This is a genomic window from Bartonella sp. OC16QHHD (assembly GCF_042194035.1).
GTDB lineage: Bacteria > Pseudomonadota > Alphaproteobacteria > Rhizobiales > Rhizobiaceae > Bartonella.
In genome coordinates this window covers 57672-115342 of the sequence record NZ_JBHIMJ010000080.1, presented here as the reverse complement: position 1 = coordinate 115342, position 57671 = coordinate 57672, and the positions used below count along the sequence as shown (strand labels likewise).

Genomic DNA, 57671 nt, shown 5'->3' with positions numbered 1-57671 from the left:
AAAAAAGAGCATGGTGCCCCCAGAGAGACTCGAACTCCCGACCCCCTGATTACAAATCAGGTGCTCTACCAACTGAGCTATAAGGGCGTAACCATGTAGGAGTTAGCACAAACTCACAAAAAGGAAAACAGAAAATTATCAAATTTTGTACATATTAAAAGAAAACTATATAACAAATAAAAAAATAACCAACTTATTTCCTCTTTTACCACTTTTTACAGCAAGGTTGGAATTATCCTTATGTTGATATCTTATAGAATCTTTTATAAGAATTTACCATTTTGCTATCGAATTACGAATCTGAAGACTTTGATTGATGAGCAAGGTATTTTTCTAGCCAGTGAATATTATAATTACCATCAGCAACATCTTGATTATTAATAAGATCGCGAAAAAGAGGTAGTGTAGTTTTTATCCCATCGACGACAAATTCATCTAAAGCACGCCGTAAACGCATCATACATTCTAAACGGGTACGTCCATGAACAATCAGCTTTCCAATCATACTATCATAATAAGGGGGGATGCGATAACCTGAATAAGCACCTGAATCAACACGAATCCCTAAACCTCCAGGTGTATGAAAATGTGTAATGGTTCCAGGTGATGGCGTAAAGTTAATAGGATCTTCTGCATTAATACGGCATTCAATGGCATGACCAGAAAAACAGACATCATCTTGTGTCACTGAAAGCTCGCAGCCTGATGCAATATGGATTTGTTCATGGACTAAATCTATACCTGTAATTGCTTCAGTTACAGGATGCTCGACTTGTAAACGCGTATTCATTTCAATAAAATAAAATTCGCCATTTTCATAAAGAAATTCAATAGTACCAGCTCCACGATATCCAAGTTGGGCACAGGCATTTGCAACAATACTACCAATTTTTTTTCGTTCAGTTTCATTAAGTGCAGGTGATGTAGCTTCTTCCCATACTTTTTGATGCCGTCGTTGAAGTGAACAATCGCGTTCTCCTAAATGAATAGCATTTCCCGCACCATCACCTATGACTTGAATTTCAATATGACGGGGTTTTTCTAAATATTTCTCTATGTAAACAGCGTCATCACCAAAAGCAGCTTTCGCTTCTGAACGCGTTGTTTTGAGAGCTATAGAAAATTCTTGTTCAGAATGAACGACTTTCATACCACGTCCACCACCACCGGCAGAAGCTTTGATAATAACGGGATAACCAATTTCACGAGCAGTGCGTAAAGCATCTGATTCTTCAGTGACTGCTCCATCTGAACCGGGAACTACAGGAATACCAAGTTTTTTGGCTGTCTTCTTTGCTTCGATTTTATCGCCCATGATTCGGATATGAGTAGCTGTTGGACCGATGAATGTAATATCATGGGCTTCTAGAACATCTGCAAATTTTGCATTTTCAGAAAGAAAGCCATAACCTGGATGAACAGCATCAGCTCCTGTAATTTCACAAGCAGCAATAATTTGCTGAATACTCAAATAAGAATCGCGAGCGGGAGGAGGGCCAATACAAACACTTTCGTCAGCAAGACGAACATGCATTGCATCTGCATCAGCGGTAGAGTGAACAGCTACGGTTTTTATGCCAAGTTCTTTACATGCACGCAAAACGCGAAGAGCAATTTCTCCCCGATTAGCAATGAGGATTTTTCGAATCATGGTTGCCCCTCGCTTTATTCAACAATAATAAGTGGTTCACCAAATTCAACAGGTTGGCCATCTTTGACAAGAACAGTGGTTACCGTGCCTGAGCGTGGTGATGAAATTTGATTCATTGTTTTCATGGCTTCAATAATAAGTAATGTCTCTCCTTCAGAAACATTTTGTCCTACTTCTACAAAAGGTTGTGCACCTGGTGAAGGTGCAAGATAAGCTGTTCCAACCATCGGAGAGGTTATTGTGTTTTTTGATTTATCTTCTTGGATAGATTGTATGGGAGATTCAGTTGTTGGGACTGGAGAAGATGTTACAGAAAAAGTAGGAGTAGAAACAGGAGCATAGATTGCTTGCTCAGAAGAAGTTAAGGTATTTTGGCGTGAGACACAAATACGAAGCTCCCCTTGTTCAACTTCAATGTTCGTTAAATTGGTATCATTCAAAATTTCAGCAAGATCACGAATAATTTTCGTATCAATTGCGGTTTTTGCCGAATCCATTTTTTTTGTTGCCATTTTATTTCTAACTCCTTGATCAATGAAGATCGTCATTATCTCATTTTATGACCGAATATCTCTAGATTAGGGATGAGATCTTTTGAGGCTTTAAAGATTTTTATTTCCTTTAAATCATTATACTTTGCAATTTAAAACTTGTATCTGCTTTACGCAAAATTGCACTTATAAGCCTGTTATCAAAAAAGAGAAAGCATAAAATTACCTCATTTACAGTATTCTTCCTAAAACGGATCAGGTATTCACTGTGTATTATCTATCGCTTGTTTTAGAATATCCTGTTTGGCAGTGCCGATGAATATTTTATCACCAATGATGTAAGAAGGTGTTCCCGTAATATGAAGTGCAGAGGCAATTTGAATGTTTTCTTTAAAAGCGTTTTGCAGAGTGGGATCTTGTATTGCATTATGTAGTTTTTTTTCATCTGCTCCTAATGAAACAGCTACTTTAATAGCTTTAGCTTCATTTGCGCGACCCTGATACATTAAAAGCGTTTTGTGAAACTGAGGATATTTCTCTGGGAATTGTTTTCGAAATGCGTAGGCAACAGTATGGGCTGCCATAGAATCAGAGCTTAAAATTGGTAAATCCTTAATAATAACCTTTAAATCTGGATATTCTTTTATCAAGTCTTCTATATGTGAATAGGAACTTTTACAATATCCACAGTTGTAATCAAAAAAATTGACAAGCACTTTTTTACCATTTGGGTTTCCCAAAATGGCGTCATGAGGAGAATGAAAAATTTCTTTTTCTAATAAATGGATGACAGAAGTTTGTATTTTGTTTTCGTATTCATTCTGTTTTTCCAGCTTATCTTGAAGAATAAGCTGCATTTCAATCAGAACTTCTGGATGAGTAAGAAGATACTCTCTGACGATTTGTTGAATATGATGAGAATCAGTATGTGGTATCATTTTTTCTTTAAGCTTAGATAAAAAGCTAGAATCTTCCAAAAGTTGTGTTTTAAGCTTTTCTAAGCTTAAATGATTTGCTGTTTTTGAGTGTGATGTTGCGTTTGATAAAGAAGGTAAAAAGATTAAAATACTCGACATAACTGGGACTAAAATTTTTGAAAGAGGTGTTATTTTCGAATTTTGAGAGTGATGAGTCATCTGTATACCTTCATATTTCCTAGTGTGTCATTGAGTGAACTATATGAAAAGCGTTATCTATGTGCAATAAAGCATTTAGCTATAGTGTGTATTTAAGAATGAGAAAAAACATCAATTTTTCTCTAAAAAGACTTCATATGATGAACCTTGGCTTGGCAAGGATTATTTTTTGTAAAAGATAAAAAAAATCTCTTTAATTTGTCAAATGTTGTTTTGATGTATAAGGGTATCAAAAGCTTTTTGTGCGTGTTTATTTTAGGAAAAAGTACGTTGATAATACAATGAAGAACACTTGTATTATTTTTTCCTATTGCTTTATTGAGTACTGAGAAACAAAATTAAATAATGAAATGAAAAGTGAAATTATGAAAACCACAACACATTATGAGCTGTTTATCATTGGGGGAGGGATAAACGGGTGTGGATTGGCAAGAGATGCAGCAGGACGCGGATTTAAAGTGGGATTGGCTGAAATGAACGATCTTGCATCTGGGACCTCAAGTGCGTCAACAAAGCTTATTCATGGTGGGCTTCGTTATCTTGAACATTATGAGTTCAAGCTTGTTCGTGAAGCATTGAAAGAACGCGAGATCATTTTACGTATGGCTCCACATATTGTGCGTCCTTTGCGTTTTCTCCTTCCTTATCATAAAGAATTGCGCCCTGCTTGGATGTTGCGTTTTGGACTTTTTATTTATGATTATTTAGGGAATTGGAATCAGAAATTATGGCGCAGTAAAACAATTAATTTTTCAAAAAAATTTTGCTCTACACTGAAGAAAGAATATCAGAGAGGTTTTGAATATTCTGATGCAAGAGTAGATGATGCGCGTTTAGTTATTGGCAATGCTCGTGATGCAGAAAAGTGGGGAGCTGATATAAAAGTACGAACAGAAGTTCTCTCTTTAAAAAAAGAAGACAATAAATGGCGTATCGTTCTTCAAGACAAGTTAACTAGTAAAGAATATAGTGTCACAGCTTCTTATGTCGCGAATATGACAGGACCTTGGATTGATCATGTTTTGGCAAGCATATTAGACTGTAAAGAACATCCACCAGTACGACTTGTTAGAGGTTCTCATATTTTGGTTCCCAAGCTTTATACTCATGATCGTGCTTATATTTTTCAAAATGGTGATGGGCGTATTATATTTGCTATTCCGTATCAAGAAGAATTTACCTTGCTTGGAACAACAGATTGTAATTATCAAGGAGATCCGGCTGACGTTCATATTACTGATACAGAAATTGATTACATTTGTGCAGCAGCCAGCGAATATTTCATACAACCAGTGTTGCCTGAAACAATTGTCTGGTCTTACTCTGGAGTTCGTCCACTCTATGATGATGGAGCTTCAAAAGCACAAGAAATTACGCGCGATTATGTTTTAAAAGAAATGGGAACAGGAACAACACCCAAGATTCTTAATCTTTACGGAGGAAAGATTACAACTTATCGTAAGTTGGCTGAAGATGCGATGAAATTTGTTGAAAAAGCTCTTGGTAAAAAGGGAGCGTCATGGACGGCTAAGACAGTACTTCCAGGGGGTGATTTTCCCTATAATCAATTAGATATAATCGAAAATAAGATTGCTCTTTTGATGCCAGATTTAGATGCTTTTACACATCGCAGGCTTGCACGCTCTTACGGTACGGAAGCATTGGTGATATTTGCACATGGTAAGGCAAATAGAGGAAAAAATTTTGGACATGGGCTTTATGAAGTAGAAGTAAAATGGTTGATGGAAAAAGAATGGGCTAAAGCATGTGAAGATGTGCTATGGCGTCGTTCAAAACTTGGTCTCCTATTTAATGAACAAGAGGTTGATACTCTTTCTTCCTATATGCAAAGCCAACAAGAGATTGAACAACGTTTATGATCATTTCATTTTACAGATTTTATCTGCAATATTGTAAAATATTTCTCTTCAAGAGATACTGGTGTCAGTCATACATATTAAAAAGACAATGATTGTCTATACCCTAATTTTATTTTTTTTTTGCAAGAATCATAAAATGGCAAAATTAGATAGAATATTTAGGATCAACTTTATCTATCTTATAAAGTGAAATCCAAGAATATTACCAAGAATTACTCATTGAGAAAAACTGATTTATAATTAGATTCGTGTAGAATAAGGATTTTTGTTCTTTCTTGAGGAGAAAATAAAAGTACCTTCTGTAGCATTTATTTGCATAATAAGTTAAAAAATCTAAAGAAAATTAAATCTATTATGAAAAATTGTACAATATTTTAGTTTATCATTCATTATCTTAAACGCTGTGCTAAATCATCTAAGGATAGAGGCTTGATGAGCGTAAGAAGAACTTGTAAATGAGTTTTTTATATTATAGTGAAAAATTTTTTCATGTTTATATACCTGAACGATAATCTATGAGAAATGCCATATTGTGTTTTATCATGATTGATTGTAGTAAATCGTTATATCAATTGAAGATAATGGGCTGTTATTATACTCATGATAGTATAAGGGAATAAAAATTTACGTAAACTAAAAGTAAGTATTTTTCTATGTATAAAGAGAGAGAGCTATAGGGATATGAGAGTAATACCCTCATGATATTTTACAACCTTCCATCGCCTGTAAAATTTGCAGTAGCACCAATGTTGGATTGGACAGACCGACATTGCAGGTTTTTTTATCGTCTTTTAACGAAAAAAGCACTCCTTTATACGGAAATGATGGTAGCAGATTCTGTCATTCATGGTGTTCGCGAACAATTGTTGGCTTTTAGCGATAAAGAACGTCCAGTTGCATTACAATTAGGGGGGGCAGATCCGAAAAAGTTAGCAGAAGCTGCACGAATTGCTGAAGATTTTGGCTACAACGAAATAAATCTCAATGTCGGTTGCCCATCAAATCGTGTTCAAGCAGGTGTCTTTGGGGCTTGTTTGATGCGACATCCAGACATTGTGGCAAATGCCGTGGAAGCGATGAAACGAGAGGTTACTATACCAGTAACTGTCAAATGTCGGATTGGAGTGGACGAACAAGATGAAGAGTTAGCGTTAGATCTTTTGGCTAATCAGGTTTGGAATGCTGGATGTGATGCGCTCTGGATACATGCACGCAAGGCATGGCTACAAGGATTGAGTCCGAAAGAAAATCGCAATATTCCGCCCCTTAATTATGAAAGGGTTTATAAATTAAAACGTAAATATCCCCATAAATTCATTGGGATAAATGGTGGAATTAAATCGATTGATGAGATCAAAGAACACTTAACTTTCTGTGATGCTGTCATGCTTGGTCGCCAAGTTTATCATGATCCAACTTTGTTAAAACATATTGATTTTGAACTCTATGGTGAGTCGCAGAATAGTCTAAGTGAGAGTGATCTTATTGAGGTTATGTGTGATTATGCGGCTCGACATATTGCATCGGGGGGACGGCTTTCTCATGTGACGCGTCACATGATTGGTTTATTTCATGGGCGGGGTGGGGCACGTCGATGGCGGCAAATACTATCAAATGATGCGACAAAACCAAACGCAGATATATGTACTTTAAAAGAAGCTTTTTATGCTCTCATTTAATAACAGTCAGACAATTAACATATATTAAAGTTGAAATCCTTTGCGTTTTGATTTCTTTGCGATAATTTTGATCCCTTCAATTTTATAAGTTTTTGAAAGTTTATAACTTTTATTATGAATAAGAATGTTAGAATTTATATATTAAACGGCATGCTGATTATGCCTATTAAATAAAAAATAGCTTAAGGGTATCACTGTAAAGTAGTCATAAGATATTAATAACATTTTGAATCTTGCACGTTTGTTATTGGGGTAGAAAATAGAATGTAGAAATTATTGCTTTCATAGTATTTAACATTTTTAAAGCACTGTTAAAAAAACAATAAATTATTCATATCCTGTATATATGACGTGATTTTCATAAACATTGTAGATTTTAAAAGGTATCCTTATGATCGCTAGTCCATTTGATGATTTTCGTGCTTTGCTTACAAATTTACCTGTTGCTGATGAGTTTTCTATAATTTTGGCAAAAAAACGGCAAAAAAACTTAACAAAAGAGCAAGGAACATTGGGAAAACTAGGAGATATTGCTGTTTGGTATGCGGGGTGGAGGGGTACAGAAAAACCTATCGTAACGCGACCTTTGGTTGCTATTTTTTCTGGAAACCATGGTATTGTAGAGGAGAATATTACACCATTTCCACAATCTATGACACAAAAAATGGTAGAAAATTTTGCCTCTGGTGGAGCTGCTATCAATCAAATTTGTATTGCTTATGATCTTGGATTAAAAATTTTTGATTTAGCATTGGAATATCCAACAATGAATATTACGAAGGATGCCGCAATGGATGAGCGGAGTGCGGCTGCTACAATGGCATTTGGAATGGAATCCATTGCGGGTGGGACAGATCTTTTATGTATTGGAGAAATGGGAATTGGAAACACAACAATAGCTTCAGCTTTATGCTTAGCATTGTTTGGAGGGGAAGTGGAAGAATGGACAGGAAATGGTATGGAATCAGAAGGTGATTTTTATCAGCGTAAAATTGCAGCGGTTAAGACAGCCATTTCTTTGCATAAGGATTATTTTAATGATCCTTTTGAGATAATGCGTCGCTTAGGAGGACGTGAGATTGCTGCTATGGTTGGTGCTATTTTAGCAGCAAGAATAGAAAAAATACCCGTTATTTTAGATGGTTTTGTGGCAACAGCAGCTGCAGCGGTTCTTTATAAAATGCATCCAAAAGCTCTTGATCATACCCTTGTTGGACATGTTTCTTCTGAGACAGTTCATCGTAAACTTTTAAAAAAAATTGGCAAAGAACCACTTCTAGATTTGGGGATGCGTCTTGGTGAAGGGACAGGAGCAGCTATGGCAGCTGGTATTGTCAAAGCTGCTGTTTTAACACATGCACAAATGGTGGTTTTTTAACAAGAAAGTTTGAATGCCTAAAAGATCATAAGACGGATATAAAAAATCTTAAGAGCTTTGTTCATGCGTCTTGTCGTGTAATTTAATATAATTAAGTGGAAGTTCTGTTGTATATTTAATCTGTTCCATTGCGAAAGAAGAAGAGACATCACGGATGTCAATTTTAGAAATTAATTTTTTATAAAAAAGATCATAAGCTTCAATGTTGGGCACAACAACACGCAATAAATAGTCAATATCTCCACTCATTCGATAAAATTCAATGACTTCACGGAATTCTTGCACAATTTTTGAAAAACGCTTAAACCATTCATGACTATGTGTATTTGTGCGAATAGACACAAAAACAGTGACGTGTGCGTTTACTTTTTCTGGAGAAAGAACAGCAACACGACGCTGAATGACGCCATCTTCTTCAAGTTTTTGAATTCTACGCCAGCAAGGAGTGGTCGAAAGCCCCACTTTTTTAGCAATATCAGCAACAGAAAGTGTCGCATTTTCTTGCAAAAGATGTAAAATTTTTCGGTCAAGACGATCCATATTTTTTCTCAATATTTTAATTTATAAAAATTTACGCACTAAACGACGCAGATATACAATAAGCTCATCGTTAAACCATGGGTTTTTCTGTAACCAAGAAGTATTTCGCCATGACGGATGAGGCAAAGGCATAACATTATAGCCTCGAGGTTGAGGAATGGAAAGAATATTTCTCCAATCACCAACAGTTGCAGAAACGGTTTTATGTTTTAATTCTGTAATGTGCCACTTTTGCGCATAACTGCCAATAGCAAGAACAAGCTTTATTTGAGGCATTGCCTGAAATATCTTTTCATGCCATATTTCTCGACATTCCCGTCTTGGTGGTAAATCAGCTTTATTTTTGTCATAACCTGGAAAACAAAATCCCATAGGAACAATAGCAAAAAGAGATTTATTATAAAATTCTTCTTTCGTGACACCCAGCCAATTACGCAATTTTTCACCAGAGCGATCATTAAAAGGGATAGAAGTTTCATGGACACGCAACCCTGGTGCTTGGCCTGCAATTGCAATCGAAGCAGTATCGGATAAATAAACGACAGGGTTTGGTTCATGAGGAAGAGGAGGAAAATAATGGGGTTGTTGGACGCAAACACGACAGGAATAGATCTCTTTTTCAAGTTTGATAATTGGGCTACATTGTTTCATTAGTAAATAAAATTAAAAAATATTTTTCTTATTCTGTGCGAGGATTTGCTTTGCGCCATTCTTTTGGTCGTTGAAAACTTGATACCCATATTCCTTTCTTTTTCTTCCTAGCTTCTTGCTCTTCTTTGGGGTATTCATAATAATTTACAGCCCAACCATTATGTACAAGTGTTGCGTTGATATTGCTAACTTGTTTTGTTTTACATGTTGCAAGAATACGGCGATATTTATCTGTTTTTTGCCAGTGACATGTAACAATTTGATTTTTTAATAATTGTTCTAAATATTTCTTTGCTTCAAGCCCACAAGGGTAGCGTGCTTCCTTTTTTCCACAAAATTGGTGGAGTTCAGGAGCATCAATTCCAGCTAGTCGAATCTTAATTGAAGAAATCATAATGGTATCGCCATCAATGATTAAAGCATTTCCTTTAACAGAGTTTTGAGAAGAAAAATTTTCTTTTTGAGGCAACCGTTGAGTCTGCTTAAAATAAGTTGACATAATGATAAGAATGCTAGCAGCGACAAAAATACTGAAACCGATAACTTTTAGATTAAAGATTCTTAGATCAAAATGAGAAAAAGATTTTTTCATGAAATAAAGAAACTGCTAACATTACTATAACTCTATTTTAGTATTGTTTATAATTCATCCGAGAAGCTTTATTCATATGACGAAACAATGTCTCGTTTTAATGACAAAATTTTCGTTAGATATCACAATAATCAAATACTCATGCAAAATATATGTAAGCAACTTAAATAATAAATCAACTTATCCAAATCCGTACAAAACATACAAAGTTTAAAGTAAACTTTTTAAACTTAAGGAAATAAAAAAACACCCCTCAAAAAATAACTTTGAAGAGCAATACTCCCACATTTCTTTTGGAGTATAAAATCTATCAATTTAATAATAATTTTATTTATTTAATTTTTGTTTCTTTAAATTCAACGTGCTTTTTTACAACTGGATCATATTTACGCTTGCTCATTTTATCTGTCATTGTACGGCTGTTTTTCTTTGTTACATAGAAAAAACCAGTATCTGCAGTTGATAAAAGCTTGATCTTAATGGTTGCTGCTTTAGCCATAATGTAAATACCCTATTTATACTGAAAAAATATTATTTCTGTCAAAATTTATTTCCGACATCATCAGATTTTCCGGCAACACTACGGATGTTCTCAAAAAAGTCAAGAGCTGATTAATTTTCTCATAAGTTGGACAAACACCAAAATGACATATAAACCGAAAAAAACAGCCATGGCTATTGAAAAACCAAAGGGTTTAAAGATATCCATGGATTTTCCGATAAAGGTCGGTCCGATGAGCATACCAATTCCATAACAAAAAATAAAAGCAGAATTAGCAGCAGCAAGTTCTTGCCCCTTGAGACGGGCTCCTAAATGTGCAAGACTAATTGTATAAAGGCTCGCTGATACACCACCCAGAAAAAACAAATCAAGCATCAGAATCCATGGATATTGAAGAATCCATGGTACTATAAAAGTTCCTATAAAACCTAGAATAGCGCAACTCATCAGTGGGTAGCGTCGATCTTTGGCGTAGTCGCTTATAATGCTGATAGGAATTAAGAGGAAAATATTCCCAAGTGCAAGGGTTGCCATAAAATGTGCTGCTTCATTCTCATTATAACCAATGGATAAACTAAAGGGTATTATAAGAGTTAATACGCCCATTTGAATGGCCCCGTAAACAAGGACCGCCATCATTGCACTTGGAACGTGAAAAAGATAACGAAAAAATGGCATATATTGATTTTTTTGAAATTCTGGACTTAATTTCCAAGCGGTAAGAATTGGTATAGTAGCAAGCATAATAAGGCTATATCCAACAGCAAAAGGAATAAATCCTTGTGTTCCCACTTTTGCTAGCAGCGTTAGACCTATTATAAACCCTAATCCTAAGACAATAGCATAAATAGAAAGGATCAAACCCCGTTTTTTGGGGGGAGCATAACTGTTGATCCAAAACTCTGACAGGATAAACATAACTGTCATGCTGAAATGTAATATAAACTTTAAAATAAACCAAACCCATATGGGATCAAAAAAATAGAATCCTAAAAAACTTAAAGATCCTATCGCCATCATAAGCAATATTGTTTGAGCGCTTCCTAAGCATAAGGCGATTCGAGACGTAAAAATAGCTGCAATAATTGTGGCGATTCCACCAACTGTTCCACTATAGCCGATTGTACTGTTGGAAAGTCCTTTCTCTGCCATAAGAAGAGAAACAAGTTGTGTTCCCATTGCCAATGCTGTTCCAACAGTGCCAATGGTTGCAATAGCGGCAATAATTGCACGCAAAGAATTATTTTGAGAGTCAAAAGGTTTTTTTTTCATGAGAATGGCTTAAGGTACTCTTGTTTATTTAAACAATGAAAAGATGAGCTGAAATGAAAGGAAGCCAAAACTATCCTTTGCAGTTTCTCTCATTTTCTAAGTATAAAAAACTGCAAGATTTTTATATGGTTATTATAGACTTAATAATAAAATTTATCCTCTTGTATACTAGAGAAAGAAGATTGTATATATTATATAATATAAATATTATATAATATAAGTCATTTCTTAAATTGAATTTATTATTCATATTCTATTTAATTGAGGGCAAGAAGCTTAATTTTTTCTTTTCCCATAAAGAGTATAATTTTGTTTTTTTAATTTGTTTTTATGGTAGGATGTCGGTGAAAATTTTATTGGACGAGGTTTTGTTAACAGTTCAAAGCATAAAGCGCCAGCAAAAGGTTGTACCGTTATAAGTTTTACTTCTACAACATCACTGAGCTGATAGCCTTTATGGCTACGCTGTCCTACAAGAACATGTTGTGCTTCATCAAAATGATAATAATCATTTTTAAGTGTAGAAATATGGACAAAACCATCTGTATTGAGTTTATCAAGTGAGATAAAAAGACCTGCTTTTGTAACTCCGGAAATGCGGCCTGTAAAAATACGACCGATTTTATTCGTTAAATAGTGAGCAACAAGCCGATCTATCGTTTCTCTTTCAGCCATCATTGCACGGCGTTCGTATAAAGAAACTTGCGTAGCAATTTCTGCAAGATTTTGTTCTTGTGTATCTGTTAATTGATCATTTCCTAATTTGAGAGCTTTAATGAGTGCTCGATGAATAATGAGATCAGCATAACGACGGATTGGTGATGTAAAATGTGTATAGTTCTGCAAATTCAAACCAAAATGGCCACTATTTTTAGGGTTGTACTCTGCTTGTGATTGTGAACGCAAAATAACTTGATTGACTAGTTCTTGTTGTTGAGTATGAGCGACCTTTTCTAAAATTCTATTAAGGCGCGCTGAGGTAAGTTCGCTTCCGCGGGAGAGTGGTATCCCCAAACTTTGAAGAAAGCTCCGAAGTATTTCTTGCTTAGCAAGAGAAGGTTTTTCATGAATACGATAAATGAGCGGCTGGTGATGTTGTTTTAATGTTTCAGAAGCTGCAATATTGGCTTGTATCATAAACTCTTCAATTAAACGATGCGCTTCTAATTGTGTTTCACTCACAACATCTTTTATGCATCCATTTTGATCAAGAATAATCTTTTTTTCTGCAATTTCTAATTCTAGTGGTTGGCGACGATTTCGCGCAGCTTTAAGGCATGCATAGGCTTCCCATAAGGGGTGCAAAATGCTCTCAAAAAGAGGGGCTATTTTTTCATTTATATTACCTTCAATTGCCAATTGTACTTCTTGATAAGAAAGTTTGGCTCTTACACGAATCATAGTACGATGAAAACTATGTTTTCGTTTATTACCGTTTGCATCAAAAATCATACGAACGGCTAAAGCTGGTCTTTCTTTTCCTTCACGCAGAGAACATAAATCATGAGAAAGGCGTTCAGGTAACATTGGCACAACGGTATCGGGAAAATAAACAGAATTTCCACGTTTCAATGCTTCTTTATCTAAAGCGCTTCCTGTTTTGATATAATAAGAAACATCTGCAATGGCTACAATAATAATCCAACCATCATTATTTGCTGGATCCTTATCCTTGGTTGCATAAACTGCATCATCATGGTCTTTTGCATCTGGTGGATCAATTGTAATAAAGGGTAATTGTTGCCAATCTTCACGATTATCCATATTGGCAGCTTTGATATGTTTGGCTTGCTCAAGAACACTTTCAGGAAAAATATAAGGAATTCCTTTCGAAAGAAGCGCTATCATTGAGAGTGTTTTCTCACTCTTAATGTGCCCTAAAACATTCTTTATTTTTGCGCTCTTTAATCCGTAACCAGTATTTTTTTTTTATTTCGACTTCAACGAGATCACCAATTTGAATCTTCATTTCTGGAGACATTTCAACAATGAGTTCATTGGTTTTGCGGTCTATAGGATCAAGGCGCCATTGATTATTTTCCAATTTTCGTACAATAGCAAATGCGCTTTTGGGAGATACGTCAATTTTACGAATAATTCGTCCCGTATAAGGATGACTTGAGCTTTCAGAATTTTTATTTCGAAAAACTTTTACAAGAATATGATCTCCAACACCAATATTACTTCCTTTTATGTGATGAAAAGAGTGTATTTCAATATTGGGCTTTGGAGAATCTTCCCATTCAAGAGGTTGTGCAATAAAACTTCCATCTTTATCACGTCCACTAATTTTCACTAAAGTAACAGGGGGTAATTTTCCTTTGTTTATTGCTCTTTTGTGGTGTTTAGATATGAGATTTTGATCCTTTAACTCACGTAACATATCTCTAAGCCAGATACGAGAATCGCCTTTTAAGTTAAAAGCTTTAGCGATTTCTCGTTTACTTGAGTGGTTAGGATTCTCAATTATAAAGGAAAGGATTGCTTCCTTATTGGGAAAAGTTTTCCCCTTGAATGAAGAGAGATATTTTATGTTTTTTTCACCTTTAGCCAAAATTTATGTCTCTTTTATTTTTGCTTTTGTTTTAGAAGAAGCTCTTTTTGAAGTTGTTTTTTTACTCGATGCTTTAGCCGATATAAGTTCTAGTGCCTCTGGAAGAGTTACACTAATGGGATCTTTATCTTTTGGCAATGTTGCATTAATTTTACCCCAATTGACATAAGGACCATAACGCCCGTTGCGCACGGTAATGGTTCCTCCTTCGGGATGCTCTCCTAATGTTGCCAATGCTTCAGGTGTTGTTCTGCTTTGCCTGGTTTTGTTTTCTTGTTGTTCTGCTAATACTGTAACAGCGCGATTGATACCAATATCAAAAACTTCATCTGCATGAAGAAGGCGCGCAGATTTTCCGTTATGGCTAAGATAGGGACCATATCGTCCAATCGTAGCCGTGATTGTTTTTCCAGTTTCAGGATGAATGCCAATTTCACGGGGAAGGGATAGTAAAGCCAAGGCTTTATCAAGGGTTACATTTTCTGCCTGCCATTCTTTTGGTAATCCTGCACGCTTAACTTCTTTGCTTTCACCAAGTTGAATATAGGGACCAAACCGGCCATTACGAAGAGAGATCTCTTTTCCTGTTTCAGGGGCAATACCAAGTATAACAGGTTCATCATTGCGTACAGCTTCATTCTCTTCTCCAGTATCTGTACCAAGTTGGCGTGTGTATTTACATTCGGGATAATTGGAACAGCCAACAAAAGCACCATAACGCCCAAGTTTTAATGATAATTGACCATTTTTACAAAGAGGACAGGAACGTACATCACTTCCATCTTCGCGTTCAGGAAAGGCGAGAGGTGCTAATGTTACATTTAAAGCATCAAGAACATTAGTTATACGGAGTTCTTGGATATTGATAATAGATGCATTAAATCCATCCCAAAAATCTCGCAATACGTCTTTCCAAGAAAGTTTGCCATCAGAGATAAGATCCAGCTTTTCTTCAAGATCTGCTGTGAAACCATATTCTACATAGCGATTAAAAAAATTTTCAAGAAAGGCTGTAACAATACGTCCCTTGGCATCGGGAATAAGCTTTCGTTTATCAATGACAATATATCCACGGTCACACAATGTCGCCAATGTGGATGCATAAGTTGAAGGACGACCAATTCCTAACTCCTCAAGCTTTTTAATTAATGAAGCTTCAGAATAACGAGCAGGGGGCTCTGTGGTATGTTGTACAGATTCAACTTTTTCTTTTGTAAGTGCTTCACCAGTGTTTATTTGTGGTAAACGTGTTGTTTCATTTTCTTCATTATTTTCTTCGTCTCGTTGATCCGTGTAGACGGAAATAAAGCCATCAAAGCGAATAACAGATCCTGTTGCCCGTAGATTTGCACAGTTTTCTCCTGTCTGTGCTTCAATTTCAACAGTTGTACGTTCAATTTCAGCAGAGCGCATTTGGCTGGCAATAGCACGCTTCCATATCAGCTCATAGAGCTTTGCTTGATCGCTATCGAGAAAATTACGGACTTGACTAGGATTGCGTTGAAAATCTGTTGGACGGATCGCTTCGTGTGCTTCCTGTGCATTTTTTGCCTTTGTTGAATAAAAACGTGGCTTTTCAGGAATATAGTCTTTTCCGAAAGTTTCATGAATAACTTTTCTTGCTGAATCAATAGCCTCAGGTGCTATCTGCACACCATCGGTACGCATATAAGTAATAAGCCCTGCCGTTTCACCATTAATTTCAATGCCTTCATAAAGTTTTTGGGCAATTTGCATAGTGCGAGAAGCTGAAAATCCTAATTTTGAAGAAGCTGCTTGTTGTAGTGTGGAGGTTGTAAATGGAGGAAAAGGATTTCTCTTTGTAGGTTTTGCTTCAACACTGAGTGTATGGTATTGGGCTTGCTCCAACATAAAGCGAATTTGGTCTGCTTGTTCTTGAGATTGAATATCAAGCTTGCCTATTTTTCTTTGATTAAACATTGTCAATCTTGCTTGGAAACTATCATTTCGGATGGTTTTTAACTGTGTTGTAATGGACCAATAATCTTCTTTGATAAAATGTTCTATTTCTGATTCACGATCACAAATAATACGCAAAGCAACCGATTGAACGCGTCCTGCTGAACGCGCACCAGGGAGTTTACGCCATAAAACAGGTGAAAGTGTAAAACCAACGAGATAATCAAGAGCGCGACGTGCAAGATAAGCATCTACAAGTGATGTATCAATATCACGTGGATTGTTCATAGCATCAAGCACAGACTTTTTGGTGATGGCATTGAAGACAACTCTTTTAATAGGTTTATCTTTTAAAACTTTTTTTTGACGGAGAACATCCAGAATATGCCATGAAATAGCTTCCCCTTCACGATCAGGGTCTGTTGCTAATATAAGGCTATCAGCTTCTTTAACGGCTTTTGCTATTTCATTTAAACGTTTAGCGGCAGCAGAATCTATATCCCATTTCATAGAAAAATCTTGATCCGGTAAAACAGAACCATCTTTTGCAGGCAAATCACGAACATGTCCAAATGATGCGACAACTTTGTATTGAGACCCAAGATATTTATTAATTGTCTTTGCTTTTGCTGGAGATTCAACGATAACGATATTCATAATTTTACCCAAATATTGAAATAAAAATTTTTTTATAAACGCCTTTTACGCGAATAGCTAATGCCAATTGCTTAAGAGCACATAAAAAAATATTAGCCATATAAAAAACATGAATATTGTACAACTTATGATTGTCATTATTAGAGTACACCCTATATAGAATTACACGATTTATTTTCCACTGTTATTACAAAAACATACGGCGAAATACTAAGATAACGTCTATTGAGAGGTAGGAGGGGAAATGCTCAAGGATAGAGGATTATGTTTATAAATCATTTAAAAGTTATCCAATATATTACAGACATGTCAAAGCAAATGAATCAGATGGCGCGTCAGGCGCACAGTCCGCTTTTAGCATTGCTTTTGGATATGGTTGCCAAAGAAGGGCAAAGCATTATTAATAGTGCTGAGGCTCTTGGGGAAGATCAAGATTCGACAATGACACACAACCACCAGAGTGTCGAATAAGCTTTCCAGCAAGCTCGAGTTCTACCAACAAGAGGTAGAGAGTTGGGAGTGAAACACCTGAGTGGATACTGAGTGTGTCTAAGTCGATTGGCGTTGTTGAAAGAGCGGAGAAAACTGCTGCACGTGCTGCATCATCATCATCTGCTAAAGAGAGGCTGCTGTTTTTTTCATCTGCTAAATTAAAATTCTCCTTTTCAAGTTGTAAAGAGGATGGTTCCTCAAAAAAATTGAGTTGCGAATTTGGAAGCGGTAAAATTAATGGCGTAAGTGTTTCTATAATGTCAGAAGGATGTGTGGTGAGTAGAGCACCGTCTTTGATAAGATTGTTTGTACCAACAGATCTTGGATCAAGTGGAGAACCGGGAATGGCAAAAATTAACCGTCCCATTTCAGCTGCTTGACGTGCGGTAATTAAGGACCCTGAGCGCAGGGCTGCCTCTACAACCAAGAGACCAAGTGATAGAGCTGCAATAATACGGTTTCTTCTTGGAAAATCGATAGCACGCGGCTTCCAAGAAATGGGCATTTCGCTGATGATGGCTCCACCGTTGGCAATAATATCTTCATGCAACTTTTTATTTTCAGGAGGATAGATATGATCAATTCCTCCAGCCATGACTGCAACAGTTCCTGTTTTTAAACTTGCTTGATGCGCAACGCTATCAATTCCACGAGCGAGCCCAGAAATTGTTACAAAGTCTGCTTCTCCGAGAAAACGTGCAAATTGAGCCGTAAGCTTTTTTCCAGCAGCTGAAGCATTTCGAGAACCTATAATTCCAATAGAAGTTTTTTGAAAAATTGAAACATTACCTTTGATAGCAATAAGCGGCGGAGGGGCTTCTGTAACCTTAAGAAAAGCTGGATAATCTGGTTCTCCCATACCGATAAACCGGACACCTAATTTTTTAGCTTTTTGTATTTCTTTTTCTGCATCTTCTAAGCTTGCTATTTTAATAGATGCAGAACCACCCCCTTTTCTATTAAGCTCTGGCAGCGCTGCCAGAGCATTTTCTGCTGTTTTATAATGATCAATGAGATTGCGAAAACTAACAGCTCCAATATTTTCACTGCGCAATAACCGTAACCAGCTTAGACGTTGACGATCAGTAAGCAGGATTCCTTTATTTATCTCCGTGTTGCGTACCAATCTTACTTTCTTCCCCAATTAATAATCTACCGATATTTGCAGAATGTTTTATAAACACAAATACGCTCATCACAATCAGCATACAATAGAAATAAGAAGCGGAAAAATAAAAAACAAATATCGGTGTGATCGTAACAGCAATAAGCGCAGATAATGAAGAATAACGCATGAGGAGAAAAATCGTTATCCATACAATAATAAAAATAATTGCTGCAGGCCAATAGATTCCTAAGCAGACTCCTAGATAGGTAGCAACACCTTTGCCACCTTTAAATTTAAGCCATACGGGGAAAAGATGTCCTAAGAAAACAAAAAAGCCTGCTAGAGAAACAAGGATACTATTGTCTAGCGGATCACTAAAAAACTTTATAACGAAAACAACGATAGTTCCTTTCAACATATCACAAAGAAGTGTTAGAGCAGCAAGCTTTTTATTTCCTGTTCGTAAAACATTTGTTGCTCCAATATTGCCGGAACCGATTGTTCTTATATCACCAATTTTGAACAATTTCGTAAAAAGAAGCCCAAATGGAATCGAGCCAATGAGATAAGATATGAGGAAAATAAACCATGGAGTGGATTGAAAAAATATTTCTGCTTCATTCATTAAGAATCTCATTAAATTTGTTGATCAAGTTTAAAAACGTTTTTCCCTTTCACAAAGGTCTGGAGCACGCGTCCTTGAAAACGTGCATTCTCAAAAGGGGTATTTTTTGAACGTGAATAGAGCTTCTCTTTCGAAACAACCCATGGTTCTTCAAGATCAACCACAATAAGGTCTGCATGAGCCCCTTTTTTGAGTGTTCCTGCATTGAGTCCAAAGAGCTTTGCAGGCGCCGTTGACAAAAGTTCCGTTATCCGTAGAAGAGATAGGCTCTCATTATGATAAAGACGTAAGGCTGCGCTCAATAAGGTCTCCATACCAATAGCGCCAATTGCCGCGTCATTAAATGGTAAAAGTTTTGTGTCGATACTCTGAGGATCATGAGAAGAGACAATAACATCTATAATCCCATCCTTTATTGCTTCAATCATTGCTACACGGTCTTCTTCTGTACGCAATGGGGGCATTAAGCGAAAAGAAGTGCGATATTGTCCAATGTCATTTTCATTGAAAGATAAATGATTAATAGATACACCCGCTGAAATTTTCTCACTGCGTTTTTTACCTAAACGAAGTGCATCAGCAGAGAGTGCTGTCGATATTTGAGCGGCATGATAGCGTGTTTGCGTTAATGCTGCTAAACGTAGATCTCTTTCAAGTGGGATAACTTCTGCTTCGCGAGGGATGCCAGAAAGACCAAGCCAACTGGCAAGCAGTCCTTCATTCATCACACCTTGCCCTGTAAGATCTTTATCTTGCGTTTCATGCATCAATGGAACATCAAAATCGCGTGCATAAGTCATTGCACGCCGCATAACAGATGAATTTTGAAGTGTTTTTTTTCCTTCACTAAAGGCAACGGCTCCAGCATCTTTGAGCAAACCAAATTCGGTTATTTCTTGTCCGTTGAAACCTTGTGTGATTGAAGCAACGGGATAAATATTGACCAATGAGATTTCCTGTGCTGTATGCGTAATAAATTTAACGAGTGCTACATTATCAATAACTGGATGCGTGTTTGGCATCATAAGAAAGGAAGTAATACCACCTGCTGCGGCCGCGTAACTTGCTGATGTAATTGTTTCACAATGTTCATTCCCTAATTCTTCAACAAAAACGCGCGCATCAACAAGTCCAGGGAGAATTGCTTTGTTTTGTGCGTTAATAACTTCTGCTTCTTCAGGGAATCCCTGATTCAGAGCTTCTTTTCCAGCGGCTATAATTCGTCCATTTTCAACAATAACTGTACCAATTTCATCGATTGCGCGCGAAGGATCAATAATACGAGCATTTTGAAAAACAACTGGTTTTATCATTTTTTTTCTCCACTGATCTTTGCGCGTGAATCTAATAGAGCCTCCATGACAGCCATACGCACTGCAATTCCCATTTCTACTTGCGTATGAATCATACTTTGTGGTCCATCTGCTATATCGGATGCAATCTCTACACCACGGTTTATTGGGCCAGGGTGCAGAATAATAGAATCATTTTTGGCATAGGCTAAATTTTCTTTATGTAAGCCAAAATAATGGAAATATTCATGCGTAGAAGGAATAAAAGAGCCTGTCATCCGTTCATGCTGTAAGCGCAACATCATGATAACGTCAGCATTTTTAAGACCTTCTTTCATCGTGTTAAAAACCTCAACACTCATATGAGCGATTTCTGCGGGTAAGAGTGTTGAGGGAGCAACAGCACGAACACGAGCACCCAAAGCATTGAGACACAGGATATTGGAACGGGCAACACGTGAGTGTAAGATATCTCCGCAAATCGCAACAGTTAATCCTTCAATACGACCTTTTGCCCTTTTAATGGTTAGAGCATCTAATAAAGCTTGGGTTGGATGTTCATGAGCACCATCACCTGCATTAATAACACAACAATCAACTTTTTGCGCTAATAAAGCTGCCGCTCCTGCACTGTTATGGCGAAAAACCAGTATATCTGGCTTCATCGCATTGAGAGTTGTAGCAGTATCAAGTAATGTTTCTCCCTTTTTTACAGATGAGTTGCCGATCGCAAGACTCATCACGTGTGCACCTAGCCTTTTACCCGCTAATTCAAAAGAAGATTGTGTTCGCGTAGAGGCTTCAAAAAAGAGATTAATTTGAGTCCGTCCATGCAAAGTAGATTTTATTTTATCAATTTTGTTAGAAAGGATAATATTTGCTTCTGCACGATCAAGCAATGTATTAAGATCTTGTACACTCAGATCTTTAATAGCTAAAAGATGTTGATGAGGGAAAAGTGGGAAAAAATTATCTTGCATCATAGCATTCTTCTTTATCTCTCTCTAAACAGGTTAAACAAGCATTTGTTTGAATATGATAAATGTTTCTTAACTCTAAAAAGACAAATAGTCTATGATATGAATGATTTGAATGTAGGAATATACCTATGAGTGCTGTATCTGCGCAAAATACTCGTCGAAAAAATACATTTCTTAGCGATACGCTTATGTTTCGTATTGCTTCTACTTTGCCTAAGTTTTTGTTAGCAAGTTTTGAAGAAATAGGGGATTTTGCCGCGAGTCGAGAAGCATGGAAACTTTCTTGCTTAGCGAATCATTATAAGCCTTTACTATGCTATAATGATGAATGGGGGCAACCAACAGAAAGATTAGAGATCCATTCTTCCTATCAAGCTCTTCAACAATATTCTAGACAAGCAGGTTTGGTTACCTCGCTTTGGGAAAATACGAGCTCAGAAAATGGAGTACGCTATCAAGCGCGTGCGATTCGTTTAGCTTTATCTGCTGGTTTAGAAACAGGACATTTGAATGAAGTTATCATAACGAGTGCAGCTATTGCTGTTTTAATTAGTGATATTGAGCTCTTCAAAAAATGGCAAAATGTACTTTTATCACGCCAATATGATTCCTCATCAAAGCCTATTCATCATAAAAAGGCTGCTTCTCTAACTTGTGCATTTGACGATATTGAAAAATACGCTTTCAATTTTCCAAGTGTTAAGAAAATTTCTTTCGATGAAAGTATGGAACGTGATCTATATCGTTTAAATGTTGTAAAAACCAACGTTATTAATCCTACCGCTGACGGATATCTTGTTAGTGCAGATTTAGATGGTCATTTAAGTTGTTTTTTTATTCCACGCATACAAGAAAATGGCGCATTAAATGGATCTATATCGATTCGTCATTTAATTCAGCGATCTGGAGAACTTTTAACACCAGAGGGGGTTGTCGACTTCCAAGGCAGTTATGGCTGGCTTTTGGGAAATGCTGGAGAAGGGCTTAAAGTTATTAAAGATATCGAGACGATGATGCGTTTCGATCAATCTGTCATATCGGCAGGTGTTTTACGAGCGGCTCTTCAATTTGGTATGGATTTTTTCCGGAAAAAAATACCCAATCAGCCGTTACCTCCACTGACAGAACGTATTTTTGCAGATATTGCATTAGATATAGCTGCCTCACAAGCATTGGTTTTGCGTTTAGCGAGAGCATTTGACAATGCAGCAAATGACCGTTCTGAAGCAGCTTTTGCCCGCATTATGACACCTATTATTGCTTATCATGTAAGTCAATTGGTTGTGCCTATTATTGGTGAAATTATTGCACAACTTGGTATTGAAAGTTTTATAGAGAATAATCCATTATCACAAATGTTGCATAATGGGCCTGCGCGAATTGTGAGAAATAGTTCTGCTAATCAATTGGTAAAGGATGCAATTCTTATTGCTGAAAAAGCACCGGGATTGTTTCAGAAATTGTTGGAAAAAATTGCTCTTGATATTGGACCAGCGGGACCCCGAGCAATTGAAATTATTAAGTCAGCAGGTGATATGGCATCAGCAAATGAAGGTGCAGGAAGATTTTTTGTTGAACAAGTAGCTTATGCAGCAGCAGCAGCAGCATTACGTTCTACAGACATAGAACATGTTGCGAATGCCTATATGGAAAGCCGCCTTGGGGGACAATGGAGATCTTCTTACGGGATGCTCATTGCACGATATAATGCAGGGCATTTGCTCAATGTCCTCTATCCTTCCATATGATGAAAGTTTTGAATTCTATTGAGAGCACCTTGCAATATAAAAGCGGCGGCTGCCGAATCAATACGGCTTGCTCTTTTAGCGCGCGATACATTCATTTCTAAAAGAGACCGTTCCGCAGCAATTGTTGATAAACGTTCGTCCCAAAAAACAAATGGAATTTTTGTATAAGCTTTCATATTGCTCACAAAAGCTCTGGTTGCTTGAACACGAGAGCCACTGCTTCCATTCATGTTAAGAGGTAAGCCAATGATAATAACGCCTACATTTTCACGGTCAAAAATTTTAATAAGTGTGTAAGCATCTTCTGTAAATTTTTTTCGCTGTAGTACAGGACGCGGATTTGAGACAGTCAGCCCCATATCAGAAATCGCAATTCCGATAGTTTTTGTCCCTAAATCTAAGCCTGCTATTGTTTGTCTAGGCAAAAGATGTTTTATAACTTCATCTATATTAATAACAGTCATAAAGGTATAATACGTTTTTTAATGTTTCAGATCTATAGTTATATTCTTTATTCATGTTATCTAATATTCTTGCACTTACAAGTGCACCCTTGTATAGCCAGAATAAAGATCAATAAATAAACAAAAAAGCAGAAAGGCGTAAAGAGTATGTCTGTTGATCAAGAGACAGTCAAGCGGATAGCACATTTAGCAAGGATTGCCCTCCACGATGATGAGATAGAACCTGTGACAAAAAAATTCAATGCTATTTTAGGTTTTGTAGAGCAATTGAATGAAGTTGATGTCAGTGGGGTTGAGCCATTAACATCTGTGATGCCGATGACTCTACGAATGCGTGAAGATAGTGTTACAGATGGCGATAAAGCAGCAGATATTGTAGCCAATGCCCCTGTTACAGAAGAAAATTTTTTTCTTGTCTCAAAAATTGTTGAGTAACTTTTTATATTTTTGAAATTTGAGAACCAATATGACTGATTTAACAACTCTCACAATTGCGCAAGCTCGTGATGCTCTAACAAAGAAAAATCTCAAAGCAACAGAATTAACGGAAGCTTATTTACAAGCAATAGAGTTGGCGAATCCAACTTTGAATGCTTATGTAACAATAACAGCAGAACAGGCAATGAAAATGGCTGCTGAATCAGACAGTCGCTTAGCGAAAGGACAGGGAGGGCTTTTGGAAGGAATTCCCTTGGGGATTAAAGATCTTTTTGCAACCTATGGTGTTCATACTCAAGCCTGTTCAAATATCCTTGATGGTTTTAAACCGCACTATGAATCAACTGTCACGGCTAATTTATGGCAAGATGGTGCTGTGATGTTAGGAAAACTTAATATGGATGAGTTTGCTATGGGCTCATCCAACGAAACATCATATTATGGTCCCGTTATTAGTCCATGGAGAAAAAAAGGCTCAAATGAAAAACTCGTACCCGGTGGTTCTTCGGGGGGATCCGCAGCCGCTGTTGCTGCACAAATTTGTGCTGGTGCAACTGCAACCGATACAGGTGGCTCAATACGTCAACCAGCAGCTTTTACTGGAACTGTAGGAATAAAGCCAACTTATGGACGTTGTTCGCGATGGGGCGTTGTCGCGTTTGCTTCATCTCTTGATCAAGCTGGACCTGTTGCTAGAGATGTTCGTGATTGTGCTATCTTACTCAGATCAATGGCCTCTTTTGATGAAAAAGATTCTACTTCCGTCAATTTACCAGTTCCTGATTATGAAAGTTATCTTGGTCAATCAATCAAAGGAATGAAAATCGGTATTCCAAAAGAATATCATGTGGATGGAATGTCTCCAGAAATTATTGAGCTTTGGCAAAAAGGAATAAATTGGTTAAAAGAAGCAGGTGCTGAGATTAAAGATATTTCTTTGCCCCATACAAAATATGCTCTACCTTCTTATTACATTATAGCTCCTGCAGAAGCCTCTTCTAATTTAGCGCGTTATGATGGTGTGCGTTTTGGTTTGCGCATGCCTGGAAAAGACATCATTGAGATGTATGAAAATACGCGTTCTGTTGGTTTTGGTGATGAAGTCAAACGGCGCATTCTGGTTGGGACTTATGTTCTTTCATCAGGTTATTATGATGCCTGTTATTTAAGAGCTCAAAAAGTAAGAACACTCGTAAAACGTGATTTTGATCAATGTTTTGCTTCAGGCATTGATGCTATTTTGACACCAGCAACACCAACACCTGCTTTTGGTATTGCTGATGAAAAAATAAAAAATGATGCTGTAGCAATGTATCTTAATGATATTTTTACGGTACCAGTTAATATGGCTGGTTTACCAGGAATTTCTGTTCCTGCTGGTCTGTCATCAAATGGTTTACCTCTAGGATTGCAATTGATTGGTAAACCTTTTTCTGAAGAAGTCATTTTTCAGATAGCGCACATTATTGAACAAGAAGCAGGAATATTCAGTGCAGAAAAATGGTGGATGTAATAGTCAAAATCCACAAAGGAGCATTTCTCATCCTTAATGAGAAATGCTTTTTTAAAAGGTGGAGGGATGAGCTCTATTTCCTTAATTCGTAGTCTTACCCACCAAGATAGGCTTCTTTAACACGCGAATCAGAGAGCATAGTTTTTCCTTCACCGTGAAATAAAATATGTCCTACCTCTAAAATATAAGCATAGTCAGCTATGGAAAGTGCAGCAAATGCATTTTGTTCAATAAGAAGAACAGTTTTTCCCATATCATTAATTTTTCGAATAATCGAAAAAATTTCTCGAACGAGAAGTGGTGCTAACCCCAACGAGGGTTCATCTAATATGACCATATCAGGATTGCTCATAAGTGCACGGCCCACAGCAACCATCTGTTGTTCACCACCTGACATTGTTCCTCCCAACTGTTTTGCTCTTTCACGTAGGCGCGGAAAAAGGTCAAATATCCATTCAATATCACGGGAAACTCCCTGCTTATCGTGACGAATATAAGCGCCTAGATGAAGATTCTCTAAAACAGTGAGATGGGGCATGATACGTCGTCCTTCAGGGCTTAGAGCAATCCCTAATCGCAAAATCTCTTCTGGTGATTTTTTAATAATAGATTTGCCGTTATAGGTAATTTCTCCATAAACAGAGCGATTAAGCCCTGTAATAGAACGTACAATACTGCTTTTTCCTGCACCATTGGCTCCAATTAAAGTGACAATACTGCCCCGCTTTATGGACATAGAAAGATTTTGGACAGCTTTAATGGCGCCATAATGAACGTAAAGATTTTTTATTTTAAGAATATCCATAAACATCTCCGCCAAGATAAGCTTCAATAACTTTAGGGTTATTACGAATTTCATCTGGTGTACCACTGGCAATGCAACAGCCATATTCCATAACCAAAATATGTTGGCAAAGCCCCATAACCACTTTCATATCGTGCTCAATAAGAAGAATTGTAAGATCAAAGTCTTTTTGCACTTTTGCTATGAATTTTCTAAGATCTTCACTTTCTTGTGGATTCATGCCAGCAACAGGTTCATCAAGAAGAAGCAATTTGGGCTTTGTGGCTAACGCACGTGCAATTTCTAGACGTCGTTGCACACCATAAGGTAAAGCTGTTGCCGATTGATTGGCAAGGTGATCAAGTTGTAGCTGTTCAAGGAGCTCCAAGGAATTTTTATAAACTTCCTTCTTTTCTTTTATTGCTTTTGAAAAAAAGAGAGCTGAAGAAAACCAAGGATATTTTTGTCGAACATGCGCTCCTACCATAACATTCTGCAAAACCGTTAACCCTGAGAAAAGACGAATATTTTGAAATGTTCTGGCAATATGGCTTCTACAGATAATATAAGGAGACGCTCCAGAAATTTTTTTCTCATCAAAAAGAATGATGCCGCTTGTAGGAGCATAAAATCCAGAAATCATATTGAAAACTGTTGTTTTTCCAGCACCATTGGGACCAATTAATCCAGTAATACTTCCTCGTTTAATTGCCATATTAACATTATTTACAGCAACTAATCCGCCAAAACGCATTACAATATTATTGAGTGAAAGGATATTGTCGTTCATAGCTTTCCCTCAGTATTAGAAAGCTTTTTGCGTGTCAAAAAGCTATAAATTCCATTCCATGAAAATTCTCGTTGTCCCATTAACCCTTTTCTCCAAAACAAGATAATTACCAGCAATAAAAGGGAAAAAACAACCATACGAAGCCCTGGGGTTTCTGGAATATGTATAAAACCTAAGTCAAATGGACTTTCAATAATACGAAGCCATTCAAGCATGACTGTAATAATAATGCTGCCAATAATGCTCCCTGTAATTGAACCGAGACCACCAGCAACAACAATCATTAAAATATTAAAAGTCAGAAGAAAATTAAACATTTTTGGATCAATGGTTGAAATAAGAGCCGCCATTAATGCGCCACCTATACCTGCAAAAAACGCTCCAACAGTAAAGGAAAAACTACGGTAGAAAAAAGCATTAATTCCCATAGTTTTCGCAGCTATTTCATCATCACGAATAGCACGTAATACGTTACCAGTATTACTTTGCAGTAAGAGGACAATAAAGAGAACTGTAAATGCTAGCCAACCATAGTTCCACCATAATGTTGCATTTTGAGGTATTCCTTTGATTCCCAAAGAGCCATTTGTGAGCGATGTTGCGTTCGTAATGACAATGCGAATAATTTCCGCAAAACCTAATGTTGCAATTCCAAGATAATCGCCACCAAGACGCAATATTGGTAAAGCAATTAATAAACCTACAACAGCAGCACACAAACCACTTACAACAACAGCGATAAAAAAAGGTAACTGCAAATGATATAATGGTTCAGCAATAGGCTCAAGAATCCACATCATTTCTTTTTGTTCAGGGGAAAGAAGTAAAATTGCGCAAACATAAGCACCAATAGCCATAAATCCAGCATGTCCAAGAGAAAACATACCTGTGAAACCGTAAATCAAATTAAGCGAAATTGCCAATATCGCATTAATAGCAATCAGATTGATGATACGAAGCGTATAGTCATTAAAATGGCTATCAGCATAAAATAAAAAACCTATGAGAACTAAAACACTTATACACGATAAAACAGTTGTCGCTGACTTTGCCATTAGATTTTCTCCTGATTTCTTTTACCCATTAATCCTGTGGGCAATATCAATAGAATCAGAATCAATAAAATGAAAGCGAAGGCATCTCGATATCCAGATAGCGCGGGGAAAAATGCGATAATCATAATTTCAATAAACCCTAATAATAATCCTCCCAACATTGCACCTGGTATCGAACCAATACCTCCGATAACAGCAGCGATAAATGCTTTGAGACCAGGAAGAACACCCATATAAGGCTGAATTTGAGGATAACGTAAAGACCACATAATGCCAGCTATGGCGGCAAGAGCTGAGCCTATTCCAAATGTAAACGCAATAACTTTATTGACAGACACACCCATCAAACGTGTTGTTTCAATATCATGGGAGATTGCGCGCATAGCAAGACCCGGTTTTGTTTTATGGATAATCCATAATAGTAATAAAATAAGAATTAATGACACAAAGGGAACGATCAGAGACATGGGAGCAATTCTGATGATACCATCTGCTCCTGATCCTAGATGCCATAAAAATGGTGTTACAAGAAAATCTGGCTGTTGTACACCTTTCGGAACACCACTAAAGAGTACAGTAGCAAGATTTTCAATAAAAAAAGAAACACCAATTGCACCGATAAGTGCCGAAATACGCGGAGCATGGCGTAGAGGTTTATAAGCAAATTGATCAACAGCAACACCCACAGCACTTGTAATAAAAATGGAAAAACAAAGAGCTAAAACCCAAATCGGTGTAAAATCTTGCGGGGAAATTTTAAAATAATAAACAAATCCTAGCGCAAGAATTAAAAAAGCAGCAATCCAATAAATTGGAGGACGCCTTTTAAAGCCTATAAAGACCGAATAATAAACAAGAGCAGCAAAAAACAAAAGAAGAAAAGCTACCCAAGCAGGCATAAAGCCAATTGTGGAAAAGAAAACAAAATATGCTCCCAGCATAAAGATATCACCGTGAGCAAAATTAATGAGTCTCAGTATACCGTAGACCATGGTGTAGCCAATAGCAATAAGCCCATAAAGAGATCCCAATGCCAGTGCATTAAAAAAGTACTGGATGAACATTTCAGTGCTCATCTCTCATCCTTCCACATTTGTTAATTTACATAGGATAATAAGAAATTTCTAAGTTTTTGGTTGAGAAAAAAATCCTCAACCAATTCTTGCATTTTAGTAAATAAAACTTTTTAATTAAAAAGCAGGTTTAACTTCTTCTAAATAAACACGTTTTCCATCCTGTATTTTAATGATACCAATAGGAATTTTAGGGTTATGATTTTCATCCATTGACATATCCCCAAAGGGGGTAGGAAAATCTTTTAATTTGCTAAGTGCGATAGTAATTTTTTCACGATCAGTGCTACCAGCATTTTCAATAGCCTTCATGAACATCATATAACTCGTGTATCCCAAAACAGAATTGATATTTGGTTCTTTGTCAGGGTAAGCTTTTTTCCATTCTTTTGTGAATTCTTGCGCAGCTACTGACATATTTGGCATATACTCACTATAGGGAAGTGTCGTATGTAAGAAACCTTCTGCAGCTTTTCCTGCAATCGTAATGGTTTCTGGATTATCCATAGCATCTCCACCCATAATTTGAAACTTCGCTCCTAATTCTCGTGCTTGTTTCATGATGATAGCACCTTCAGAAAAGTAAGATGGAATGAATAAGATATCAGGTTTCTGGGCGATAATTTGCGTGAGAACAGCTGAAAAGTCCTGATCTCCAGAATTATAATTTAAATTTGAGATAACTTCACCACCTAATTTTTTGAAAGCACGCGTAAAATAACTTGCAAGACCAATAGCATAATCGCTTGAAATATCTTTAAGGATAGCAGCCTTTTTTGCGTGTAAAGTTTGGCTTACATAAGTTGCGATTCCTACTCCTTGATAGGAATCAATAAAGCAAGCACGAAAGTAATATTTTTTACCCTGTGTAACAAGGGGACTTGTTGAGGACGTTGTAATGGTTGGAGTCTTTGCCTTTTCAGATATTTCACCACCTGCTAACGAGAGTGAAGAACCATAGCTACCAATGATTCCACTCACTTTTTCACTTGCTGTTAAACGCATAACAGCATTAGCCGCTTCTACTTTATCAGATTTGTTATCAATAATAACAAGTTCCACTTTACGTCCTAAAATTTCTGGAACTTTTTTATGGGCTAATTCTATACCTCTAATTTCAAGCTGACCTCCAAATGCATTTTGACCACTTAATGGAAGATAAACACCAATCTTAATAGGTTCATTCGCATAAACATTTGCTGTAAATGCCATAAATGCTGCGATTATCGTAAGGATTTTCTTCAATTGCATTGCGCATTTTCCTTAATTGAATTGTCGTTTTTTCACCTTATATTGAACTTCTTCATCATGCAAGTTACACATTAATCAAAATATCATTATGTAAAAAAACTTTTATATGACCTCTTTTGTAGGGCACCCCTTGTAAGGTATGTAAAGTGTACAATCAAATAGTTTTATAAATATTCATGTTGATATTCTCTGACATTAACATAGAAGATACGACAATGTGGGGAAATCTTATCTTGGGGCTTGCGTGTTGATACAAGAGCAATGTTTACTTAAACTTAGAGAATCAATATCGTACAATTTATAAGCTACAGGATCACGTTATTATGACGAGTAAGGATGCATTAAAGGATTGTTCCCCATCTGAGGATAGTATAGGTGCTTGTGGGGAGATTATCGAAATCAGTGGTGTCATTAAGTGGTTTGATGGTAGTAAGGGGTATGGATTTATTGTACCTGATTTACCTCATTTTCCCGATATATTATTGCATGTTACGGTAATGCGAAGGGATGGTTTTCAAACAGCTTTAGAGGGAGCTAAAGTCATTTGTGCTGTGGAAAAAACTGAACGAGGGTTAAAGTGCGTTCAGGTGAAATCCATAGATTGTTCTTCAGCAATTCATCCATCAGAAGTTCCTGCCCGTACCCATGTTGTTGTTACTCCAGAAAGTGGACTAGAACGAGCAATTGTTAAATGGTTTAATCGTGACAAAGGATACGGTTTTCTTAGCCGTGGGCAAGGAACAGAAGATATTTTTATTCATATGGAAACATTGCGCCGTTTTGGTTTAGCAGAGCTTCGTTCTGGCCAAGTTGTTCTTGTACGTTTTGGTAAAGGAGAAAAAGGTTTAATGACAGCAGAGATTTATCCGGACATAGGCATTCCTTTAGCTACGCATTGAATTTCACGAGTGAAATCAGTATGTTTTCTATATTTTTAAAGATGGTTATTCCGTAAATTGCTATAGAGGTAGATTTTTAAAGAAAATATGGCTCTCGTGAATCCATAAACCAAATGAAGAAAATTTCGCATATTACGTTGAAAGAAACTAGAAAACAACAAGGAAGCAATCCTCTTTTTTTTGACTTTTAAACTCTGGTACCTTTTATTTTAGAAACAAAATTTAAAATTTTTCTGTGGTGGAGACAAGAATGTTAAAGCCTTTTAAAAAGGGGCATATTGTTTTATTGGTGATGCTTTTTATGTTAGATATGCGTGTTGTTGTAGCAAAGGAGCCCATAGAGATTCCTGTGCATCCAATTCCTTTAGAAATACATACAAAGCAAGGTTCGGTTTTTTATAAGGTAGAGATTGCTTTTACGCCATCTCAAGCAGCAGCTGGTTTAATGTATCGAACTGATTTTCCACGCGATCGTGCAATGCTCTTTAAGCAGCTAAAAAGTTCTCGATCGGGAGATGAGCAGAAAATTTTTATGTGGATGGCAAATACGCCTTTACCTTTAGATATGATTTTCTTAAACTCTGAGGGAATTATTGTATCGATTATTGAAAATACTTCTCCACTTTCAACAAATACCATTTCATCAGAAGTTCCTGCAGCTTTTGCACTTGAAATTAACGCTGGTGAAGTTTCTAAAAAAAAGATACAAAAAGGACAACGTGTTATTCATCCTGTACTTTGTGGAAAGTGCAATAAAAAATGACCGCTGAAGATATTCGTTTTTTTGAATATAATGGTTTGCGATTTGCTTATCGAGAAGAAGGGCAGGGCGCGCCTATTTTGTTGATCCATGGTTTTGGATCTTCTGCACGGGTGAATTGGTATGCAACGGGTTGGTTTCGTATTCTCACTGAAGCAGGATATCGTGTTATTGCTCTTGATAATCGCGGTCACGGAGATTCAGTTAAAAGTTATGATCCTGTCTTTTATACACCTCAAGCTATGGCTGGCGACGCAGTAAAGTTACTGCAGCATTTAGAGTTATCTAAAGCCCATGTTATGGGATATTCTATGGGGGCTCGTATTAGTGCTTTCATGGCTCTTTTGCATCCAACATATGTACACAGTGTTATTTTTGGTGGTTTAGGTATTGGTATGGTGACGGGAGCAGGAAATTGGGAGCCTGTTGCTGAGGCCCTTTTAGCAGAAGATATTTCCACTATTACCAATACGCGCGGTTTAATGTTCCGTAAATTTGCAGATCAAACGAAAAGCGATAGGCGTGCTCTTGCTGCTTGTATCATTACATCAAAACAGGAGTTAACGGTGTCTGAAGTTTACAAAATCAAACAACCAGCACTTGTTGCCGTTGGTTCATTAGATGAAATTGGAGGTGATGCAGAGCCATTGGCAGCCTTGTTGCCTTGTGGTGAAGCTTTATCAATTCCTGATCGAGATCATATGTTTGCTGTAGGCGATAAAGTTTATAAAAAAGGCGTTATCGATTTTCTTTCTCGTTATCCTATAAAATAAGAACTCTTCATAGCTTTTAGAATTTACAGAAATACCCAATATTTTTATTTCGTATAAATTGAAAAAAGCTTATTAAAAAATCTTTCTGTTGTGACATAAGTTTTTATAAAAAATGAAAAGAAAAATAAACTCTTATTAGCTTATTTTGCATATTTTCCAGAGACGTATTTCTTCTAAGATTAGATAATTATAATTTAAAGGTTATTAAAAAGAATTATTTTCGAATGATGTAATAAATATTTTTTGCTAAAAAATGTAGTTTTAAATAAAAAAATATTTTTATTTGTATTTTTTATAAAATAAACAAAATTATAAATTATTGATCAATTTATTTTTACGAATATGCGTTTTAAATACAGATGCTAAAATTGGAGATAAAGTAAAATTATTAAAAATATACAGTTTTTTTTGCCATTTTTTAATCTATACGGGTATATTTAATAATGATAGACTCCTTTTGTAAACGTTCTTTATGAATGTATAAAGAACGTTGTGAATATATGTAATATTAAGTAAATATTCAGATTATGCTTTTTTACTGACTTTACAGAATCATAAGAGTGTCTTATTTGCACGACACGCAATTATTTTAATCGTTTCAAAAAAACAGGAGAGCATAGTGAATGCTGATGAAATAAAAAAACTTGATAATTATTTTAAAAATATATTCCAAAACTCAGCATTGCAAGTCAGAGCACGGCCTAAAAAGAGTGATTCTTGTGAGGTTTATATGGGAGATGAGTTTTTAGGCATTATCTATCGAGATGAAGATGAAGATGAGCTCTCCTATAATTTCTCAATGGCTATATTAGATATTGATTTAGAAAATTGATTCGTTATTCATAGTTGAATGAAGTCTTTTTTATCCCATAAGATTTATATAAGTTTTAACGCTTTAAAACTCGTATGGTTATTTCGTGCAATAATAAGATGGTCATGGATAATAATTCCTAATGCATTTGCTGCATCTTTTAATCTATATGTCATTGTTATATCTGCATTAGAGGGGGTGGAATCGCCAGAAGGGTGATTGTGGACTAAGATAAGTCCTGATGCGGATAACTCTAAAGCTCGAGAAATAACTTCACGAGGATAAACAGGGGTATGATCAATGGTTCCAGTTTGTTGTACCTCATCAGCAAGTAAGCCGTTTTTCTTATCAAGAAACAAAATACGAAATTGTTCACGTGTTTCGTGAGCCATAACAGCCTTACAATACGCTAACACTTTATCCCATGATGAAAAAATATCGCGCTTAAACAATTGCGCACGAGCAAGACGTCCAGCAACATCTGAAATAATTTTTAAATCAACTGCAGTGGCGGGACCACATCCTGGAATTTCTTGAAGTCGGTGAATATCCGCTCCCAACACATCAGCTAATGAACCAAAACGTGCTATCAAATTTTTAGCTATGGGTTTTGTGTTTGCACGGGGTATTGTGCGAAAAAGCAATAATTCAAGATATTCATAATCTTCAATTGCATTTCCTTTTGACTTTAAATAGCGCTTCCGAAGACGTTCACGATGGCCTTGATAATGTTTATGAAGCTGTGCGTTTTTCTGAGGCTCTTCACTTTTTCTTTCTGATACTGGGGTGAGTGGAGAACTCGATGTTAATGCAAAGTGATTACTTTGAGTATCTTCCTTTTGATTTAATTTTTTAGCCATAACATCTCTACATTGCGTTAGGTATGCGAATTTGGAATATAAAAAATATTTTTAGGAGATTGTGTAAATATTTCATACCCTTCATTTGTAACACCAATTGTATGTTCATATTGTGCTGTCAGAGAGCGGTCACGGGTAACAGCAGTCCAACCGTCAGATAAAATCTTAACTTGTGGTTTACCAAGGTTAATCATAGGCTCAATTGTAAACATCATACCTTGTTTTAATTCAACTCCTTCTCCAGGATTTCCATAATGGAGGATATTGGGAGCATCATGAAAAAGCTGGCCGATACCATGTCCGCAAAAATCTCTCACAATTGAACAGCGTTCAGATTCAGCATACTGTTGAATGGCTGCCCCAATATCACCTGTCGTTACTCCAGGCTTAACGACAGCGATTCCTTGCATAAGACTTTCATAGGTTATTTTTAGCAAGCGTTCTGCTGCACGCCTAATTTTTCCAACAGGATACATTCGGCTTGAATCCCCATGCCAACCATCAAGGATAAAGGTTACATCAACATTTACAATATCACCTTTTTGCAAAGGTCTTTTATTGGGAATGCCATGGCAGACAACGTGATTGATAGATGTACAGCATGAATGGCTGTATCCATGATAATTTAGATCAGCAGGAAGTGCTCCTCGCTTAGCTCCAAAAATAAATACAAAATCATCTATTTCTTGCGTAGTAACGCCCGGCTTAATAATATCTGTAAGCGCATCAAGGCATTCTGCAGCAATACGACCAACTTCACGCATTTTAGCAAAAGCATAATCATCGAAAATGCGGATTTTTCCATTAAATTTTAAAGGGATTTTATTATATTCGATATACTCAGTCATTGTTTCTTCTATTTTCTATTTTTACTCTCTGAATCGGAAAAATGCCTTCTACACTTACATGACACTTTACAGCATAACATTCTACTCCTGATTTTAATGCTAAATCAAACTTACGTCCATAGAGTGGATCAAGATCATGACAAATTGTAAAAGCTGAGCAATCTTCTCGTTGAATAATATAAAGCATAGCAGCTCGTTTTCCTTGTTGTACAACTCCTACGAGCTCATCAAGGTGACGTGCACCACGTTTTGTTTCGCTATCAGGAAATTCTGCTAATCCTTTCTGACGAATAAAATGAACATTTTTGACTTCTAGGTAACAATCAGGAAGAATGTCATCACGTAAAAGAAAGTCAATTCGTGATTGTGTCCCATAGCGTTGTTCTTTTAAAATTGTTTTATATCCACTTAATTCTGGTAGTAATCCGTTTTGAATTGCTTCTAACGCAAGTTTATTGGGTAAAGAAGTATTAATGCCAACCAAAGTATTATCGGCTTCAATAATTTCTAATTGATAGGCATATTTTCGTTTGATGTTGTTATGATAAGAAAGCCAAATATTGGTGTTGAAAGCTGTTAATCCAAGCATTGATCCTGTATTAGGTACAGACACGGTGAGGACATGCTGATCATCTTGTTGAACATCCGCAAGAAAACGTTTATAACGACGGATAAGCTTTGCAGGAAAAAGTTTGGGAATAAAGTGCATATCCCTTTTTTAGGATTTATGATTTCATAATTCAACTGAGATTATGATTTACAGGGGCTGTTCCCTATTAAAAAAGATAAAATTGATGTAAAAAACGCTACGATATCTTATATAAATTGTTATAAATTCCATCGTTCACTTTAATGGCTTTTAAAATTTATTATTAGGTTTAGAAACTATTATCTTTGAATGAAAAGATAGATTATCTATAATTTATTATTAAACAGCATTAGAGTATTGTGAAAAAGGTTTCGTAAAAATAGTGGAGAGGGAGATAGTTTAAGTGAAACTAGGTAAAATTGATGGCAGGAACGAATAGGAATCGTGAAAATTTAACAAATGGTCCCATTATTATTTTAGTTGAACCGCAGCTTCCTGAAAACATTGGTATGGTCGCAAGGGCAATGGCAAATTTTGGGCTTTCTAAGCTTCGATTAGTCAAACCTCGAGAAATGTTTCCAAATGAAAAAGCTAGAGCTGCTGCAAGTAAAGCTGATCATGTCATTAACAATGCTGTAATTTTTAACACATTGCGTGATTCAATTGCAGATTTACACTATGTTTTTGCCACAACAGCACGTGAAAGATGTGGATTTAAAACTGTAAAAAGTGCTGTCGAAGCAGCAAGCGTATTACGTCAGCGTGAAAGTATCGGACATAAGACCGGGATTGTCTTTGGAAGAGAGAGATGGGGACTAGAAAATGATGAAATCAGCCTTGTTGATGAAATTATTACTTTTCCAGTTAATCCTGCTTTTGCGTCACTTAATATTGCGCAAGCGGTTCTTTTAATGTCTTACGAATGGATGAAAACTGGTTTAGAGAATGTCAGCGATACGGCATTTCGTGCAGCAGAGATGGAACCTGCAAATAAAACAATATTCCATGGTTTTTTATCTCAGTTAGAAGAGGCTTTGAATATCCGTGGGTATTTTAGACCACCAGAACGTAAAGAAGTAATGCTTGCAAATTTGCGCTCTGTTTTTACGCGCGCTAACTTTAGTGAACCTGAGGTTCGTTTATTGCGAGGCATTATATCTTCTTTGGATCATTTTTCGCCACAATATCCACGGGGGAGTAGAGCACCGGAAGAGCGTGATCGTAAAAAAATTAAAAATAAGTGTGAAAACTAATGGATGAACGACCTGTTCTTTTTTTTGATAGCGGTATTGGTGGTTTAACAGTGTTCAGGGAAGCGCGTGTTCTTATCCCTGACATGCAATTTATCTATGTTGCTGATGATGCAGGATTTCCTTATGGAAATTGGAAAGAAAATATTTTGAAAGAGCGTATTTTGAAGATTTTTACAAATCTTTTAACACGTTACAATCCAGCTTTATGTGTGATTGCTTGCAACACTGTTTCTACACTGATGATAGCAGATTTACGACAGAATTTTCCTCATGTCCCTTTTGTAGGAACGGTTCCTGCAATTAAATCAGCTGCTGAACAAACAAAATCTGGTTTTATTTCCGTATTAGCGACTCCTGGAACAGTTAAACGTGCTTATACAAATGGATTAATTAACTCTTTTGCTAGACAGTGTCATGTTCAGCTTGTGGGAAGTAAAAAGCTGGCTGGACTTGCTGAAGATTATTTACGGGGAAAATCTATCGATCCAGAAGAGTTAAGAAAAGAAATCCTGCCATGTTTTGTGGAAAAAAATGGACAATATACGGATGTTATTGTTTTAGCCTGCACACATTATCCTTTTTTGATTAATTTCTTTCGTGAACATGCTTTATGGTCCGTTGAGTGGATTGATCCGGCGAAAGCGATCGCCAAACATATCAGATCTTTACTACCATTGTCGGGAAAGATACACCATCAATATATAAAGAAATATCAAGATTTTGCGTTGTTGACATCGAAAAATATCACTTCTTTAACGGAGAATTTGTTTAAAGGATTTGGCTTAAAACTCATGAAAGGAGTTGACTTTGGGTTACGAGACCAATAATGATGATCTAGCTATTTTTTCAAGAAAATAGCATTAATTGACGTGTCCCGTGGATAACTTTGCATATTGATATGTTAAGGTATTCTGTCAGTCTTTAGTATTTAAAGGCAGAGGAGGGCGCGTTTCCTTGGGGTCTTAAGATCTCGTGTTTTATTTTATAAGGAAATGCGATGAGTAAACGCGAAACAACAAAGTATAAAATTGACCGTCGTATGGGAGAAAATATTTGGGGGCGTCCAAAATCTCCTGTCAATCGTCGTGATTATGGTCCAGGTCAGCATGGACAGCGTCGTAAAGGAAAACTTTCTGACTATGGGGTTCAGTTGCGCGCTAAACAGAAATTGAAAGGGTTTTATGGAGATATTTCAGAAAAACAATTTCATAAAACCTATGAAGAGGCAGCTCGTCGACGGGGCGATACTGGCGAAAATCTTATCGGTCTGTTAGAATCACGTTTGGATGCTGTTGTTTATCGTGCAAAATTCGTACCTACGATTTTTGCTTCTCGCCAATTTATCAATCACGGTCATGTTAATGTCAATGGGCGGCGCACAAACATTCAATCTTATCGTTGTAAACCAGGTGATGTTATTGAGGTTCGGGAAAAATCGAAACAACTTGTTTTAGTGTTAGAATCAGTGCAATTGGCAGAACGTGATGTCCCTGATTATATTGAAGCAGATCATAAACAGATGAAAGCAACCTTTACACGTATTCCTGCTTTTGCAGATGTTCCTTATGCTGTGCAAATGGAACCTAATTTGGTTGTTGAATTTTATTCTCGATAATTTTTCTGTAAGAGAAATTATTTCTCTCTTCTATTATGATAACTTCAAAATATTGTGTTATTCTTACAATATTTGAAGTTAATAAGTTCTTTTTGTAAATGGTTCTATATTAAGTTTATTGCTATGTTTTTATAGTCATAAATTTGTATAGTTCCATTTCTTTTTTGTGTATCTAATTTATAAATTCAAAAAACATAAATGTAAGCTTGCTTTAATATTTGTTTTTATCTTTGCAAAACGAGCCGTTTATTGTGCAGGATATGGTATTATGAATGATGTTTCAGTTGAATATCAGGCAATAGAAGAAAACAAAGGGAGAGATGATCCTTTAATAAGCGAAGCAGATAATTGTCATCCAATGTTTCGTGTTGCTCCTTCAAGCGTAGAATTTAATAAATTGCGCAAACGACTTTTACGTCATATGCGACAAGCTTTGGATGATTTTTCTATGCTCTCTACAGGGAAAAAATGGCTTGTTGCTTTATCGGGTGGAAAAGACTCTTATGGTTTATTAGCGCTTCTTTTAGACTTAAAGTGGCGAGGTCTTTTATCCGTTGAAATTCTTGCCTGTAATCTTGATCAAGGGCAACCAGGATTTCCTAAGCATATTCTTCCGGATTTTTTAAGTTCTTATAAAATTCCATATCGTATTGAATATCAGGATACTTATTCCATTGTTACAGATAAATTGGCAGAGTCGCAGACATATTGTTCACTTTGTTCTCGATTACGACGTGGTAATCTCTATCGTATTGCACGTGAAGAGGGATGTTCTGCATTAGTTTTAGGTCATCATCGTGATGATGTTTTAGAAACATTTTTTATGAATTTGTTTCATGGTGGCCGATTAGCTGCCATGCCTGGAAAACTTAAAAATGATGAAGGAGATCTTTTTGTGTTACGTCCTCTTGTTTATGCTGCTGAGGAAGATATGGAAAAATTTTCTCAAGAAATGCAATTTCCAATTATTCCTTGTAATCTTTGCGGTAGTCAAGATGGATTACAACGTAATGCAATGAAAGAAATGCTGAAAAATATAGAAAGACAAATGCCAGGACGTAAAGATACGATGATTCGCGCTTTAACAAATGTACGCCCAAGTCATTTGCTTGATAAGAAATTCTTTGATTTTAAAACGTGTTAATAAAAATTAGATATTTAAAAAAATAAGTTCAAAGAATTTACGATAAGATACTTATTTATAATGATAATTTATTGTTTTTTAATTTAAATACCGCCAGATTGTTTTGTTTCAAATTCTCTTATATTGCATCTATAAAAAACATCTGCCTGCATATCACAAAGGAAATTCTTGTGTGCATAAAACACTCTTGAAAAAAGTTTCCTTTCACTAACCAATGACTGTCGTAATATGAAAAATGGGAAAATAGTACGGTTGTCGATTTGCTCTTTTGTTAATTAAAGATGGTGAACCTTGTGGATTTTATTCTTTTGCGCCGCCGTCACCGCCATTTAAAGCTCATTTAAGGCATTAAATTAAGAGAATATATAACTGCTTGGTATTTTGGGAGTGTATAGCAAACATTCAGAGCAAGGATTGCTCGTAAATTCTCATGAAGTGAGCTATATAAGTGATCAAGTTCGATTGTGAGTAGCTGATTTTTTTATAAACCGATGCTAATAGAAATCTTCATCATTGAGGACAGGGAAGGAGTTAAATTTTTAAACTGCTATACCATAAAGGTCATAGGCATCCGATTGTTCGATTTTAACGGTGACAAATTCACCAACACGCAGTGGGCGTCGTGATGATATATGGACAACACCATCTATTTCTGGAGCATCGTACTGACTACGTCCTTTGGCAATTTTTCCTTGACTTTCATCGATAAGCACTCGGAGTCTTTTTCCAATTTTTTTCTTTAAAAGATGTGTAGAAATTTGTTGTTGTCTTGCCATAAAACGATGCCAGCGGTTTTCTTTCACCTCTTCAGGAATATTTTCTAATCCCAAATCATTTGCGGCAGCTCCTTTTACTTCTTCATATTTAAAGCACCCCGCGCGTTCAATTTTTGCTTCTTCTAGCCATTCTAGAAGTATATTAAAATCTTCATTCGTTTCACCAGGAAAACCAACGATAAATGTTGATCGCAAAGTAAGATCTGGACATATTTTCCGCCATTTTTCAATTCTACGATTTGTTTTTTCCATAAGTGCGGGACGCTTCATGTGATGCAAAACAGTCGGTGATGCATGCTGAAAAGGTATATCCAGATAAGGAAGAATTTTTTTTGCAGCCATAAGTTCGATAACTTCATCAACATGGGGATAAGGATAAACGTAATGCATACGTACCCAAATACCCATATCGCCTAGTTCACGACAAAGATCAAAGAATTTCGTTTTGATTGTACGATCTTTCCAAGAATTTTCGAGATATTTAAGATCAACACCATAAGCACTCGTATCTTGTGAAATAACCAAAAGTTCTTTTACACCCGCTTGCACGAGTTTTTCAGCTTCACGAAGAACATCGCTGATGGGACGTGAAGTGAGATCACCACGCAAAGTAGGGATGATACAAAAACTACACCGATTAGAGCATCCTTCAGAAATCTTTAAGTAGGCGTAATGGCGAGGTGTTAAACGAATACCTTGGGGAGGAACTAAATCAAGAAAAGGATCATGAACAGGAGGAATTGCTGTATGAACAGCTTCTATAACGCTTTCATAAGCTTGCGGTTTTGTAATAGCCAATACATTAGGATATGTTTGGCGAATAGCATCAGGATCAGCACCAAGACACCCTGTTACAATAACTTTTCCATTTTTTTTAAGAGCTTCATCAATATTGGCTAATGATTCTCTCCTTGCTGAATCAAGAAAACCACAGGTATTCACAATAACGACATCAGCTCCTTGATGTTGACGTGAAATATCATACCCTTCAGAGCGAAGGCGTGTAATAATTCGCTCAGAATCTACGAGTGCTTTTGGGCATCCGAGGGAGACAAAACTAATACGAGGTGCTACCATGATGATCCTACAATTACTATGAATGATTGAGTTACGCTTTTATTAACTTAAAAATAATGTTCTTTATTTTTATACCTATGCAATACAATCTGTTACAAAGTTATTTGATTTTTTTCTACAAAATTTTATATGTTTTTATGCATGCATACAATTTTGTCTTATTATATCGTAAAATTCCGTCATTGAGGATGATGATATAAGGCTGCTTCCTTCAAAGCATTTAAGTTCTTTTCAAAGTACGTGGTGAATAAAACTTACTTGTCAAGCCTTGCGTAAGAGAAGGACATGGAGGGGGAGGGGAAAGTGAAACCCGCTCGATAAGGATCTGGATTGTTTATAAACCTAATTGGGGGCATCCTTTGGCTGTGGAGAAGAAGTCAATTGCGTGTGGCACAATAAAAAAATACTCAACAGTTTCTTACTGCGATATCTATCGCGTACTATAAGGTTTATTTTTTAATATTTTCGAATAAGACCGGTAAGTTTGCCTTGTATTTCTACACGCTCGGATTCGTATGTCCGTACTTCATAATGAGGATTTGCGGCTTCTAATGCAATAGAAGCTCCTTTGCGTCTATAACGTTTTAATGTGGCTTCTTTTTTATCAATAAACGCAACAATAATTTCACCTGTTATTGCTGTATTTTGACGTTTCACAATGATCGTATCTTTATCAAGGATACCAGCCTCCATCATAGAATCATCTTTAACTTCTAATGCGTAGTGCTCACCTGTATTAACCATATCGAGTGGAAGAGAAAGGCTGTTTATTTGTTGCAGTATAGCAGAGGCGGGTACGCTTGCAGAAATACGTCCCATAATAGGAATGGTGATATTTTTTTTTCTTCTTCATCAAAGGGACTCAAGCTTTTTGATATTTCTCTTTTCTTTCTTTCTATCATACTGGGAGAAATTTTACGTGCTAAAGAAAGGTTAAATGTTATTTTTTCAGGGAGTCGAATCACCTCCACAGCACGAGCACGATTGGGCAAGCGACGTATAAAACCTCGTTGTTCTAAGGCTATAATGAGCTTATGAATACCAGACTTTGAAGAAAGTTCTAATGCATTTTTCATTTCTTCAAAAGAAGGAGGAACACCAGTTTCTTTTATATGGTTATGAATAAACAAGAGTAGCTCATATTGTTTACATGTTAACATTCAATATTCCAATCAAAATAATAAAAATTAGTAAAGTAAAAATACATTTATATATAGCACTTTTACAATTTTTATCGCCAAATCAAAATTATTTTCTTTGTTTTTGATCTTATAATTTAATAAATAAATATTTTTATTTATAGATATATTTAAATTATTATTTATATACTGTATATATACATTAATATTAAATAATGTATAAATATACTTTATAGTTCTGACTGAATTATCCTATACTAAATTTTGTGACTAGTATTATCCTTTTCTTCTAAAAATATATCTACGTATTTTGTAAATTTTAATATAAAAAAGTTAACTAGAAGGCATTCTATATATTCAGAACACTTAAAATCATTTTGCATACTGCATATTATTTCTGCTTTTTTATTCTTAGTAAAATTATCTACAGCTCTAATAGTGAGCATAATTTATAGTCATTCGGGATATTTTCAATGAGACTAAATTTTGCTTCATATCTACTTTATTCTATAGGATAAATTGGCTTTTGTTATTATTCATTATACATGAACAAAAATCATACTCTCAAAGCCATTGTTGCTCATTGTTCCATTTTCAAGTCTAACGTGTCAACCGCTATATACTATTTTCATGACCCCTAATGTTGCAATAATTTTTGGTTATTAAAAGGAGGCATAAAAGGTATTTTCATTTCTTTTTTATAGTTTTATTCTCTCACTTATATCGGTCAAGAAAATGCTTTTTATTGTTTCAATATAAAAAAGATTTGAAATGAGAAAAACTTACAATATTTGAGACTTTTCACTCAAGTGAAAAATGATAAATTATTATAAATCAATATATTATCTTATAAAGCTGTATTCATATTTGAAAATTGAACACTAAAATATAAAGATATAAAAATAATATTATAATAAAAGGTATTTTTTCTTCTCTACCCATTATGCTCAACAACCCATGTGAGGGGAAGGGGGTATTTCTCATAATTTTAACGCTTCGAATCTATGCAATATTTTGCAGTGAAATTTTTCCTTTATTGAAACTTCAAAAAGAAGATTAAAGAGTACTTATACAATGATGAAGTAAAGGGGCGAAAACGGAAAATTATTGATAACTGAAGAAAATAATAATATTTTTTCCAAAAGGTGTTGACCAAATGGAAAGTCAACCGTATGTTCCCTTCACTTTCTGCAAACTAGATAGTATGCAAACTAGATAGCTTGTGTGAGAGCGCGTAGCTCAGCTGGTAGAGCAACTGACTTTTAATCAGTAGGTCCAGGGTTCGAATCCCTGCGCGCTCACCAAATTTAAGTAATATCAATAGGCTATAAAAAATTTAAGAATCTTTCTTGTTTTGATTCTTTTTGAAGTTTTTATTGATTCTATAGTCTGTCATTTTCTATCAGCTGTTTTGGAATAGAGCGATGCTATACTGTCTCCTTTCCAACAAAAAAGAGCTTTAAGCTTACGGATAGGGTTGTACCTGCGTTGGCAGCATATGTGGTTTCTAATTTTCTCAATCCATTAGGTGGTTTTTTTAATACCCACTGCATTACATGATTCGCAAAACAGTTGCTAAAATCACCACTTATTCACATTTATATTATGAAATGAATTTTCTATAAGATGTTGATTTGTTTAACTTTTAATCTTTTTAACATCTACTAGACTACATTTATTTCGTATGAAAACCATAAAAAAGTTAACAATACGTTAATTTTTTGATAAAAGGGGACAATTCAAGAGTGGTATATACGCGAGGGGAATCATTTAAAAACGTAAATTCTTCCGTTGCGTACAAAAAGCGTGACGTGGTTTTTACAGTAGTACTTAACAGAAATAAGTGGACTGAATAGATGCCTTCAAATAGAAAAAAGAAAATTACTTTTATGACTAAACCAACACTTCAATTGTTTTCTATGATTGTCATTTCTCAGTCACTTGTATCTTGTTGCGCAAGCCAAACTATGAATTTTTCAATAAAAGATTCCTATCACAATAAACCAATTAACGTAAACACTTCTGTACTACCTCAACAAGTCTCCAATAAGAAGAATCAATCGGAAGAAAAAAAGCGTGGACGAGCGATTGTTGGTAAACCTTATCAAATAAAAGGAAAGTGGTATTATCCTCAAAGTGATCCAACTTATAAACGTGTTGGCGAAGCATCTTGGTATGGTTCAGATTTTCATGGACGTTTAACTGCCAATGGTGAAATTTATGACATGAATCTTTTGACTGCTGCTCATCCTACAATGCCTTTACCTAGCTATGCTCGTGTTACTAATTTGAAAAATGGATCTTCAATCGTTGTTAGAGTGAATGATCGCGGACCTTTTATGAAAGACAGAATCATTGATTTATCAAGGCAAGCTGCGACAATACTGGGGTATGTAGATAGGGGGGTCGCAGATGTTAAAGTAGAATATGTTGCTGAAGCACCTGTTGGATATTATGATGGTGCATATTTAATGTCCTCTTATACTCCTGGAAATGCTGCCCCATATTCATTAGCGTCGGAAAATGTTGCGAAAAAAAGAGAAACTGTTTTGTTAAAAGAGCAGCGCAATACAGGGAACAAAAAAGAATTAGCTAAAGCAGCTGCTGTTGAACAAGAACAACGTAATAAAACTGTTGCAGTTAAATTGCCAGAAATTGGTCCTATCATGGTTGATAAGCCGATACCATTCGATCAAGTTGCTTCTATAAATAAGCTAAACAAAAAAACAAAGGTTAATTGGCTACAACTGTTTTAAGAAAAAATGCATTGATTTTTTATCTATATAATTTTCTAGTAAAAAAGGTAAGAAATTACGGATTTAGTGTAGGATTTTTATCTTAAAGCGCGTTGTCCTTTTCAAAAAGCGTGGTTGGGTGCTATTATTATAAATTCAGTACGGACTTTCCACTCCATTGCTGGTCTATTCGTTGTTTTATGATATTGCTTGCTTAATAAAGCGTGTACTTTTCTTGCTGTAATAGCTTTTGCTGGACGAAGGTAGATTATTGTATAAGTCTGTTTTTGTAATCTCTAAAACAACTGTACAATCGATTTGAGAGGAATAAAAAGTTTAACAAGTAAAAAAATATTTTCTTTTGATTCGGCCTTGCATCTTTCTAAAGTATCTACGGTAATATCTTATGAAAAGATTATGCATTATCTCATGCTTTTGTTTATCATGTTCTTTAATGGAGTAAGTTCCCTCACGAAAAACAGAGCGTCTCAAACAAAATACACTTACATTGCCAATTCATGGACTTATTTAAAAGAGACATACTTTAACACGCTACAAGCCTATTTTACGACAGCGCCTGTGAATGGTATAACTGTTAACGCCTTTAGACATCAGCATCTTTACACTTATGAAGATATAAATCGACACCATCATACACTTTGCAAGTCCCCAATGTTTTGTGCGATAATTCTTAACACTTGAGAGGTTGATAAGAAGTATTTTTACTCTCTTTTTTAATAATTTTTATCCATATACGAACCCTACTTATGACCCATAAGTAAGCGATTTTTAATGAATTCAATATGAGAAGAGGGGATGAGAGAATCTTACAGTATTTTGAGTTAGCTTCAATTTTAAAATGATAATTTATCATAACAAATCAAAATACTATCAATAAAAATAGGAAAAAATCTTTTGTCTCTCATACATTTAAAATGTTAAACTGAACCTACATGGAAGATAAAAAACGTGTCATATTATATATTCTAAAGCTAAATGAAAATAAAATCTTTTTATGAGTTGTAAATAATTCCTCAATTTTCAGAAATCAAAAAATTTTTTCCTATATAAGATTCTTTATGTTGATCTTTGGGATGGGAGGAGCAGCTATGTATACAGCATTAAGGATCTTATTGATATTATGGGGAGTATTGGCATTTGATAAGTGGGGGAGAGCACAAGATTTTCAAACTCCCACATCCCAATTGTTATTACTCGATGATGATACAGAGACAGTACTCTATGAAAAACAAAGTGCTATTCCTTTTTTTCCTGCTTCATTAGTAAAATTGATGACAGCAGAAGTTGTATTTCATCAATTAAAAAAAGGATTATTAAAAAGTACGCAGAAATTTAAGGTCAGTGAAAATGCTTGGCGCAAGGGTGGAGCACCTTCTGGTACAACCACTATGTTTGCAAAGATAAAAACAGAAATCAGTGTTTCTGATCTGTTGCGTGGTTTAATTATTGTCAATGGAAATGATGCTGCTATTATTCTTGCTGAAGGAATATCAGGACATGAAGATCATTTTGTAAAACTGATGAATCAGCGCGCAAAAATGATTGGATTATCTCAGAGTCATTTTGTTAATGCAACAGGGCTACCCGAAGAGGGACAATTTGTAACTGTGCGTGATATGATTATATTAGCACGTCATATTGTTCAGGAATATCCGGATTATTATGCACTTTATTGTGAGTCTCATTTTACATGGAATAATATTTTTCAACGTAACAAAAACCCTCTTATTTCTAAGGAAATTGGTGTAGAAGGATTTGGTTTTGGTTACAGTGAAAAAGAAGGTTTTTCAATGGTTGCCACTATTTCTAAAAATCATCGACGTCTTTTTTTAGCAATCAATGGTTTGCAAGATGGTAAAAAATATACAAAAGAAATAGAACGCATTCTTCAATGGGGAATGACGGCTTTTGATCTCAAAACGATTTTCACAAAAGAAGAAATAGTTGGTCGTGCTGCTGTTTATGGTGGTAAGAAAAATTTTGTTCCACTCATTGTTAAAACACCAATAAGTTTTATGCTTTCGAATGAAAAAAAAGTAAATGTTAAAGCAAAAATTAAATATCATGGTCCATTGAAAGCTCCCATCGTTTCTGGGCAATCAGTTGGCGTTATTCAAATTTTAGAAGATAAAAAGGTTCTTCTGGAAAAACCAGTTTTTGCCGGAATGAATGTTTGGGAAGGAAGTTTCTTTGCAAAAGTAAAAAATGCATTCTATGAAATAACAATTGGATGGTTACGGAAATATTTATAGTTACGCGCTAATAAGGTTAAGATCATACGTGTCAGGTTATTTTATTACATTCGAAGGAGGGGACGGGGTAGGGAAAACGGTGCAGATTTCTTTACTTGCTGAGTCTCTCTCTCACCAAGGTTATGATGTTGTCACAACACGAGAACCAGGAGGAACGCCAGGAGCAGAAGCAATCCGGCATATTTTGTTGTCGGGGCAGGCGCGACAGTATGGACCGTTGATTGAAGCTGTTTTGTTTACAGCTGCACGTGTCGACCATGTTACTGAGGTTATCGCACCTTCTTTGCAAAAAGGTAAAATCGTTTTATGTGACCGCTTTATTGATTCTACACGCGTTTATCAAGGACTCAATAATAGAGTCAGTTCTTCTTTTCTTTCTGTTTTAGAGTGTATTGCGCTCAATGGTATTTTGCCTCATTTAACATTTTTATTAGATATGCCAGCAATGTGTGGTATGAAGCGTGCAAATTTGCGAAGAAAAAAAACAGAAGAAATTGATTATTTTGAAAAAGATCAGTTGGAAATTCAAGAACAAAGGCGTCAGGCTTTTCTTCAATTGGCCAAACAAGAACCCCACAGATTTCGAGTTATTGATGCCACTGGCTCAGTAGAAGCTATTGCTCATCAAATAAAAAATATTTGTCATCAGGTATTGTTGGATCAGCTTTCATGAGTAATTTAAATACCTTACGCCAATATGATGATATTGATACAATTTTATCACCATCCCAGAACAATGTTATCTTTGGTCATGAGGATGTGCGTCATTTTTTGACACAAATGCTTAAAGAAGAGCGTTTGCATCATGCATTATTATTTGAAGGAGAATATGGGATTGGAAAGGCTACATTAGCCTTTCATCTTGCTTGGAACATTTTAAGTTTTCAACAGAGTGCTTTCTTGAAACCCGATCCTTATTCTACCCCATGGCGCCAAATTACACAAGGAAGTCACCCTGGTCTTTTGTATATTTCACGTCGATTTGATGTGAAAACGCAAAAGTTTAAAACAGGAATACTCGTTGATGATATCCGTGATATTATGCATTTTTTAAGCCGAACATCACAAGATAATGGATGGCGTATTGTTATTATTGATTCTGCAGATGATATGAATAGAAATGCAGCGAATGCAATTCTCAAAATACTTGAAGAACCACCTACAAAAACGTTATTTGTTATTATCGCACATTCTTCAGGAAAATTGCTTCCAACAATCCATTCACGGTGTCAAAAAATTTCTTTTCGTCCGTTGAATAACGATGAAATGAAAAAAGTTATTACACATATTTTCGCCCATCAGGATTCACCTGATGAAAAAACAATTGAAATGATTATTAAAAAATCTAAAGGAAGCCCTCGAAAAGCCGCTTTACTTATTTGCCATGGCGGTCTTGAAATTATTAAAACAATTGATGTTTTCCTAGAGAAACCTGTTTGTAACGCAACAATTGTACATACTCTTGCACAAACATTTTCATCTGCTTCCTCTACATTTCAATTTCAACAATTTTGTGATGAAATTCTTAATAAAATTCAAAAAAAAGCTATCATGCTCGTTGAAAAGGGAGACTTATTTCTCTCAAAAAAATATGCGGAAAAATGGCAGGAGATTCATCAAGAAATAGAGGAAATACAACTGTTTAATCTCGATAAAAAGCAGTTTGTTATTAACTTACTTTTTAAAGTTCATAAGATCATTCATGTGAATTAGTTTTTCCGTGACAATGCGATGAACAAACGTTATGTCATAATATCTTCTATTTATAGCGTTTTACAACGAGTATGACATGCGTGACACATATTACATAACAACTCCCATTTTTTATCCTAATGGTGCTCCACATATTGGACATGCTTATAGTGCCATTGCAAGCGATGTTTTAGCCCGCTTTCAACGGTTAAACGGAAAAAATGTATTTTTTCTTTCTGGTACAGATGAGCATGGTCTCAAGATGCAACAAACCGCAGCAGCATTAGGCATATCACCTCAGCAACTTGCAGATCGTAATAGTGCGGTGTTTCAAAAAATGCTTGCAGTATTAAATTGTTCTAACGATGATTTTATCCGTACGACAGAAGAACGCCATTATCAAGCTTGTCAAGAAATTTGGAAAAAGATGGAAGCAAATGGCGATATTTATATCGGTCGTTATACGGGGTGGTATTCGATTCGCCAAGAAGCCTATTATGAAGAAAAAGATACGGAAATTGGAGCAGACAACATCCGTCGTGAGAAGGAATTAGGCTCTCCAGTTGAATGGAATGAAGAAGAAAGTTATTTTTTTAGACTTTCTCATTATGAAAAAGCTCTTCTTGAATATTATGAAAAACATCCTGATTTTATTGCTCCATTTGAGCGGCGTAATGAAATTATAAGTTTTATCAAATCAGGTTTAAAAGATATCTCTATTTCACGCGCAAGTTTTAACTGGGGAATTGCTGTTCCTGAGAATCCAAAGCACGTGATGTATGTCTGGGTTGATGCGCTTACAAATTATCTATCAGCAATAGGTTTTTTCAATGAAAATTCAAAAAAACGTGATTTTTGGCCTGCAAATACGCATATTATTGGTAAGGATATTATTCGTTTTCATGCAGTCTATTGGCCGGCATTTTTAATGTCTGCTGGAATTGAATTGCCTAAAAGTATTTTTGCACATGGTTTTTTACTTAATCGTGGTGCAAAAATGTCAAAATCTATTGGAAATGTCGTTGATCCTTTTGAAATGGTTGATCACTATGGTCTTGATCAGGTCCGTTATTTCCTTCTCCGTGAAGTGCCATTCGGACAAGATGGTAGTTATAGTCATGAAAGCCTTGTGAACCGTATTAATGCTGATCTTGCTAACGATCTTGGTAATTTAGCACAGCGCTGTTTGTCTATGATTGCCAAAAATTGTAATGCACAAGTCCCGAAACCAGCTTCATTTTTAGCTCAAGATAAACAGCTTTTAGAACAATCTCTTCAAGTACTTGAAACTGTACACCAAGCTATGTGTTCTTATAGTATGCATTTAGCACTTTCAGCTATTTTTTCAATTGTAGCAGATGCCAATCGTTATTTTGCCAACGAACAACCTTGGAGTTTACGTAAAAATGATCGAGAGCGATTTTCTACAGTTCTTTATATAACTGTAGAAATCTTGCGGAGAATAGGAATTATGCTTTTGCCTTTCATCCCCCAATCAGCTGCGAAACTTCTTGATAGCCTTGCGGTTGCTGAAGATGATCGGTTATTGTATCATATAAGTCATTCAAAAATTCAAGAAGGGCTTGATCTTCCACCACCAGAACCAATTTTTCCTCGTTATATCTTGAAGAAAGAAGACACTCATCATGTTGATTGATACACATTGTCATCTTGATTTTGAAGACTTTTCACAAGATTTGGATAATGTTATCCAACGGGCTTTAGATGCTGACGTTAAACGTATGATAACAATTTCAACCCATGTTCATAAGTTAGATAAACTGTTAGCCATTGCGCAAAGCTATGATCAAGTCTTTTGTTCCGTTGGAACACACCCCAATCACGCGCATGAAGAACAAAATATTACAGCGGAAGAGCTTATACAGCTCTCGAATCACCCTAAAATTGTTGCGTTTGGAGAAGGGGGCCTTGATTATCATTATGATTACTCTACACCAGAAGAGCAAAAGAAAGTTTTTCAAGAACATATCATTGCTTCTCGAGAAACACAGATTCCTCTTGTTATACATTCACGCAATGCCGATATCGATATGGAGAAAATATTACGTGAACAGATAAAAGAAGGAGCTTTTCCCTTTATCCTTCATTGTTATTCGTCTGGAATGCAACTTGCTCGTGCTGGAATTGAACTTGGTGGTTATATTTCTTTTTCGGGTATTCTTACTTTTAAAAACGCACTTGAAATCCGTGAAATAGCAAAAATTGTGCCCCATGAGCATTTGTTAGTGGAAACAGATGCTCCATTCTTAGCACCTAATCCCCATCGGGGCAAAACAAATGAACCATCTTTTGTATGTTATACAGCAGCTGTTTTGGCTGAAACAATTGGCTTAAGCATTGAAGAAATAGCTCAAATAACAACGCGTAATGCTTTTCGTTTATTTAGCAAAATGAAATAAGGCAAAAGATATGTGTGATCAATACCGATTTACAATATTAGGTTGTGGTCCTTCTCCAGGAGTGCCAAGACCTAATGGTGATTGGGGAACATGTGATCCGAATAACCCTAAAAATAAACGCTACAGAAGTTCTTTATTAGTTGAACGTATTAAACCTTCTGGAGACAAAACAACGATCGTTATTGATACAGGTCCAGATTTTCGCTCACAAATGATCGATGCGCGTGTAAGCCATCTTGATGCTGCTCTTTACACGCATTCTCATGCAGACCATATCCACGGTATTGATGATTTACGCAGCTATGCACTTGCACAAAAATGTTTAATAGATATCTATGCCGACAGATTTACACTAGAGCATCTCAAAAGTGCTTTTGGATATTGTTTTCAAACTCTAAAAGATTCATCTTATTCTCCCATTTTAAAAGAACATCTTATCAATGAAGATAGCCAATTTATTATTCAGGGGCAGGGCGGAGAAATAAGTGTCAATACACATTTACAACACCACGGAAACATTCATTCCTTAGGTTTTCGAATTGGGAATGTTGCCTATTGTACGGATGTTAGTAAATTTCCTGAAAAAACTTTATCCAAATTAATGGATTTAGATGTTCTCATCATTGAAGCTCTTCAATTTAAATCCCATCCGAGTCATTTTTCTGTTGATCAAGCATTACAGTGGATAGAATATTTAAAGCCAAAACAAGCAATACTCACACATATGGACAGATCGCTGGATTACAATAAGGTAATAAATTACGTTCCATCCTATGTAAAACCTGCATATCAAGGTCTTACTTTTGAAACAGATGCGTAAGCTTATTATGCGCAATATTTTAAGTTAAATAAAACACTTAAATTTATCCTTTATTTTATTTCATTTTTGACATATTTAGTGTTTTTATGTCAAAAATGAGGCTTTTATGTATAAGAATTTTAAGTGGGGTGTATGTATTGTGGTTTTAGCGGTTTCCTTGACAGCATGTGGGGGGCGTTTAGAAAAAAATATTGCAACGACAACATTACATGACGGATCAATGAGTTGTGCCGATATTCAACGGGAGTTTTTTGCTAATAAACGTCAGATTAATGATACAATTGCAGAGCGTTCTAAAGCAAGAAATAAAAACGTGGCTTTAGCAGCGGCAAGTGTTTTATTTGTACCTGCTTTGTTTTTTATGGATACTAAATCCAGTGAAAGTAATGAAATTTCGGCTTTAAATAATCGTAATGCTGTTTTAAGTGATCTTGCACGTATGAAACGTTGTAAAATAGTACAGTAATTTTTCTTATTTTATTATACGTAATTTCATTATCACTATTTTTGGTCTTTGAGGAATATACCTTAAAGACCAAATTTTATTTTATATGATGATGTTTTAAAGTAGGGTTTTCTTTATCATATTATCGCATAATATATATTATGGAACTTTATGGGGAAGTATAGCTAGCATCAGCGTTTTGAGGAACGAAGCTTTAAAATGAGCTACTTAAGTTAACTAAGATCGAAAATCGAGCCTGTTATTCTGGCTTGAAAATTTCAATCACAATGTTTTTTTATTTTTTACTCTTTTAAAAAAAATAATCACAATTTGTAGTACTATAAAAGCTAAAAACAATATTCCATGAAATAATGGTACAAATGGCTGATAAATAAAATCGGAATAATATATTGTTATTGCTTCAATCAACGCTGCAATACACCACACAATGATACCCCATAGTGAATACATCCAAAGTCCAACTAAGGCAATAGGATAGAGAATGGCCAATATAGCTGATGCAAATTGCCACTGCCAAGGCATAAGATCAAAACGCCATAGAATACCTGGAAAAACCCCAACAAGGCGTATCCAATAACAAATACCTAGAACTAAGCAAATAAATGCTAAAAACCGTAAGTAACAGTTATAGATTAAATTGATTTTTGAAATCTGTTTGTGAGAATTATTTTTCACAATAATAACTCTTGTTCAACAGGTTGGAAGTAAGAATCTACCATTTCATCTGTCACATTTGAAAGTTTATCTGGTTGCCATTGAGGTCTTTTATCCTTATCGATTAACATAGCACGTATACCTTCATAAAAATCATGTGAATGAAGCATATGATACGCTATGCGGTTTTCAATTTTCATACAATCTTCCAACGTTTGAGATGAATTTTGTTTCATTTGTTTCCAGATAACTTTTAAACTTGTCGGAGAACGTGACTGCAAAATATCATAACATTCTTTAGCAAATAAAACATCTTCATTGCTTTTTTTATGTAGCAACTCGAGACATTCTTCTAAGGTATGGGCACTAAAACAAGTGTTAATAATACAACGTATTTCATGACTTGTTTCATAGTCTTTTGTAATTGTTCGCTCGTTTAAAGCTAAAGTAGGATCTCCTTGCTCAATAACAGCTTTTCTAATCATATCGAATTCAGTTTCAGCAACGGCGTGTGTTGCTAATCCTAAATTTAAGCAATCTCCCCACTTTATACATGCGCCCGTTAATGCAAGATAGATACCAAAATGATTGGGAAGAGATGGTAAGAAAAAACTTGCACCTACATCTGGAAAAAATCCAATCGCACCTTCTGGCATAGCAAAAACTGTATTTTCTGTAACAATTCGATGCGAGCCATAGAGAGAAATACCTACCCCTCCTCCCATCCAAATACCGTTTAAGAAAGAAATGTAGGGCTTTGAAAAATGTTTGATATAAGCATTTAAACTATATTCATTTCTAAAGTATTGACAAGCAGCAGCACTTTTCCCCATATGATAGATTTCTACAACATCTCCACCAGCACAAAAAGCACGCCCCTCCCCTTCAATTAAGACACAAGAAACATTATCATCTATTTCCCATGTTCTGAGAGCTTTTTTTAAAGCTGAAACCATTCGTTGATTAAGAGCGTTTAATGCTGAAGGACGTGTGAGCTTTATAATACCAGCACGCCCTTCTTTCGTAAAAGAAATATCATCATCTGCTCCAAAATTAATTTGCATCTCACACCCTTCTTAAAACAATTATTTCATTGTTTTTTTATACTTTTTTCCCCAAGTTTAGGAAATGTTTGCATGATTGCGCCAATACAATATATATAAATTCCTGTTACCGAAATTCCTATTTTAACCCAATAGGGAGCCTCTAGTTGATAAAAGAAGGCAGAAACACCAAAAAAACACCATAAGAGAAAAATGGGAAAATTAATTCTACGTAAACGAAGGACTCTTACTGGATGAATAAAATAAATTGGCAAAAAAGATATAATCGCCGATAAAACAATAATGATAAAAGTAATCCACTCTCCTGGTCTGACGACAAAAAGCGTAAAAATCATCATATTCCAAACAACAGGAAATCCTTTAAAAAAGTTTTCTTTGGTTTTCATACTAGTATCTGCATAATAAATAGCAGATGAAATAACAATAATTGCACTCAATGAAAATGATAACCCTACCCCCATGAAACCACTTTGATAGAGTGCAAAGGCAGGAATTAAGACATAAGTCACGTAATCAATAATATTATCTAACAGCTCTCCAGACCATGTTGGAAGAACGTATTTAACATCAAGTTTGCGTGCAATTGGTCCATCTATACCATCAACGAGAAGAGCAAGCCCAAGCCAACAGAACATAGCTGTCCATTCTTTTTGAGAGGCTGATATAAGAGAAAGAAACGCTAAAAATGATCCCGAAGCTGTCAGTAAATGAACGGAAAAGGCCTTTGCTTGTGGCATTGTTACTTTTTTATGGCGTAATAATTTAGCATTTGTTTTGATTTTCTTTGTTAATTTACGTTTCAAGGTTTTCTTATCCTCGTTTTTAAAGTCTTCAACCATCTATCAATACGCCATTTTTTAACGATGATATAACTCAGCATTTAAAAAAATCATAAAAAGGTTACTTTTTTATATCGCATTATTTATTACATACTATAATAATAGAAGAGCTTCATATAATAAAAAGAGAGAGATCATTTGGAAATGTTAAAATATTTTCTCAATGAATAAAGGTTCAAATCGTTGTGATATTTGAAAAGGAAGAGCATAAAGATATTGCTGTTATTGGTGCAGGTCCTGTCGGAATGTTAGCCGCGCTGAGTCTTGCACAGAAGGGGTTTTCTGTTTTTCTTGTTGGGCCCCCTGCTCATACAGATGAGTTACGGACAACGGCTCTTATGATGCCCGCAATACGCACGCTTCAAAAACTCAATATTTGGGATAATCTTCAAAAACATGCAGCTGCTTTATCGTCCATGAGAATTATAGATATAACTTCTAGAATTGTGCATGCTCCTACGGTGCATTTTTCTTCTACTGAAATTGGCGAAAAAGCTTTTGGCTATAATATACCTAATGTAAAATTGAACAGTGCTTTAGTCGACGCTGTTACACATACGCCCAATATTACAAGATTTGTTTCTGCTGCCAAATCTGTTCATCACACAAAAAACCATGTATGCATTACTCTTGCTGATCATAGAATTATTCAAGCACCACTTGTTGTTGCAGCTGATGGACGTCACTCTCTTACACGTGCCGCAGCAGGGATAAGTGTGAAACAGTGGAATTATCCACAAAAAGCACTTGTTCTCAACTTTTCTCATGAGTTTTCTCATCAAAATACATCAACTGAATTTCATACAGAACACGGTCCATTTACACAGGTTCCACTACCAGGACGAAGATCTAGTCTTGTATGGGTTGTTCATCCTTCCCGCGCTGAGGAATTATTAAATATAGAACCAAAAACAATTGCAAAAATGATCGAAAACCAAATGCAATCAATGCTTGGAAAGCTAAGCTTAGAAACATCAATTCAAGCATGTCCGATTTTCGGACTTCTTTCTCATCATTTTGCTGCTAATCGAACAATTTTAGTGGGTGAAGCCGCTCATGTTTTTCCCCCTATTGGAGCACAGGGATTGAATTTAGGATTCCGTGATGTCCAAACTTTAATTGATATTTTACCCAATAAAATATCCAATTCTAACTCTGAAATGATTGTTGCACATTATAACAAATGCCGCAAACCAGATATATTAATCCGAAGTGGAGCTGTTCATACACTGAACTCTGCCCTACTTTCTCATATGTTGCCTGTTCATATCATACGAAGCATTGGGCTTGGTTTGTTGCATAGTTTCCCACCATTACGTAATTTATTTATGCGCGAAGGAATGTATCCCGGTTATGGATTTAAGGAAATTATGCAAATATTTCCAACAAAATCATCAAAACAGCTCTACTAAGCAATAATGGATAATAACGTAAAATAATAAATAATAAATTGCATTTTGCAATCATATCTATTACTGATATAAAAAATATTTTTGTTCTTTATAAGAAGTAACAAATTATATTAAAATAATTAATTATATTTATTTGATTTATTTATAATAATAACATGTTATAATTAATATAACTGTAAATTATTTTTTATTAAAAATTATTATATATATTTAGTATGTTGATATGAAATAAGAGA

The 57671-nt window shown here is 35.7% G+C and carries 49 protein-coding genes, 2 tRNA genes and 4 pseudogenes; 25 read left to right on the top strand and 30 right to left on the bottom strand.

What is annotated here, in order from left to right:
• Window positions 1-11 precede the first annotated feature (11 nt).
• The 4 genes from ACFIK1_RS08175 to ACFIK1_RS08160 form a co-directional block, all read right to left on the bottom strand.
• Window positions 12-87, bottom strand: a tRNA-Thr gene (locus ACFIK1_RS08175).
• 205 nt (window positions 88-292) lie between these two features.
• Entirely contained in the window at window positions 293-1651 is a 1359-nt protein-coding gene (gene accC, locus ACFIK1_RS08170) for an acetyl-CoA carboxylase biotin carboxylase subunit (protein ID WP_273787929.1), read from the bottom strand.
• A gap of 14 nt (window positions 1652-1665) precedes the next feature.
• Window positions 1666-2163 carry an acetyl-CoA carboxylase biotin carboxyl carrier protein gene (gene accB, locus ACFIK1_RS08165; RefSeq protein ID WP_273787930.1) on the bottom strand — a complete coding sequence of 166 codons (498 nt, stop codon included), beginning with the start codon at window positions 2161-2163 and terminating at the stop codon, window positions 1666-1668.
• A 242-nt stretch (window positions 2164-2405) separates the two neighbouring features.
• Window positions 2406-3278, bottom strand: a complete 873-nt coding sequence (locus tag ACFIK1_RS08160) for a DsbA family protein (RefSeq protein WP_375662555.1) — start codon at window positions 3276-3278, stop codon at window positions 2406-2408.
• Window positions 3279-3628: 350 nt separating this feature from the next.
• Between ACFIK1_RS08160 and glpD the strand changes: the two genes are divergently transcribed.
• The 3 genes from glpD to cobT all read left to right on the top strand — a co-directional run bounded on the left by glpD (window position 3629) and on the right by cobT (window position 8215).
• A complete protein-coding gene (gene glpD, locus ACFIK1_RS08155) occupies window positions 3629-5158 on the top strand; it encodes a glycerol-3-phosphate dehydrogenase (RefSeq protein ID WP_273787932.1) in 1530 nt (509 codons plus the stop codon).
• 698 nt (window positions 5159-5856) lie between these two features.
• Window positions 5857-6837, top strand: a complete 981-nt coding sequence (gene dusA / locus ACFIK1_RS08150) for a tRNA dihydrouridine(20/20a) synthase DusA (protein WP_375662554.1) — start codon at window positions 5857-5859, stop codon at window positions 6835-6837.
• 391 nt (window positions 6838-7228) lie between these two features.
• Window positions 7229-8215, top strand: a complete 987-nt coding sequence (gene cobT / locus ACFIK1_RS08145) for a nicotinate-nucleotide--dimethylbenzimidazole phosphoribosyltransferase (protein WP_375662553.1) — start codon at window positions 7229-7231, stop codon at window positions 8213-8215.
• Between the two features lie 48 nt (window positions 8216-8263).
• On the opposite strand, the gene ACFIK1_RS08140 is transcribed toward cobT, so the two are convergent.
• The 7 genes and pseudogenes from ACFIK1_RS08140 to topA all read right to left on the bottom strand — a co-directional run bounded on the left by ACFIK1_RS08140 (window position 8264) and on the right by topA (window position 16903).
• On the bottom strand, window positions 8264-8755 hold the full coding sequence (locus ACFIK1_RS08140; protein ID WP_375608344.1) for an Lrp/AsnC family transcriptional regulator: 492 nt from the start codon (window positions 8753-8755) through the stop codon (window positions 8264-8266).
• A gap of 21 nt (window positions 8756-8776) precedes the next feature.
• The gene (locus ACFIK1_RS08135) at window positions 8777-9406 is read right to left on the bottom strand and encodes a uracil-DNA glycosylase family protein (protein WP_375662552.1); all 630 of its coding nucleotides are present in this window, start codon (window positions 9404-9406) and stop codon (window positions 8777-8779) included.
• 28 nt (window positions 9407-9434) lie between these two features.
• Window positions 9435-9998, bottom strand: coding sequence for a thermonuclease family protein (locus ACFIK1_RS08130; RefSeq protein WP_375634643.1), 564 nt, complete (start codon window positions 9996-9998; stop codon window positions 9435-9437).
• Between the two features lie 331 nt (window positions 9999-10329).
• Window positions 10330-10497: a 50S ribosomal protein L33 gene (gene rpmG, locus ACFIK1_RS08125; protein ID WP_004864083.1), complete on the bottom strand. Its 168-nt coding sequence runs from the start codon at window positions 10495-10497 to the stop codon at window positions 10330-10332.
• A gap of 102 nt (window positions 10498-10599) precedes the next feature.
• Complete coding sequence (locus tag ACFIK1_RS08120) at window positions 10600-11772, bottom strand: MFS transporter (protein WP_375662551.1); 1173 nt, start codon at window positions 11770-11772, stop codon at window positions 10600-10602.
• Between the two features lie 276 nt (window positions 11773-12048).
• Window positions 12049-14326, bottom strand: a pseudogene (rnr, locus tag ACFIK1_RS08115) (ribonuclease R).
• A gap of 3 nt (window positions 14327-14329) precedes the next feature.
• A complete protein-coding gene (topA, locus tag ACFIK1_RS08110; RefSeq protein ID WP_375634137.1) occupies window positions 14330-16903 on the bottom strand; it encodes a type I DNA topoisomerase in 2574 nt (857 codons plus the stop codon).
• A gap of 264 nt (window positions 16904-17167) precedes the next feature.
• Between topA and ACFIK1_RS08105 the strand changes: the two genes are divergently transcribed.
• On the top strand, window positions 17168-17374 hold the full coding sequence (locus ACFIK1_RS08105) for a hypothetical protein (RefSeq protein WP_005773510.1): 207 nt from the start codon (window positions 17168-17170) through the stop codon (window positions 17372-17374).
• Here the strand turns inward: ACFIK1_RS08105 and dprA are convergent.
• The 4 genes from dprA to ACFIK1_RS08085 are packed head-to-tail and all read right to left on the bottom strand — an operon-like array spanning window position 17304 to window position 21403.
• A complete protein-coding gene (gene dprA / locus ACFIK1_RS08100; protein WP_375662550.1) occupies window positions 17304-18539 on the bottom strand; it encodes a DNA-processing protein DprA in 1236 nt (411 codons plus the stop codon). The two genes, ACFIK1_RS08105 and dprA, sit on opposite strands and share 71 nt — an antisense overlap.
• Complete coding sequence (gene plsY, locus ACFIK1_RS08095; RefSeq protein ID WP_375662549.1) at window positions 18496-19128, bottom strand: glycerol-3-phosphate 1-O-acyltransferase PlsY; 633 nt, start codon at window positions 19126-19128, stop codon at window positions 18496-18498. The genes dprA and plsY overlap by 44 nt, the downstream gene beginning before the upstream one ends.
• Before the next feature lie 11 nt (window positions 19129-19139).
• Complete coding sequence (locus ACFIK1_RS08090) at window positions 19140-20441, bottom strand: dihydroorotase (protein WP_375662548.1); 1302 nt, start codon at window positions 20439-20441, stop codon at window positions 19140-19142.
• Window positions 20438-21403, bottom strand: coding sequence for an aspartate carbamoyltransferase catalytic subunit (locus ACFIK1_RS08085; RefSeq protein WP_375662547.1), 966 nt, complete (start codon window positions 21401-21403; stop codon window positions 20438-20440). The genes ACFIK1_RS08090 and ACFIK1_RS08085 overlap by 4 nt, the downstream gene beginning before the upstream one ends.
• 125 nt (window positions 21404-21528) lie before the next feature.
• On the opposite strand from ACFIK1_RS08085, the gene ACFIK1_RS08080 reads away from it, so the two are divergent.
• Complete coding sequence (locus ACFIK1_RS08080; protein ID WP_375613414.1) at window positions 21529-23148, top strand: acyl-CoA dehydrogenase family protein; 1620 nt, start codon at window positions 21529-21531, stop codon at window positions 23146-23148.
• Here the strand turns inward: ACFIK1_RS08080 and ruvX are convergent.
• Entirely contained in the window at window positions 23133-23612 is a 480-nt protein-coding gene (gene ruvX, locus ACFIK1_RS08075; RefSeq protein ID WP_375611932.1) for a Holliday junction resolvase RuvX, read from the bottom strand. The two genes, ACFIK1_RS08080 and ruvX, sit on opposite strands and share 16 nt — an antisense overlap.
• A 147-nt stretch (window positions 23613-23759) precedes the next feature.
• On the opposite strand from ruvX, the gene gatC reads away from it, so the two are divergent.
• Window positions 23760-24047: an Asp-tRNA(Asn)/Glu-tRNA(Gln) amidotransferase subunit GatC gene (gatC, locus tag ACFIK1_RS08070; RefSeq protein ID WP_375606898.1), complete on the top strand. Its 288-nt coding sequence runs from the start codon at window positions 23760-23762 to the stop codon at window positions 24045-24047.
• A gap of 31 nt (window positions 24048-24078) precedes the next feature.
• Entirely contained in the window at window positions 24079-25563 is a 1485-nt protein-coding gene (gatA, locus tag ACFIK1_RS08065) for an Asp-tRNA(Asn)/Glu-tRNA(Gln) amidotransferase subunit GatA (protein WP_375662546.1), read from the top strand.
• 94 nt (window positions 25564-25657) lie between these two features.
• Here gatA and ACFIK1_RS08060 read toward each other — a convergent pair whose 3' ends face one another.
• The 5 genes from ACFIK1_RS08060 to ACFIK1_RS08040 form a co-directional block, all read right to left on the bottom strand.
• The gene (locus tag ACFIK1_RS08060) at window positions 25658-26368 is read right to left on the bottom strand and encodes an ABC transporter ATP-binding protein (protein ID WP_375662545.1); all 711 of its coding nucleotides are present in this window, start codon (window positions 26366-26368) and stop codon (window positions 25658-25660) included.
• Complete coding sequence (locus tag ACFIK1_RS08055; RefSeq protein ID WP_375611930.1) at window positions 26355-27137, bottom strand: ABC transporter ATP-binding protein; 783 nt, start codon at window positions 27135-27137, stop codon at window positions 26355-26357. Before ACFIK1_RS08055 ends, ACFIK1_RS08060 begins: the two co-directional genes overlap by 14 nt.
• Window positions 27134-28192 carry a branched-chain amino acid ABC transporter permease gene (locus tag ACFIK1_RS08050; RefSeq protein WP_375613416.1) on the bottom strand — a complete coding sequence of 353 codons (1059 nt, stop codon included), beginning with the start codon at window positions 28190-28192 and terminating at the stop codon, window positions 27134-27136. Before ACFIK1_RS08050 ends, ACFIK1_RS08055 begins: the two co-directional genes overlap by 4 nt.
• Window positions 28192-29268: a branched-chain amino acid ABC transporter permease gene (locus ACFIK1_RS08045; RefSeq protein ID WP_375634122.1), complete on the bottom strand. Its 1077-nt coding sequence runs from the start codon at window positions 29266-29268 to the stop codon at window positions 28192-28194. The genes ACFIK1_RS08050 and ACFIK1_RS08045 overlap by 1 nt, the downstream gene beginning before the upstream one ends.
• Before the next feature lie 114 nt (window positions 29269-29382).
• Window positions 29383-30516: an ABC transporter substrate-binding protein gene (locus ACFIK1_RS08040; protein ID WP_375662544.1), complete on the bottom strand. Its 1134-nt coding sequence runs from the start codon at window positions 30514-30516 to the stop codon at window positions 29383-29385.
• A gap of 323 nt (window positions 30517-30839) precedes the next feature.
• Between ACFIK1_RS08040 and ACFIK1_RS08035 the strand changes: the two genes are divergently transcribed.
• The 4 genes from ACFIK1_RS08035 (at window position 30840) to ACFIK1_RS08020 (ending at window position 33780) form a co-directional block, all read left to right on the top strand.
• Complete coding sequence (locus ACFIK1_RS08035) at window positions 30840-31415, top strand: cold-shock protein (protein ID WP_273791031.1); 576 nt, start codon at window positions 30840-30842, stop codon at window positions 31413-31415.
• A 250-nt stretch (window positions 31416-31665) separates the two neighbouring features.
• Complete coding sequence (locus ACFIK1_RS08030) at window positions 31666-32178, top strand: DUF192 domain-containing protein (RefSeq protein ID WP_375634116.1); 513 nt, start codon at window positions 31666-31668, stop codon at window positions 32176-32178.
• The gene (locus tag ACFIK1_RS08025) at window positions 32175-32948 is read left to right on the top strand and encodes an alpha/beta fold hydrolase (RefSeq protein ID WP_375662543.1); all 774 of its coding nucleotides are present in this window, start codon (window positions 32175-32177) and stop codon (window positions 32946-32948) included. The genes ACFIK1_RS08030 and ACFIK1_RS08025 overlap by 4 nt, the downstream gene beginning before the upstream one ends.
• Window positions 32949-33567: 619 nt before the next feature.
• Window positions 33568-33780: a DUF3126 family protein gene (locus ACFIK1_RS08020; protein WP_375621268.1), complete on the top strand. Its 213-nt coding sequence runs from the start codon at window positions 33568-33570 to the stop codon at window positions 33778-33780.
• Between the two features lie 44 nt (window positions 33781-33824).
• On the opposite strand, the gene radC is transcribed toward ACFIK1_RS08020, so the two are convergent.
• The 3 genes from radC to sfsA are packed head-to-tail and all read right to left on the bottom strand — an operon-like array spanning window position 33825 to window position 36176.
• Window positions 33825-34619 carry a DNA repair protein RadC gene (gene radC / locus ACFIK1_RS08015; RefSeq protein ID WP_375613419.1) on the bottom strand — a complete coding sequence of 265 codons (795 nt, stop codon included), beginning with the start codon at window positions 34617-34619 and terminating at the stop codon, window positions 33825-33827.
• Window positions 34620-34636: 17 nt separating this feature from the next.
• Window positions 34637-35467 carry a type I methionyl aminopeptidase gene (map, locus tag ACFIK1_RS08010; RefSeq protein ID WP_375662542.1) on the bottom strand — a complete coding sequence of 277 codons (831 nt, stop codon included), beginning with the start codon at window positions 35465-35467 and terminating at the stop codon, window positions 34637-34639.
• Window positions 35460-36176, bottom strand: coding sequence for a DNA/RNA nuclease SfsA (gene sfsA / locus ACFIK1_RS08005; protein WP_375655177.1), 717 nt, complete (start codon window positions 36174-36176; stop codon window positions 35460-35462). The genes map and sfsA overlap by 8 nt, the downstream gene beginning before the upstream one ends.
• 302 nt (window positions 36177-36478) lie before the next feature.
• On the opposite strand from sfsA, the pseudogene ACFIK1_RS08000 reads away from it, so the two are divergent.
• The 4 genes and pseudogenes from ACFIK1_RS08000 (at window position 36479) to ttcA (ending at window position 40068) form a co-directional block, all read left to right on the top strand.
• Window positions 36479-37316 (top strand): annotated as a pseudogene (locus tag ACFIK1_RS08000) (RNA methyltransferase).
• Window positions 37309-38136 carry a glutamate racemase gene (gene murI / locus ACFIK1_RS07995; protein WP_375662541.1) on the top strand — a complete coding sequence of 276 codons (828 nt, stop codon included), beginning with the start codon at window positions 37309-37311 and terminating at the stop codon, window positions 38134-38136. Before ACFIK1_RS08000 ends, murI begins: the two are co-directional and overlap by 8 nt.
• A gap of 170 nt (window positions 38137-38306) precedes the next feature.
• A complete protein-coding gene (gene rpsD / locus ACFIK1_RS07990) occupies window positions 38307-38924 on the top strand; it encodes a 30S ribosomal protein S4 (RefSeq protein WP_273722651.1) in 618 nt (205 codons plus the stop codon).
• Between the two features lie 268 nt (window positions 38925-39192).
• Window positions 39193-40068, top strand: coding sequence for a tRNA 2-thiocytidine(32) synthetase TtcA (gene ttcA, locus ACFIK1_RS07985; protein WP_375634106.1), 876 nt, complete (start codon window positions 39193-39195; stop codon window positions 40066-40068).
• A gap of 539 nt (window positions 40069-40607) precedes the next feature.
• Here the strand turns inward: ttcA and rimO are convergent.
• A complete protein-coding gene (rimO, locus tag ACFIK1_RS07980; protein WP_375662540.1) occupies window positions 40608-41921 on the bottom strand; it encodes a 30S ribosomal protein S12 methylthiotransferase RimO in 1314 nt (437 codons plus the stop codon).
• A gap of 456 nt (window positions 41922-42377) precedes the next feature.
• A pseudogene (lexA, locus tag ACFIK1_RS07975) lies at window positions 42378-43081 on the bottom strand (transcriptional repressor LexA).
• A 1207-nt stretch (window positions 43082-44288) separates the two neighbouring features.
• Here lexA and ACFIK1_RS07970 point away from each other — a divergent pair.
• Window positions 44289-44364, top strand: a tRNA-Lys gene (locus tag ACFIK1_RS07970).
• Between the two features lie 88 nt (window positions 44365-44452).
• Here ACFIK1_RS07970 and ACFIK1_RS07965 read toward each other — a convergent pair.
• Window positions 44453-44632 (bottom strand): annotated as a pseudogene (locus ACFIK1_RS07965) (integrase); the annotation flags it as partial.
• Between the two features lie 284 nt (window positions 44633-44916).
• On the opposite strand from ACFIK1_RS07965, the gene ACFIK1_RS07960 reads away from it, so the two are divergent.
• The 8 genes from ACFIK1_RS07960 (at window position 44917) to ACFIK1_RS07925 (ending at window position 53466) form a co-directional block, all read left to right on the top strand.
• Window positions 44917-45816, top strand: coding sequence for a septal ring lytic transglycosylase RlpA family protein (locus ACFIK1_RS07960; protein WP_375662539.1), 900 nt, complete (start codon window positions 44917-44919; stop codon window positions 45814-45816).
• Window positions 45817-46904: 1088 nt separating this feature from the next.
• Window positions 46905-48068 (top strand): D-alanyl-D-alanine carboxypeptidase family protein, encoded by a 1164-nt coding sequence (locus ACFIK1_RS07955; RefSeq protein ID WP_375662538.1) that lies wholly within the window; start codon window positions 46905-46907, stop codon window positions 48066-48068.
• 28 nt (window positions 48069-48096) lie between these two features.
• A complete protein-coding gene (gene tmk, locus ACFIK1_RS07950; protein WP_375634099.1) occupies window positions 48097-48741 on the top strand; it encodes a dTMP kinase in 645 nt (214 codons plus the stop codon).
• Entirely contained in the window at window positions 48738-49781 is a 1044-nt protein-coding gene (locus tag ACFIK1_RS07945; RefSeq protein WP_375662537.1) for a DNA polymerase III subunit delta', read from the top strand. Before tmk ends, ACFIK1_RS07945 begins: the two co-directional genes overlap by 4 nt.
• Before the next feature lie 76 nt (window positions 49782-49857).
• Window positions 49858-51417, top strand: a complete 1560-nt coding sequence (gene metG / locus ACFIK1_RS07940) for a methionine--tRNA ligase (protein ID WP_375662536.1) — start codon at window positions 49858-49860, stop codon at window positions 51415-51417.
• Entirely contained in the window at window positions 51407-52180 is a 774-nt protein-coding gene (locus ACFIK1_RS07935; RefSeq protein WP_375636741.1) for a TatD family hydrolase, read from the top strand. Before metG ends, ACFIK1_RS07935 begins: the two co-directional genes overlap by 11 nt.
• Before the next feature lie 10 nt (window positions 52181-52190).
• Window positions 52191-53000, top strand: a complete 810-nt coding sequence (locus tag ACFIK1_RS07930; RefSeq protein ID WP_375636739.1) for an MBL fold metallo-hydrolase — start codon at window positions 52191-52193, stop codon at window positions 52998-53000.
• Window positions 53001-53106: 106 nt separating this feature from the next.
• Complete coding sequence (locus ACFIK1_RS07925) at window positions 53107-53466, top strand: hypothetical protein (protein ID WP_375662535.1); 360 nt, start codon at window positions 53107-53109, stop codon at window positions 53464-53466.
• Between the two features lie 261 nt (window positions 53467-53727).
• On the opposite strand, the gene ACFIK1_RS07920 is transcribed toward ACFIK1_RS07925, so the two are convergent.
• The 3 genes from ACFIK1_RS07920 to pcsA are packed head-to-tail and all read right to left on the bottom strand — an operon-like array spanning window position 53728 to window position 56023.
• Window positions 53728-54141, bottom strand: a complete 414-nt coding sequence (locus tag ACFIK1_RS07920) for a DUF6163 family protein (RefSeq protein WP_375613429.1) — start codon at window positions 54139-54141, stop codon at window positions 53728-53730.
• The gene (locus ACFIK1_RS07915) at window positions 54138-55184 is read right to left on the bottom strand and encodes an enoyl-CoA hydratase/isomerase family protein (protein WP_375662534.1); all 1047 of its coding nucleotides are present in this window, start codon (window positions 55182-55184) and stop codon (window positions 54138-54140) included. Before ACFIK1_RS07915 ends, ACFIK1_RS07920 begins: the two co-directional genes overlap by 4 nt.
• 26 nt (window positions 55185-55210) lie before the next feature.
• Window positions 55211-56023 carry a phosphatidylcholine synthase gene (gene pcsA, locus ACFIK1_RS07910; RefSeq protein ID WP_375662533.1) on the bottom strand — a complete coding sequence of 271 codons (813 nt, stop codon included), beginning with the start codon at window positions 56021-56023 and terminating at the stop codon, window positions 55211-55213.
• Between the two features lie 185 nt (window positions 56024-56208).
• Here pcsA and ACFIK1_RS07905 point away from each other — a divergent pair, with 185 nt between their 5' ends.
• On the top strand, window positions 56209-57435 hold the full coding sequence (locus tag ACFIK1_RS07905) for a UbiH/UbiF family hydroxylase (RefSeq protein ID WP_375662532.1): 1227 nt from the start codon (window positions 56209-56211) through the stop codon (window positions 57433-57435).
• The last annotated feature ends 236 nt before the right edge of the window (window positions 57436-57671 follow it).

Coding starts and splice junctions, on each gene's coding strand:
- accC (WP_273787929.1), bottom strand. CDS start 1,651: ATGATTCGAAAAATCCTCATTGCTAATCGGGGAGAAATTGCTCTTCGC.
- accB (WP_273787930.1), bottom strand. CDS start 2,163: ATGGCAACAAAAAAAATGGATTCGGCAAAAACCGCAATTGATACGAAA.
- ACFIK1_RS08160 (WP_375662555.1), bottom strand. CDS start 3,278: ATGACTCATCACTCTCAAAATTCGAAAATAACACCTCTTTCAAAAATT.
- glpD (WP_273787932.1), top strand. CDS start 3,629: ATGAAAAGTGAAATTATGAAAACCACAACACATTATGAGCTGTTTATC.
- dusA (WP_375662554.1), top strand. CDS start 5,857: ATGATATTTTACAACCTTCCATCGCCTGTAAAATTTGCAGTAGCACCA.
- cobT (WP_375662553.1), top strand. CDS start 7,229: ATGATCGCTAGTCCATTTGATGATTTTCGTGCTTTGCTTACAAATTTA.
- ACFIK1_RS08140 (WP_375608344.1), bottom strand. CDS start 8,755: ATGGATCGTCTTGACCGAAAAATTTTACATCTTTTGCAAGAAAATGCG.
- ACFIK1_RS08135 (WP_375662552.1), bottom strand. CDS start 9,406: ATGAAACAATGTAGCCCAATTATCAAACTTGAAAAAGAGATCTATTCC.
- ACFIK1_RS08130 (WP_375634643.1), bottom strand. CDS start 9,998: ATGAAAAAATCTTTTTCTCATTTTGATCTAAGAATCTTTAATCTAAAA.
- rpmG (WP_004864083.1), bottom strand. CDS start 10,497: ATGGCTAAAGCAGCAACCATTAAGATCAAGCTTTTATCAACTGCAGAT.
- ACFIK1_RS08120 (WP_375662551.1), bottom strand. CDS start 11,772: ATGAAAAAAAAACCTTTTGACTCTCAAAATAATTCTTTGCGTGCAATT.
- topA (WP_375634137.1), bottom strand. CDS start 16,903: ATGAATATCGTTATCGTTGAATCTCCAGCAAAAGCAAAGACAATTAAT.
- ACFIK1_RS08105 (WP_005773510.1), top strand. CDS start 17,168: ATGTTTATAAATCATTTAAAAGTTATCCAATATATTACAGACATGTCA.
- plsY (WP_375662549.1), bottom strand. CDS start 19,128: ATGAATGAAGCAGAAATATTTTTTCAATCCACTCCATGGTTTATTTTC.
- ACFIK1_RS08090 (WP_375662548.1), bottom strand. CDS start 20,441: ATGATAAAACCAGTTGTTTTTCAAAATGCTCGTATTATTGATCCTTCG.
- ACFIK1_RS08085 (WP_375662547.1), bottom strand. CDS start 21,403: ATGATGCAAGATAATTTTTTCCCACTTTTCCCTCATCAACATCTTTTA.
- ACFIK1_RS08080 (WP_375613414.1), top strand. CDS start 21,529: ATGAGTGCTGTATCTGCGCAAAATACTCGTCGAAAAAATACATTTCTT.
- ruvX (WP_375611932.1), bottom strand. CDS start 23,612: ATGACTGTTATTAATATAGATGAAGTTATAAAACATCTTTTGCCTAGA.
- gatC (WP_375606898.1), top strand. CDS start 23,760: ATGTCTGTTGATCAAGAGACAGTCAAGCGGATAGCACATTTAGCAAGG.
- gatA (WP_375662546.1), top strand. CDS start 24,079: ATGACTGATTTAACAACTCTCACAATTGCGCAAGCTCGTGATGCTCTA.
- ACFIK1_RS08060 (WP_375662545.1), bottom strand. CDS start 26,368: ATGGATATTCTTAAAATAAAAAATCTTTACGTTCATTATGGCGCCATT.
- ACFIK1_RS08055 (WP_375611930.1), bottom strand. CDS start 27,137: ATGAACGACAATATCCTTTCACTCAATAATATTGTAATGCGTTTTGGC.
- ACFIK1_RS08050 (WP_375613416.1), bottom strand. CDS start 28,192: ATGGCAAAGTCAGCGACAACTGTTTTATCGTGTATAAGTGTTTTAGTT.
- ACFIK1_RS08045 (WP_375634122.1), bottom strand. CDS start 29,268: ATGAGCACTGAAATGTTCATCCAGTACTTTTTTAATGCACTGGCATTG.
- ACFIK1_RS08040 (WP_375662544.1), bottom strand. CDS start 30,516: ATGCAATTGAAGAAAATCCTTACGATAATCGCAGCATTTATGGCATTT.
- ACFIK1_RS08035 (WP_273791031.1), top strand. CDS start 30,840: ATGACGAGTAAGGATGCATTAAAGGATTGTTCCCCATCTGAGGATAGT.
- ACFIK1_RS08030 (WP_375634116.1), top strand. CDS start 31,666: ATGTTAAAGCCTTTTAAAAAGGGGCATATTGTTTTATTGGTGATGCTT.
- ACFIK1_RS08025 (WP_375662543.1), top strand. CDS start 32,175: ATGACCGCTGAAGATATTCGTTTTTTTGAATATAATGGTTTGCGATTT.
- radC (WP_375613419.1), bottom strand. CDS start 34,619: ATGGCTAAAAAATTAAATCAAAAGGAAGATACTCAAAGTAATCACTTT.
- map (WP_375662542.1), bottom strand. CDS start 35,467: ATGACTGAGTATATCGAATATAATAAAATCCCTTTAAAATTTAATGGA.
- sfsA (WP_375655177.1), bottom strand. CDS start 36,176: ATGCACTTTATTCCCAAACTTTTTCCTGCAAAGCTTATCCGTCGTTAT.
- murI (WP_375662541.1), top strand. CDS start 37,309: ATGGATGAACGACCTGTTCTTTTTTTTGATAGCGGTATTGGTGGTTTA.
- rpsD (WP_273722651.1), top strand. CDS start 38,307: ATGAGTAAACGCGAAACAACAAAGTATAAAATTGACCGTCGTATGGGA.
- ttcA (WP_375634106.1), top strand. CDS start 39,193: ATGAATGATGTTTCAGTTGAATATCAGGCAATAGAAGAAAACAAAGGG.
- rimO (WP_375662540.1), bottom strand. CDS start 41,921: ATGGTAGCACCTCGTATTAGTTTTGTCTCCCTCGGATGCCCAAAAGCA.
- ACFIK1_RS07960 (WP_375662539.1), top strand. CDS start 44,917: ATGCCTTCAAATAGAAAAAAGAAAATTACTTTTATGACTAAACCAACA.
- ACFIK1_RS07955 (WP_375662538.1), top strand. CDS start 46,905: ATGTATACAGCATTAAGGATCTTATTGATATTATGGGGAGTATTGGCA.
- ACFIK1_RS07945 (WP_375662537.1), top strand. CDS start 48,738: ATGAGTAATTTAAATACCTTACGCCAATATGATGATATTGATACAATT.
- metG (WP_375662536.1), top strand. CDS start 49,858: ATGCGTGACACATATTACATAACAACTCCCATTTTTTATCCTAATGGT.
- ACFIK1_RS07935 (WP_375636741.1), top strand. CDS start 51,407: ATGTTGATTGATACACATTGTCATCTTGATTTTGAAGACTTTTCACAA.
- ACFIK1_RS07930 (WP_375636739.1), top strand. CDS start 52,191: ATGTGTGATCAATACCGATTTACAATATTAGGTTGTGGTCCTTCTCCA.
- ACFIK1_RS07925 (WP_375662535.1), top strand. CDS start 53,107: ATGTATAAGAATTTTAAGTGGGGTGTATGTATTGTGGTTTTAGCGGTT.
- ACFIK1_RS07915 (WP_375662534.1), bottom strand. CDS start 55,184: ATGCAAATTAATTTTGGAGCAGATGATGATATTTCTTTTACGAAAGAA.
- pcsA (WP_375662533.1), bottom strand. CDS start 56,023: ATGGTTGAAGACTTTAAAAACGAGGATAAGAAAACCTTGAAACGTAAA.